General features: G+C 37.4%; 47 protein-coding genes and 2 pseudogenes (1 of these 49 running past the window's edge). 23 read left to right on the top strand and 26 right to left on the bottom strand.

Annotation, left to right across the window (positions count from 1 at the left end):
- Both uvrB and ACFINU_RS01195 read left to right on the top strand, forming a co-directional pair.
- Positions 1 to 1,751 carry the 3' portion of an excinuclease ABC subunit UvrB gene (gene uvrB / locus ACFINU_RS01200; protein ID WP_375617613.1) on the top strand. It extends 559 nt beyond the left edge of the window, so only the last 1,751 of its 2,310 coding nucleotides appear in the window; its start codon lies off the left edge, out of view; its stop codon occupies positions 1,749 to 1,751.
- A 629-nt stretch (positions 1,752 to 2,380) separates the two neighbouring features.
- Positions 2,381 to 3,142: a BA14K family protein gene (locus tag ACFINU_RS01195; RefSeq protein ID WP_375667309.1), complete on the top strand. Its 762-nt coding sequence runs from the start codon at positions 2,381 to 2,383 to the stop codon at positions 3,140 to 3,142.
- Between the two features lie 67 nt (positions 3,143 to 3,209).
- On the opposite strand, the pseudogene ACFINU_RS01190 reads toward ACFINU_RS01195, so the two are convergent.
- A pseudogene (locus ACFINU_RS01190) lies at positions 3,210 to 3,520 on the bottom strand (MBL fold metallo-hydrolase); the annotation flags it as partial.
- A gap of 4 nt (positions 3,521 to 3,524) precedes the next feature.
- Between ACFINU_RS01190 and ACFINU_RS01185 the strand changes: the two are divergent.
- Positions 3,525 to 3,923 (top strand): annotated as a pseudogene (locus ACFINU_RS01185) (sensor histidine kinase); the annotation flags it as partial.
- 471 nt (positions 3,924 to 4,394) lie between these two features.
- Positions 4,395 to 5,018 carry a BA14K family protein gene (locus ACFINU_RS01180; RefSeq protein WP_375617611.1) on the top strand — a complete coding sequence of 208 codons (624 nt, stop codon included), beginning with the start codon at positions 4,395 to 4,397 and terminating at the stop codon, positions 5,016 to 5,018.
- Positions 5,019 to 5,088: 70 nt separating this feature from the next.
- Here the strand turns inward: ACFINU_RS01180 and ACFINU_RS01175 are convergent, their stop codons facing one another.
- The gene (locus tag ACFINU_RS01175) at positions 5,089 to 5,739 is read right to left on the bottom strand and encodes an MBL fold metallo-hydrolase (RefSeq protein ID WP_375617610.1); all 651 of its coding nucleotides are present in this window, start codon (positions 5,737 to 5,739) and stop codon (positions 5,089 to 5,091) included.
- 144 nt (positions 5,740 to 5,883) lie between these two features.
- On the opposite strand from ACFINU_RS01175, the gene ACFINU_RS01170 reads away from it, so the two are divergent.
- Together ACFINU_RS01170 and ACFINU_RS01165 are read left to right on the top strand one after the other, a co-directional pair.
- Entirely contained in the window at positions 5,884 to 6,588 is a 705-nt protein-coding gene (locus ACFINU_RS01170; RefSeq protein ID WP_375617609.1) for a response regulator, read from the top strand.
- A gap of 8 nt (positions 6,589 to 6,596) precedes the next feature.
- On the top strand, positions 6,597 to 7,937 hold the full coding sequence (locus tag ACFINU_RS01165) for an ATP-binding protein (protein WP_375617608.1): 1,341 nt from the start codon (positions 6,597 to 6,599) through the stop codon (positions 7,935 to 7,937).
- A gap of 45 nt (positions 7,938 to 7,982) precedes the next feature.
- On the opposite strand, the gene ACFINU_RS01160 is transcribed toward ACFINU_RS01165, so the two are convergent.
- Positions 7,983 to 8,483 (bottom strand): YbjN domain-containing protein, encoded by a 501-nt coding sequence (locus tag ACFINU_RS01160; protein ID WP_273724125.1) that lies wholly within the window; start codon positions 8,481 to 8,483, stop codon positions 7,983 to 7,985.
- 403 nt (positions 8,484 to 8,886) lie between these two features.
- Entirely contained in the window at positions 8,887 to 9,132 is a 246-nt protein-coding gene (locus ACFINU_RS01155; RefSeq protein ID WP_375617607.1) for an accessory factor UbiK family protein, read from the bottom strand.
- A 305-nt stretch (positions 9,133 to 9,437) separates the two neighbouring features.
- On the opposite strand from ACFINU_RS01155, the gene lgt reads away from it, so the two are divergent.
- The 4 genes from lgt to ACFINU_RS01135 all read left to right on the top strand — a co-directional run bounded on the left by lgt (position 9,438) and on the right by ACFINU_RS01135 (position 13,671).
- Positions 9,438 to 10,316: a prolipoprotein diacylglyceryl transferase gene (gene lgt / locus ACFINU_RS01150; RefSeq protein ID WP_375617606.1), complete on the top strand. Its 879-nt coding sequence runs from the start codon at positions 9,438 to 9,440 to the stop codon at positions 10,314 to 10,316.
- Positions 10,291 to 11,370 carry a class I SAM-dependent methyltransferase gene (locus tag ACFINU_RS01145; protein ID WP_375617605.1) on the top strand — a complete coding sequence of 360 codons (1,080 nt, stop codon included), beginning with the start codon at positions 10,291 to 10,293 and terminating at the stop codon, positions 11,368 to 11,370. Before lgt ends, ACFINU_RS01145 begins: the two co-directional genes overlap by 26 nt.
- A gap of 102 nt (positions 11,371 to 11,472) precedes the next feature.
- The gene (pgeF, locus tag ACFINU_RS01140; RefSeq protein WP_375617604.1) at positions 11,473 to 12,264 is read left to right on the top strand and encodes a peptidoglycan editing factor PgeF; all 792 of its coding nucleotides are present in this window, start codon (positions 11,473 to 11,475) and stop codon (positions 12,262 to 12,264) included.
- A 474-nt stretch (positions 12,265 to 12,738) separates the two neighbouring features.
- Complete coding sequence (locus ACFINU_RS01135) at positions 12,739 to 13,671, top strand: ribose-phosphate pyrophosphokinase (RefSeq protein ID WP_375617603.1); 933 nt, start codon at positions 12,739 to 12,741, stop codon at positions 13,669 to 13,671.
- Here ACFINU_RS01135 and ACFINU_RS01130 read toward each other — a convergent pair.
- On the bottom strand, positions 13,668 to 15,167 hold the full coding sequence (locus ACFINU_RS01130; RefSeq protein ID WP_375617602.1) for a helicase HerA domain-containing protein: 1,500 nt from the start codon (positions 15,165 to 15,167) through the stop codon (positions 13,668 to 13,670). The two genes, ACFINU_RS01135 and ACFINU_RS01130, sit on opposite strands and share 4 nt — an antisense overlap.
- Before the next feature lie 292 nt (positions 15,168 to 15,459).
- Here ACFINU_RS01130 and ACFINU_RS01125 point away from each other — a divergent pair, with 292 nt between their 5' ends.
- Both ACFINU_RS01125 and pth read left to right on the top strand, forming a co-directional pair.
- The gene (locus ACFINU_RS01125) at positions 15,460 to 16,089 is read left to right on the top strand and encodes a 50S ribosomal protein L25/general stress protein Ctc (RefSeq protein WP_375617601.1); all 630 of its coding nucleotides are present in this window, start codon (positions 15,460 to 15,462) and stop codon (positions 16,087 to 16,089) included.
- Positions 16,090 to 16,165: 76 nt separating this feature from the next.
- Complete coding sequence (gene pth, locus ACFINU_RS01120) at positions 16,166 to 16,738, top strand: aminoacyl-tRNA hydrolase (protein ID WP_375617600.1); 573 nt, start codon at positions 16,166 to 16,168, stop codon at positions 16,736 to 16,738.
- 237 nt (positions 16,739 to 16,975) lie between these two features.
- Here the strand turns inward: pth and ACFINU_RS01115 are convergent, their stop codons facing one another.
- Entirely contained in the window at positions 16,976 to 17,719 is a 744-nt protein-coding gene (locus ACFINU_RS01115; protein WP_375617599.1) for a L,D-transpeptidase, read from the bottom strand.
- A 265-nt stretch (positions 17,720 to 17,984) separates the two neighbouring features.
- On the opposite strand from ACFINU_RS01115, the gene ychF reads away from it, so the two are divergent.
- Positions 17,985 to 19,088 (top strand): redox-regulated ATPase YchF, encoded by a 1,104-nt coding sequence (gene ychF, locus ACFINU_RS01110; protein ID WP_375617598.1) that lies wholly within the window; start codon positions 17,985 to 17,987, stop codon positions 19,086 to 19,088.
- Positions 19,089 to 19,247: 159 nt separating this feature from the next.
- On the opposite strand, the gene ACFINU_RS01105 is transcribed toward ychF, so the two are convergent.
- The 4 genes from ACFINU_RS01105 to petA form a co-directional block, all read right to left on the bottom strand.
- Entirely contained in the window at positions 19,248 to 19,688 is a 441-nt protein-coding gene (locus ACFINU_RS01105) for a PRC-barrel domain-containing protein (RefSeq protein ID WP_375611176.1), read from the bottom strand.
- A 110-nt stretch (positions 19,689 to 19,798) separates the two neighbouring features.
- Positions 19,799 to 20,695, bottom strand: a complete 897-nt coding sequence (locus ACFINU_RS01100; RefSeq protein ID WP_375617597.1) for a cytochrome c1 — start codon at positions 20,693 to 20,695, stop codon at positions 19,799 to 19,801.
- Positions 20,689 to 21,945, bottom strand: a complete 1,257-nt coding sequence (locus ACFINU_RS01095) for a cytochrome bc complex cytochrome b subunit (protein WP_375617596.1) — start codon at positions 21,943 to 21,945, stop codon at positions 20,689 to 20,691. Before ACFINU_RS01095 ends, ACFINU_RS01100 begins: the two co-directional genes overlap by 7 nt.
- Positions 21,946 to 21,949: 4 nt before the next feature.
- Positions 21,950 to 22,498, bottom strand: coding sequence for a ubiquinol-cytochrome c reductase iron-sulfur subunit (petA, locus tag ACFINU_RS01090; protein ID WP_375617595.1), 549 nt, complete (start codon positions 22,496 to 22,498; stop codon positions 21,950 to 21,952).
- 725 nt (positions 22,499 to 23,223) lie between these two features.
- Here petA and ACFINU_RS01085 point away from each other — a divergent pair.
- Entirely contained in the window at positions 23,224 to 23,727 is a 504-nt protein-coding gene (locus tag ACFINU_RS01085) for a tRNA (cytidine(34)-2'-O)-methyltransferase (protein WP_375617594.1), read from the top strand.
- Positions 23,728 to 24,171: 444 nt separating this feature from the next.
- Here ACFINU_RS01085 and ACFINU_RS01080 read toward each other — a convergent pair whose 3' ends face one another.
- On the bottom strand, positions 24,172 to 25,425 hold the full coding sequence (locus tag ACFINU_RS01080; protein ID WP_375617593.1) for a CCA tRNA nucleotidyltransferase: 1,254 nt from the start codon (positions 25,423 to 25,425) through the stop codon (positions 24,172 to 24,174).
- A 247-nt stretch (positions 25,426 to 25,672) separates the two neighbouring features.
- Here ACFINU_RS01080 and ACFINU_RS01075 point away from each other — a divergent pair, with 247 nt between their 5' ends.
- The 5 genes from ACFINU_RS01075 (at position 25,673) to ACFINU_RS01055 (ending at position 33,985) form a co-directional block, all read left to right on the top strand.
- A complete protein-coding gene (locus tag ACFINU_RS01075; protein WP_375617592.1) occupies positions 25,673 to 26,704 on the top strand; it encodes an AAA family ATPase in 1,032 nt (343 codons plus the stop codon).
- Positions 26,705 to 27,616, top strand: a complete 912-nt coding sequence (locus tag ACFINU_RS01070; protein WP_375617591.1) for a DUF58 domain-containing protein — start codon at positions 26,705 to 26,707, stop codon at positions 27,614 to 27,616.
- A complete protein-coding gene (locus tag ACFINU_RS01065) occupies positions 27,613 to 30,411 on the top strand; it encodes a DUF4159 domain-containing protein (protein WP_375667306.1) in 2,799 nt (932 codons plus the stop codon). Before ACFINU_RS01070 ends, ACFINU_RS01065 begins: the two co-directional genes overlap by 4 nt.
- The gene (locus ACFINU_RS01060) at positions 30,408 to 32,504 is read left to right on the top strand and encodes a glutamine amidotransferase (protein ID WP_375617589.1); all 2,097 of its coding nucleotides are present in this window, start codon (positions 30,408 to 30,410) and stop codon (positions 32,502 to 32,504) included. The genes ACFINU_RS01065 and ACFINU_RS01060 overlap by 4 nt, the downstream gene beginning before the upstream one ends.
- 596 nt (positions 32,505 to 33,100) lie before the next feature.
- A complete protein-coding gene (locus ACFINU_RS01055; protein WP_375617588.1) occupies positions 33,101 to 33,985 on the top strand; it encodes a metallophosphoesterase family protein in 885 nt (294 codons plus the stop codon).
- Positions 33,986 to 34,890: 905 nt separating this feature from the next.
- On the opposite strand, the gene ACFINU_RS01050 is transcribed toward ACFINU_RS01055, so the two are convergent.
- The 13 genes from ACFINU_RS01050 to ACFINU_RS00990 all read right to left on the bottom strand — a co-directional run bounded on the left by ACFINU_RS01050 (position 34,891) and on the right by ACFINU_RS00990 (position 49,833).
- Positions 34,891 to 35,016 carry a hypothetical protein gene (locus tag ACFINU_RS01050; protein ID WP_375617587.1) on the bottom strand — a complete coding sequence of 42 codons (126 nt, stop codon included), beginning with the start codon at positions 35,014 to 35,016 and terminating at the stop codon, positions 34,891 to 34,893.
- Between the two features lie 346 nt (positions 35,017 to 35,362).
- Positions 35,363 to 36,187: an outer membrane protein gene (locus ACFINU_RS01045; RefSeq protein ID WP_375617586.1), complete on the bottom strand. Its 825-nt coding sequence runs from the start codon at positions 36,185 to 36,187 to the stop codon at positions 35,363 to 35,365.
- A 452-nt stretch (positions 36,188 to 36,639) separates the two neighbouring features.
- Positions 36,640 to 39,585, bottom strand: a complete 2,946-nt coding sequence (locus ACFINU_RS01040; protein ID WP_375617585.1) for a bifunctional [glutamine synthetase] adenylyltransferase/[glutamine synthetase]-adenylyl-L-tyrosine phosphorylase — start codon at positions 39,583 to 39,585, stop codon at positions 36,640 to 36,642.
- Between the two features lie 77 nt (positions 39,586 to 39,662).
- Positions 39,663 to 41,045: an ATP-binding protein gene (locus tag ACFINU_RS01035; RefSeq protein ID WP_375617584.1), complete on the bottom strand. Its 1,383-nt coding sequence runs from the start codon at positions 41,043 to 41,045 to the stop codon at positions 39,663 to 39,665.
- Positions 41,042 to 41,728, bottom strand: coding sequence for a winged helix-turn-helix domain-containing protein (locus ACFINU_RS01030; RefSeq protein ID WP_375617583.1), 687 nt, complete (start codon positions 41,726 to 41,728; stop codon positions 41,042 to 41,044). The genes ACFINU_RS01035 and ACFINU_RS01030 overlap by 4 nt, the downstream gene beginning before the upstream one ends.
- Positions 41,729 to 41,800: 72 nt before the next feature.
- Complete coding sequence (locus ACFINU_RS01025) at positions 41,801 to 43,312, bottom strand: Do family serine endopeptidase (RefSeq protein ID WP_375617582.1); 1,512 nt, start codon at positions 43,310 to 43,312, stop codon at positions 41,801 to 41,803.
- Between the two features lie 218 nt (positions 43,313 to 43,530).
- Positions 43,531 to 43,941 carry a cytochrome c-type biogenesis protein CcmH gene (locus tag ACFINU_RS01020; RefSeq protein ID WP_375611162.1) on the bottom strand — a complete coding sequence of 137 codons (411 nt, stop codon included), beginning with the start codon at positions 43,939 to 43,941 and terminating at the stop codon, positions 43,531 to 43,533.
- A 1-nt stretch (position 43,942) separates the two neighbouring features.
- Positions 43,943 to 45,922 carry a heme lyase CcmF/NrfE family subunit gene (locus ACFINU_RS01015; protein ID WP_375617581.1) on the bottom strand — a complete coding sequence of 660 codons (1,980 nt, stop codon included), beginning with the start codon at positions 45,920 to 45,922 and terminating at the stop codon, positions 43,943 to 43,945.
- Positions 45,923 to 45,929: 7 nt separating this feature from the next.
- A complete protein-coding gene (gene ccmE / locus ACFINU_RS01010) occupies positions 45,930 to 46,409 on the bottom strand; it encodes a cytochrome c maturation protein CcmE (RefSeq protein ID WP_375617580.1) in 480 nt (159 codons plus the stop codon).
- Between the two features lie 77 nt (positions 46,410 to 46,486).
- Positions 46,487 to 47,257, bottom strand: a complete 771-nt coding sequence (locus tag ACFINU_RS01005) for a tetratricopeptide repeat protein (protein WP_375617579.1) — start codon at positions 47,255 to 47,257, stop codon at positions 46,487 to 46,489.
- Between the two features lie 234 nt (positions 47,258 to 47,491).
- Positions 47,492 to 48,910 carry an ATP-binding protein gene (locus ACFINU_RS01000; protein ID WP_375617578.1) on the bottom strand — a complete coding sequence of 473 codons (1,419 nt, stop codon included), beginning with the start codon at positions 48,908 to 48,910 and terminating at the stop codon, positions 47,492 to 47,494.
- Entirely contained in the window at positions 48,910 to 49,575 is a 666-nt protein-coding gene (locus tag ACFINU_RS00995; protein ID WP_375606371.1) for a response regulator transcription factor, read from the bottom strand. The genes ACFINU_RS01000 and ACFINU_RS00995 overlap by 1 nt, the downstream gene beginning before the upstream one ends.
- A gap of 21 nt (positions 49,576 to 49,596) precedes the next feature.
- Positions 49,597 to 49,833 (bottom strand): hypothetical protein, encoded by a 237-nt coding sequence (locus tag ACFINU_RS00990; RefSeq protein WP_375617577.1) that lies wholly within the window; start codon positions 49,831 to 49,833, stop codon positions 49,597 to 49,599.
- A 345-nt stretch (positions 49,834 to 50,178) separates the two neighbouring features.
- On the opposite strand from ACFINU_RS00990, the gene ACFINU_RS00985 reads away from it, so the two are divergent.
- The 4 genes from ACFINU_RS00985 (at position 50,179) to ACFINU_RS00970 (ending at position 54,789) form a co-directional block, all read left to right on the top strand.
- Positions 50,179 to 52,329, top strand: coding sequence for a transglycosylase domain-containing protein (locus ACFINU_RS00985; protein WP_375617576.1), 2,151 nt, complete (start codon positions 50,179 to 50,181; stop codon positions 52,327 to 52,329).
- 17 nt (positions 52,330 to 52,346) lie between these two features.
- On the top strand, positions 52,347 to 52,943 hold the full coding sequence (locus ACFINU_RS00980; RefSeq protein WP_375617575.1) for a DUF1214 domain-containing protein: 597 nt from the start codon (positions 52,347 to 52,349) through the stop codon (positions 52,941 to 52,943).
- The gene (locus tag ACFINU_RS00975; RefSeq protein ID WP_375617574.1) at positions 52,936 to 53,475 is read left to right on the top strand and encodes a hypothetical protein; all 540 of its coding nucleotides are present in this window, start codon (positions 52,936 to 52,938) and stop codon (positions 53,473 to 53,475) included. Before ACFINU_RS00980 ends, ACFINU_RS00975 begins: the two co-directional genes overlap by 8 nt.
- A 528-nt stretch (positions 53,476 to 54,003) precedes the next feature.
- On the top strand, positions 54,004 to 54,789 hold the full coding sequence (locus ACFINU_RS00970; protein WP_375617573.1) for a DUF1499 domain-containing protein: 786 nt from the start codon (positions 54,004 to 54,006) through the stop codon (positions 54,787 to 54,789).
- Positions 54,790 to 55,422: 633 nt separating this feature from the next.
- Here ACFINU_RS00970 and ACFINU_RS00965 read toward each other — a convergent pair.
- Together ACFINU_RS00965 and ACFINU_RS00960 are read right to left on the bottom strand one after the other, a co-directional pair.
- Positions 55,423 to 55,545 (bottom strand): hypothetical protein, encoded by a 123-nt coding sequence (locus ACFINU_RS00965; protein ID WP_375617572.1) that lies wholly within the window; start codon positions 55,543 to 55,545, stop codon positions 55,423 to 55,425.
- 1,014 nt (positions 55,546 to 56,559) lie between these two features.
- A complete protein-coding gene (locus ACFINU_RS00960) occupies positions 56,560 to 57,414 on the bottom strand; it encodes a hypothetical protein (RefSeq protein ID WP_375617571.1) in 855 nt (284 codons plus the stop codon).
- Positions 57,415 to 57,671 lie beyond the last annotated feature (257 nt).

Genomic DNA, 57,671 nt, shown 5'->3' with positions numbered 1-57,671 from the left:
ACGGGATTGGTTCAGTAGAAACTTATACTGCTATGACCTTCCAAATAGAAAAAGGGGACAAACTCAATCAACGAAAACTCTTGGCTGATTTAGTCTCTCAACAGTATTATCGACAAGATATCAATTTCATTCGTGGTTCCTTTCGTGTTCGAGGGGATACAATCGAAATTTTCCCTGCCCACCTCGAAGATCGTGCTTGGCGTATTTCGCTCTTTGGCGATGAAGTGGAAACAATTACGGAATTTGATCCTCTAACGGGTCAAAAAACAGGTGATCTTCAATCGATTAAAATTTATGCCAACTCACACTACGTAACACCACGCCCAACACTTAACCAAGCGATGAAATCGATCAAAATGGAACTCGTTCAACGCCTCGATGAATTAAATGCGGCTGGACGTCTTTTAGAAGCACAACGTTTAGAACAACGTACAATTTTTGATTTAGAAATGTTGGAAACTACCGGCTCATGCTCTGGAATCGAGAATTATTCACGCTATTTAACGGGACGAAAACCCGGAGAACCACCACCAACCTTGTTCGAATACATTCCAAATCATGCTCTTGTTTTTATCGATGAAAGCCACGTAACCATTCCCCAAATTGGTGGCATGTACCGAGGTGACTTTCGTAGAAAAGCAACCTTAGCAGAATATGGTTTTCGCCTCCCTTCTTGTATGGATAACCGTCCTTTGCGCTTTGAAGAATGGGATGCTATGCGCCCACAAACGATTGCTGTCTCCGCAACACCTGGACGGTGGGAAATAGAACAATCTCACGGCACTTTTGCAGAACAAGTTATTCGCCCCACAGGGCTTGTTGACCCACCAACAGAGGTTCGTCCAGCCAAAAATCAAGTCGATGATGTTGTGAATGAAATTCGTAAAACAATTCAAAAAGGCTACCGTACATTGGTGACAGTCCTCACAAAGCGTATGGCCGAAGACTTAACTGAATATCTCCACGAACAAGACATTCGTGTACGCTATATGCATTCTGACATTGATACATTAGAGCGCATTGAAATTCTACGCGATCTTCGGCTTGGCACCTTTGATGTCCTCATCGGTATTAACTTGCTCCGAGAAGGCTTAGATATTCCAGAATGTGGTTTTGTTGCCATTCTAGATGCCGATAAAGAGGGCTTTTTGCGCTCTGAAACTTCCCTCATACAAACAATCGGACGTGCTGCACGTAACGTAGATGGCCGTGTTGTCCTCTATGCAGATACGATCACTGGTTCCATAGAACGAGCCTTACTGGAAACACAAAGACGTCGACAAAAACAAATAGCCTATAATGAAGAACACCATATCACACCGAAAAGTATCAAAAAAAATATCGGAGATATTCTTAATTCAGGCTATGAAAACAACCATATTCATACAAATATCCCTGATGTCATCGAGAAAAAAAATATGGTTGGCAACAATTTAGCATCTCATATTAAACACCTCGAAAAATTAATGCATGAAGCAGCTGCTGATCTTAATTTTGAAGAAGCAGCACGCCTTCGCGATGAAATCAAACAATTACAAAAGATAGAACTAGAACTCGCGGAAAATCCCTTAACACATCATAGCGAACAATCCACCCATGAGCGCGTATTACAACCAAGTCTTTTCTCCAAACCAGACCTTGCACACATGGGACCAACCATGGACACTGGTATTTTGGAAAATCAAAAAGGAAAATCTCGTAAAAACACCCCTAATCAAGCAACAATAAAACGAAAAAAACGCAATCAATGAAGGAGCAAAAAATTTCAAACCGCATAAAATAATCTTCAGCTCTTCTAAAAAAAGACGAAAGCTCAAAAGTAAACAGCGTTATCCGAAAAATAGACAACCTCCAACATCAAGGGTGCTTCAATTTGTCTAAAACAACATGAGAGAGAACATTTTATAAAAAAATTCTAAAATATATTATCTTTATACAGTTATACTCTGATATATAAATCAATATTATTTATCCTTACAAGAAAATATTCAAATAGGACACTGTTCTATAACACAAATAAAGTAAAATAAGACTTTCTCATAGAACCATAAGCCTATGATAAAAAATGATAACTTTTATTCATATCCCTATTGTTCAATTCATATTGTACCAAACAATAAAAAATTATCCCTAAATAAAGAGTTTATATCCCATAGTAAAAATCGGGTACTACAAATACAAACTTATTAATTAACCTCAAGAAGAGTACATTAATTGAAATCAAAATTCTGTTATGATTTCATTTTACTGTCTCCGCGATAGATTTAACTAAATAAATTTTTATTTTTTTTGTCACAATAAAGCCCAAAATTGTTCAGGCTCTATTCAGTTTGAAACGTGTAGGGTGTGAAAAATACGAATTTACACAAGGAGCATCATTATGAAAAAAGTGATCAGGTTAGCGGTATTATCAGCAATGTCAACTGTGACCGTTTTGATGCCGCTAAATGCAACGCTTGCGGATATGGCATGGAATCGTAGTGACTCTATCTCGAGAGAAATAGATGATATGATGAGGAAGATGCGTAAAGAAACAGATGATGCGATAAGGGAAATGAGGAAGAAAGCTGATATTCTGCCTTGCGGTTTTTCTCGCTCCCATTGTTCTGATAAAAAACGTGGCTTTTTTTCTGATGATTTCCAAAAGTTTGTTGATGATTTCCACAAGAGTTCTGATGACAACAAGAGAAGATTTAAAGCCAAACATGAAAGGTCTGTAGCCAAACAGAGTAAGATGGAACAACAACAACAACAACATCATCATCACCACCACCACCATTATCATCATGTTGAAAACAAAACATATCATTACGTCGAGCGCAAAAAGACAAAACACAGTAATATTCATATAGACAACTCAGGAGATGCTTTAGCGGTAGGTATTCTTGGTCTTGCAACAGGTACGATTCTTGGTACAATTTTAAAAAAAACAGAACAGCCACAAGTGGTTTATCAAATAGTACCGCAAAATCAAAGAGTTTATCAAGTGCAGCAAACAGTGGCATATGAGCCACTCCAGCAATCATTAGAATCTGATTGGCTTAACTATTGCAAGAAAAAATACCGTTCCTTTAACCCTAAAACAGGGACCTTTCGAGACCGTAATGGTTTGGAACACATTTGTTATGCCCCAATAAATTAACTTCTGTTCCGTCCTACTAAAAAGTCTTAAATGGCAAAAAAACGCTTCAAAGCGTTTTTTTGTTTGCTCATATATTAAAATCTTGAAGAAAAAGATTATTTTGGCGCCCATAGCCTATACTACTTTTGGGATCATGCCCACAGATAAAACAAACATCATCGCCTAAGGGTAAAATTTTTTCTCGAGGGGATTGCATCAATTTTTCATAAGAACAGAAGGAGAAGTCCGTAAGTCCAATAGAACCACAAAAGAGAACATCACCCAAGAGGGCTAAGGCTCTTTTTCATTGAAATAAATAACATGACCAGGGGAATGTCCTGGGGTGTGAAAAACCTTAAACACATGTCCAGCAAAATACACACCCTCACCATCTTCTAACTATATCGAACAACGCACCACGATGCTTTCGGGTGTAAGCCATGATTTAAGATCCATTCTCACCCGTTTTAAACTTCAGCAAGCGTTAGCAAATACTGACTTTGATATCAAGCCGCTTGAACAAGATGTGAGCGACATGCAAAATATGTTAGAAGATTACCTTGCTTTTGCCCGTAGTGAAGAAAGTGAGTATGTTAAAACTTTTGATTTAAATGCTCTCATGCAAAAATTCTCTACCGATGCGCATCTTCACAAACGTCAATTTTCCTACACCATTGAAAGCCCTACACAAATACAAGCACGCCCACGTGCCTTCACGCGTCTCATCAGCAATCTTGTGTCAAATGCATTTTGTCATGCCAATACTGTCAAACTAACAGCCATATCCCAACAAGAATATTTCCATACATCAAAAAAAGTTCCCGCAATATATTATATTTATACAGTTATAATATGATATCGAACTCAATATTTAGCCTCACAAGAGAGTAGTCAAACAGGACTGTATTCAATCACACAAATAAAGTTCTATCTTAGCACCATAATCCTATAATAAAAAACGATAAATTTTATTCATACACCTATTGTTCAATTCATATTGTATCAAGCAATAAAAAATTACTCATCAATAAATAATTTATAACCAATAGTAAAAAATCTGTTGCTCTAAATACAAGCTGCTTAATTAACCTTAAGAAGAATACATTAATTGAAATCAAAATTCTGTCATGATTTTATTTTACTGTATTAATAATAGTTTTAACTAAATGAATTTTTATTTTTTTGTCACAATAAAATCCAAAACTGTTCAGGCTCTATTCAGTTTGACACGTGTAGGATGTGAAAAATACGAATTTACACAAGGAGCATCATTATGAAAAAAGTGATCAGATTAGCGGTATTATCAGCAATGTCTACTGTAACCGTTTTGATGCCATTAGATCCAACGCTTGCGGATATGGCATGGTATCATAACTATGACATGAAAAGGGAGGCTGGTTTACCGTCTCACAATTTTAGCTCCCATTTTTCTCATAGTGAACATCACTCTTTTGATAACCCCCACACGCGTCATTATGTTAGCCATAAATGGGGAGCACAACAACACCAACATGTTGAACACAAGACATATCATTATGTCGAGCGCAAAAAGACAAAACACAGTAGTATTAATATAAATAACTCAGGAGAAGCTTTAGCAATGGGTATTCTTGCTCTTGCAGCAGGTGCACTTCTCGGCAAAATTTTTAAAAAATCAGAACAACCACAAGTTGTTTATCAAACCCTACCACAGCATCAAATTGTATATCAACAGGTTCCACAAGAACAGATAATTTATGAAGCTCCGCAAACGGTGGAATATGAACCAGTACAACAATCATTAGAATCTGATTGGTTTCAATATTGCAAGAAAAAATACCGTTCCTTTAACCCTAAAACAGGAACTTTCCGAGACCGTAATGGTTTGGAACACGTTTGTTATGCCCCAATAAATTAACTTCTGTTCCGTCCTACTAAAAAAGTTTTAAATGGCAAAAAAAACGCTTCAAAGCGTTTTTTTTATTTGCTCATATATTAAAATCTTGAAGAAAAGGATTATTTTGTCGCTCATAGCCTATGCTACTTTTGGGACCATGCCCACAGATAAAACAAACATCATCGCCTAAAGGTAAAACTTTTTCTCGAAGGGATTGCATCAATTTTTCATAAGAACAGAAGGGGAAGTCCGTACGTCCAATAGAACCACGAAAGAGAACATCACCCAAGAGCGCTAAGCGCTCTTTTTCATTGAAATAAATAACATGACCAGGGGAATGTCCTGGGGTGTGAAAAACCTTAAACACATGTCCAGCAAAATGAACGCACTCACCATCTTCTAACCATTGATCAGGAATACAGATGCAAGCATCAGTGATACCATAATTTTTTGCGCTTTCGCTCACGGCATCCATCACAGGCTTATCATCGCGATGTGAACCAATAATTTTTACATTAAGCGCTTCTTTCACTTGCATTGCTGCTCCTACATGATCAAAATGACCATGTGTTATCCAAATAGCCTCAACGATAACACCATTCTTTTCGATTACGTCTTGAATCCGCGGCCAATCACCACCAGGATCAACGAGAACCCCCGTTTTACATTCACTATCAAAAAGCAAAGTACAATTTTGTTGGAATGTTGTAACTGGAATAATATGTATATTAAGACTACCCATAATATCCTTTTCAAAAATAACTTTTTTAAATTTATAAATAAAACTTTCTCTCTTTTAAGGTAAAGGTGCTGCTCGACAGCTTTATACAACTTATGTAAACTTGCATTTTGTGTAAACTAAATTTTTATCAAGGTTTTTTTAAGAATGAGCAATCACGTTCAAGTTTTGTGTGACGATGCCCCTCACCTTCTTGTGATTGATGACGATACACGTATTCGCAATCTTTTATTTCAGTTTCTCATTAAAAATGGATTTCGTGTTTCAGTTTCAGCCAATGCGAATGAAGCAAGACGACTGTTGGCAAGTTTAGATTTTGATCTTCTTATTGTTGATGTCATGATGCCTGGCGAAAACGGTATTGATCTCACTCATTCACTCCGCCAAACAAAAGATGTCCCTATCTTTATGTTAACAGCTTTATCAGAAATAGACAATCGTATCCGTGGATTAGAAGCAGGGGCAGATGATTATCTGGCTAAGCCGTTTGACCCTCGTGAACTTCTCCTTCGTATCAACGCCATTTTACGACGTGGTTTTCCCCCTCACCAACCCAAAATTGAGCAAATAGTTTTTGGTCCTTATATATTTTCAATTTCACGACGCGAACTCAAAAAAGGAGGAGAAATTATTAAATTAACAGATAAAGAACAAGAAATGATGGTCATGTTTGCCGAAAATGCAGGCGATACAATTCCGCGCCATAAATTCGCGATCGATGACAGCAATATAAGTGAACGTGCCATTGATGTGCAGATCAACCGCCTTCGTCGTAAAATCGAAAAAAACCCAGCACTGCCTATATGGCTCCAAACCGTGCGAGGAATAGGGTATAAACTCTCTATTGAATAGGCACAAGAATGATCAAACCTTTAAGATTTTTTCTTCGATGGTTAACGAAAAAAATGCCTAAACGGCTTTATGCTCGCTCTTTGATCATTATCATCGCTCCCATGGTGCTTCTGCAAACGGTCATTGCTTATGTCTTTATGGAACGCCATTGGCAAATGGTAACCGAGCGTCTTTCAACGGCTGTCGTGCATGATATTTCAGCCATTATTGATATTCTTGAAACATATCCCCAACAAGATAACTATGAAGATATCAAGCGTATTGCACAACAACGTATGGGATTAAATATTTCTATTCTATCTCCTACCTCCTTACCCCCTCCAGGACCTAAGCCATTTTTTGCAATTCTTGACTATTTTTTAAGTGAAGAAATCACCCGCCAAATTAACCGTCCCTTCTGGATTGATACCGTAGGAGATTCTGATCTTGTTGAAATCCGTATCCACCTTGGTCACAACATCTTACGCGTCTTTGCTCCACGCAGCCAAGCCTATGCTTCCAATACTGCTATTTTTTTAAGCTGGATGGTAGGAACAGCTCTTGTTTTATTGCTGATAGCAATTTATTTTTTACGCAATCAAATCAAACCGATTCAACAATTGGCTGAAGCAGCAGAAAGCTTTGGCCGCGGTCGTCCTTTACCAAAAGGATTTCAACCACAAGGAGCTGATGAAGTCCGTCGTGCAGGCATCGCTTTTTTACGTATGCGAGAACGTATTGAACGCCAAATCGAACAACGCACCATGATGCTCTCAGGAGTAAGTCATGATTTAAGAACCATTCTTACACGTTTTAAACTTCAGCTAGCATTAGCAAATACTGGCTTTGATATTAAACCGCTTGAGCAAGATGTAAGTGACATGCAAAATATGTTAGAAGATTATCTTGCTTTTGCTCGTGGTGAAGGAAGTGAAAGTGTCAAGACTTTTGATTTAAATGCTCTTATGAAAAAATTCTCCGCCGATGCTCATCTTCACAAACGTCAATTTTCTTACACTATTGAAGGTCCTACAGAAATACAAGTACGTCCCCGTGCTTTTACACGCTTGGTCAGCAATCTTGTATCAAATGCATTTTGTTACGGCACGACCGTTAAACTAACCGCTAACTCTCAACAAGAATCTTTTATATTGATAATCGATGATAATGGACCTGGAATTCATAAAAATATGCGCACAGAAGTTTTTAAGCCATTCTTTCGACTTGATAAAGCGCGAAATCAAGATGCAAGTGGAACAGGGCTTGGTCTTTCTATTGCTCAAGACATAGCACGCAGCCATGGTGGCAATATACAATTAGATGAGAGCCCACTCGGGGGATTGCGCGCTATTCTTGATATCCCCCTATGAGCAATATTTCAGCAAACCATCTGTAAAAATAACAAACTGTATATTTTAGGCATTCCCTACAGTTTCAAACAAAGTGTACTGCAATGCCTTGTAAGCACTTTCTCCCGACAAAGCAACCATCTGAAATGCAACATAATGGCTTTCACAGGCTTTAAGTGCATGTATCAATAATGTTTCAACCTGTATATGAGATGGATGCATCCCACCAGCCAAAAGAAGACCTTGTCGATAAATAACTGAATTATTCCTTTGCCAGTAATCAAAATGTCCCAACAACAACTTTTCATTAATTGCTAGCAATAAGCGCTGTATTTCAGCTGTTCGAGCATTTTTAATAGAAAGATCAAACGAACAAGCTAAATGAAGTGCTTCATGCTCTTCCATCCATGAAAAAGCAAGACGATAGTTTGCGCGTTTTCCTTCCACACAAACGCTAATTTCATCTTGTGCATCCCGCTCAAACGACCAATCATATTCACAGGCAATCTGTTCGATAAAGTCAACAGGGTGCTCTTTTCTTTCTGTGGCGCAAAATGCAAGCCTCATCACAATCCTCAATCATCTTAAAACATTGTCAACAGAATATAAACCGTCTAAACTGTAACAATATTTTGCTACAATCAGAACTTTTACACCAAACAAATACACATAAAAACATCGACAGTACACAAACACCCAGAACACAATCGCGCTGTTTAGGGCAACCTGATAGTCATAAAACGAATCATCAAGTCTTTTCAGTGTATTGATACAATTTCATAGCGCCAGTCCCCCTGATTCAAAAAAATGTATTTTACCCAAAAAAAAAATCAAAAAAAACAAATGCTCCGCTCTAACAGACTCAAGATTAAGCATTTTTTAGTTTCACGCATCATATTGAAAAATTGGGGATATTTTTTTGAAGATTCTTTTTTTTAAACTATTTTACTTTTTTATGTCTGCGTTTTTTTTAATCATCTTTTTTAAAATCATCAAGGCGTCTTTTCAAATCAGCGTTATCAGCATGGATTTTCAGCACCATCTCCTTAAAAGTCTCAAACTCTTCGCGAGAAACAAGATCAAGTTTGTTTGCTATCTTTTCAGCCTGCACACGAAAAGCTGTTCCAGCTTCACGTCGTATGCCTTGCGCAACGTCAGCAGCATCCGTTGCTAATTTTGCTAATTCATCAAGAATACGATTTGATCCATTACGCATAACCTTTTTCCTTAAATTTTAATTATTGACGCACGCATTATAGCGTATTCTCATAACATTTAGATACTGTAATTTGTTCCTTTTACTCTATATTTTACATACTGTGCAGATTTTTCATAATGATTTTGTTTAAGATTTTTTAATATTCCTTTTATCACCATATTTTTTACCACGATAAATCAGTGGAAATCTCCCCCCCTTTCTGACTAGCCTCCCTACTGACTTGACCATTGTGTATTCATCTGTCATTTCTGACCATCAGAGTCACTTCATATTCATCTCGTATAATGTAAGATGCTTAACTCATGAACAATTTGTCTTGTCCAGCCATTGCTTTTCCGTCTTTTCTTGATCCTGTTATTATCCAGCTAGGTCCCATAACACTTCATTGGTATGGACTTGGTTACGTGCTGGGTATTCTTTTTGCTTGGTGGTATGCGCAAAAATTATTAAAAAAAACATCTCTATGGTATAGAAACTGTCCTCCTATGGATAAAGAAAAGATCGGAGATTTTGTTGTATGGTCTGCCATAAGTGTTGTTGTCGGAGGGCGTTTAGGACAAGTTCTTGTATGGGATCCCATTTACTATTTTAACCATCCAAGTGCTATTATTGCCGTATGGGATGGGGGAATGTCCTTTCATGGCGGACTTATTGGTATTATCATTGCTATGATCTGGTTTGCCCGTAAAAATCATATTAACATACGAGCCATGTTTGATATCATTGCTGCAGGTGCTCCTATTGGTATCGGCATTGTACGAATCTGCAACTTCATTAACCAAGAATTATGGGGTAATATTACTACACGTCCTTGGGCTGTTTGTTTTCCTCTCGATCCTTACTATTTACCGCGCCATCCAAGCCAGCTTTACGAAGCATTTATGGAAGGATTTCTTCTCTTCATCATCCTGTGTCTTCTTATTTTTGGGTTCAAAGCATTAAAACGTCCCGGTACTGTATCAGGAACATTTATTATAGGCTACGCAGTAACACGCAGCATTTCTGAAATTTACCGTGCGCCTCAAGAAGATCCAGAATGGTTTTCGACTCTTTTCCATTCTACTGGTTTTACCTATGGCATGGCTTTATCTCTTCCCATGCTTCTTGTAGGGTTTTATCTTCTTCTCCACGCCTTTAAATATAAACCGACAGAAAATGGACAATCTCAAAGAAAAAATTAAAGAAATTATTGTCCTTAATGGACCAATCACTGTTAGCCAATATATGACGTTGGCACTTACAGATCCTCAATTTGGTTATTATCAAACACAAACACCTTTCGGACGTGCTGGTGATTTCATTACAGCACCTGAAATAAGCCAATTATTTGGAGAAATGATTGGCATTTGGACTCTTGCAAGCTGGAAAGCTCAAGGTTATCCTCATCCTTTTATCCTCGCTGAGATAGGTCCAGGACGTGGAACTTTGATGGATGATATTTTGCGAACTATCCAAAAGCTTTCTACAAGAGCATTTAATGCTGCTGAAATTTTTCTGATCGAAATAAGCAAAAAACTTGCAAAAGAACAAAAAAAGCGCCTTTGCTCTTATCAAAAACAAATCCATAGCATTGAAAATTTTAATCAAATTCCTTCAAAACCTCTCTTCCTCATTGCTAATGAATTTCTCGATACACTCCCTATCAACCAATATATTAAAATCAATGGAGAATGGAAAGAGCGCCGCATTACAGTCAATCAAAATGGAGATTTCATCTTTATTGCTGCCCCGCATAAACTTCCCTCTTCTTGTCTACAAACCTATTGTTCTAAAGTGCCTGACGGAACAATTTTTGAACATGCCCCCTTACGGCATCAATTCATGCAACAAATCAGCCACCATTTAGTGCAAGTGACAGGTTCTGCTTTACTTATCGACTATGGTGCTTGTGAGCTTGCCTTTGGCGATACCTTGCAAGCACTCTCAAAACATAGATTTCGTGATGTTTTTGATGCCCCTGGTGAACATGATTTAACATCCCATGTTGATTTTTCTTTTTTAAAAAACATAGCTCTTGAACAGGGCTGTTTTGCTGAAATCTTAGAGCAAGGAGAGTTTCTTTTTAAAATGGGGCTATTGGAGCGCGCAAACCAGCTTGGAGTTGGCAAAAGTGCTCCTTTGCAAGACAAAATCCGCCAAGACATCGAACGGCTCGCTGGTCCAGATCAGATGGGAAAATTATTTAAAGTTTTACATTTCAGTGATAAATATATCTCCATACCTCCCCAATTTTAATGATCGGCGCTTTTGTCAATAAACACATCATTATCTGAAATATTCATTGACAAATATGAACATCTCCATCCTCACTTTAAATAATCTCCATAAGGAACTTTTATGAAATCTATCCCTCATCCCATTCTTGCAAAAAATCTTTCTACTTTACACACCCATGGAATAAAACATGGATTTTTTACACGTCAAGGTGGTATTTCAAAAAATCTTTATCATAGTCTTAATGTTGGGAAAGGTTCAAATGATCAACTTGAATATATTGTACAGAATCGTCTTTTGATTGCCAATTATTTTTCTATTGAAGCGCAAAATTTAGTCACAGTTAATCAAATACACTCCTGTAACGTTGTCGTAGCTCATCAAGCAACTATCGGTGCACCTCCTCAAGCTGATGCTCTCGTTACAACCACCCCAGAACTCGTTATTGGGGTTCTTACAGCAGATTGCGGACCCATTCTGTTTGCTGATCCACAAGCTAGAGTCATCGCTGCAACTCATGCTGGCTGGCGTGGAAGCTTAAATGGAATTATCGAGAAAACAATTGCTGTTATGGAAAAACAAGGAGCCAAAAGACAATCAATAACAGCAGTCCTGGGACCTTGTATTGGCCCTTATCACTATGAAGTAACAAATGAATTTTACGACCAATTTATTGATTACCACAGCAAATACCAAAAATATTTTTTAAAAACAGACAAAATAAATCGCTTTTATTTTAATCTATGGGCATTTATTATAAACCAACTCAAAGAAGCAGGTGTTAATGCTTCTTGTTTAGAGCTTTGTACCTATCAAGATGAACAGCGTTTTTTCTCCTATCGCCGTGCAATACACCGTAACGAACCCGATTACGGACGACAAATTTCTGCTATTATGCTGAAAAACAAAAGATGAGCCCCTTTTATGCTTGAGAACAATACCAAAACTGCAAAACTAAACTTTTTACCCAAATGGAAAAATAAGCCCCATTGTACTTTGCTTTTTTCACGAAATTATCTACCAGCCCATAAAATATGATAGCCTTCGCTATGATCATTTTCAATGTTTGGTTATAATGATTGAAGGCAAGATGATACTTCTTTTTATTACTCCCCTTCATTCATCTTAAATATGAAACATTCCCCATATTGAAAGTATTTTTATAAAGTAATAACTAAAAAGCTTAATCAATATGTATTTCTTTGCCGCATGGAGAAAAAACTTTGCTCTAAAAGTAACAAACTTTTGGAAAAAGAGAAAACATACTGCATAGCTCTTTAATAATAATCAATAAAATTGTAAGGCTTTTGTAATTGTTCTCTTGCAATTTAATAAAAAGAAATTAAAAACCGTGTCGCATTCCCATCATGATGATTCAGAGGTTCTACTATGAAACTTTTCTGCGGAAATTCTAATCCACGCCTAGCTGAAGATGTTGCAAATTATTTGAACATCCCCTTAGGCAAAGCAACTGTAAAGCGCTTTGCTGATCAAGAAATTTTCGTAGAACTGCATGAAAATGTACGTGGACAAGATGTTTTTGTTTTGCAATCTACATCCTATCCCGCAAATGATCATTTGATGGAATTACTCATCATGATTGATGCCCTTCGTCGTTCTTCTGCGCGTCGTATTACAGCTGTTATCCCCTATTTTGGCTATGCCCGCCAAGATAGAAAACCAGGACCACGGACTCCTATTTCTGCAAAACTTGTTGCCAACCTAATTACGGAAGCAGGGGCCCATCGTGTTTTAACATTGGACCTTCATGCAGGACAAATTCAAGGTTTTTTTGATATCCCTACGGATAATCTCTATGCTGTTCCTGTCATTTCTCGCGATGTCAAAGTGCATTATTCTCTTGAAAATGTTATCGTTGTTTCACCTGATGTGGGTGGTGTGGTGCGCGCGCGCGCGCTCGCCAAGCGCTTGAACAGTTTGCTCGCTATTGTGGATAAACGTCGCGAAAACCCCGGTGAATCAGAAGTTATGAATATCATTGGAGATGTATCGGGAAAAGATTGCCTTTTGCTTGATGATATTGTTGATTCAGGTGGAACTTTATGCAATGCAGCAAGTGCTCTGCTTAAACATGGTGCCAATAGTGTCACAGCTTATATCACGCACGGTGTTCTTTCTGGTAATGCAATCGAGCGAATTGCCAATTCAGAGATGAAAGAATTGGTTATTACAGATTCAATTATGCCAACACAAGCTATTGAGAAAACCCATAATATTCGTGTTTTGCCCATTGCCGACCTTATGGGAGAAGCAATAGCAAGGACAGCAGCAGAACAATCGGTTTCCAGCTTATTTGGTTAAAGTGGTTCCCTGGGGTCTCCTGGTGCTGTTTCAACACCAAGATCAGGAAATGCAACAATACGTTGACCACTAAAATGCGTGTGAATAACAATAAGTCCACGCTCTTCAAAGTAGGTTAAAAGTCGGCGTGCACGGCTTAAAGAATGAGTCCCATAAAGCCGTGCTAAAAATGCATCAGATGGACATGGCTTTCCCCCTAATGCGGCCTGTGCCACGTTCAAGAAGACTCCTTGAACATCTTCTTCCAAACTTTCTGATATCTGCAAAATATGTTTCCAATGTTCACTGACAGCCGTTTGTTCATCAACAAAAGCCTGAGCAATAGCCAATTTACGCCGAAATTGTGAAAGATTAAAAGGAACCTTTGACATACCATGGATACGACAACGAACTGAAAAATCTTGATAAAGCACCGCTGTTGAACGATAAAAAGCTTCAGAATCCTCAAGAATTTCCCGAATAATATGTTCTGCTTGCCCGTCACGCTCAACATCAGAAAGTTCAGGAAATAAACTTGGATTTTCTTCCAACAACTCTTGTTTTTTATGCACTACCTCCTCTAACATCTCGTGCATTGACTTTTCCCTCATCGGCTCTCGTGTTTGTTTAAATGGCGTTAAAATTTCCTCTGGTGAAGCAGTAAAAACGAGCTCTTGCACATCATCCCGCTCTGTTGGAAGTGGCATTAATTTAGGGCTAGAAGAGCGTGCCAAAGTTTCAACAGAACCGATAATGATTGGTAAGGGACGTCGTGATAAAGCAGGTCCTAAAGCTATAAAATTTCCCCGTTCAAGATCTCTAAACATTTCCGCTTGACGACGCTCCATTCCCAAGAGATCAGCAGCGCGCACCATATCAATATCTAAAAAAGTCCGCCCTATTAAAAAGTTTGAAGCTTCCGCAGCAACATTTTTGGCAAGCTTAGCCAAACGTTGTGTCGCAATAACACCAGCAAGACCACGTTTACGTCCTCGACACATAAGATTGGTCATAGCGCTCAAAGAAATTTTACGCGCTTCATCAGAAACTTCTCCTGCTGCAGTTGGAGCAAACAATTGTGCTTCATCGACAACGACAAGCATAGGATACCAATAATCACGTTCTACATCAAACAGTGCCCCAAGGAAAGCCCCTACAGCACGCATCTGTTGTTCAGTATCCAAGCCTTCAAGATTAAATACCACTGAAACTCGATGTTGTCGAATGCGATGGGCAATACGAGTCAATTCTAATTCACTACGTTGAGCCTCTACAATAACATGACCAAATTTATCTGCCAAAGTTACAAAATCGCCTTCTGGATCAATTACACAATGCTGCACCCACTTAGCACTTTGCTCCAAAAGACGGCGTAAAAGATGTGATTTTCCTGAACCGGAATTACCTTGTACAAGAAGACGTGTCGCCAATAATTCTTCCAAGTCAAGAAGTGCTGGCATCGATTTATGCAAAGCACGACTCTCTGACATCTCACCCAAGGCAATCTCAACCTTCATAACATCTCCAGTGTTTGATTTTGAACATATCAGCGCCAGCACATATTGGTTGATTCTCCATCCACACCGTAATTTGTAACATTTCCTCCTTTTTAACGGTAGAAATCATCGATTTTTCCCACAACTCTTGCATCTATGAATAGTTTGAACTATAGAACAAACTTCTGCGTAGACACCCTTGGAGGCAACGCAGAATGGAGTGATCGCTGTTGGTTAGCGCATATCTTCATATCCATGCAAAAACTATTACTGTTTTTGAAGGATCTCCAATCATGTAAAAAGGACTTAAATTATGAGCAAAAGCTACACTCTTAAGGCTGAAAAACGCGAGCGGGTTGGTAAGGGGTCCTCCCGTGAACTTCGCCGCAACGGTCTTATTCCTGCTGTCATTTATGGTGAAAAACAACCACCCTTGGCAATAACAGTTCCCTATAAAGAAATTTTCTACAAAATTCATGCCGGTGGCTTTCGTACCACCATTGCAACGATTATTCTTGACAAGCAAAAAATTATGGTTTTGCCAAAAGATTATCAATTAGATCCCGTGCGTGACTTTCCCCTCCATGTAGACTTTTTGCGCATCTCAGAAAAATCCGTTGTAGAAGTGAATATTCCTGTCCACTTCCTCAATGAAGATACGGCACCTGGACTTAAAAAGGGTGGTGTCCTCAATATTGTTCGGCACGAAATTGAATGTACAGCTCCAGCAAGTGCTATTCCTGAAGCTATTGAAATTGATCTCTCCAGCTACTCTATTGGTGATTCTATTCACATTTCAGCAGTGCAACTGCCAAAAGATGTGACTCCCATCATCCAAGATCGAGACTTTACCATTGCAACCATTGCAGCTCCTGCTGGCATGGATGTCAGCGATGAAACTTCTGAACAAGAAAATGATGAAGAAGACACGGAAACTTCATAAAACTCAAAAGGCGGGAATTTTTTCCGCCTTAATTTATGAGACATTACCCTTACTCATACTTTGACTGAAGATACACATGTGGCTTATTGCTGGTCTTGGCAATCCTGGTTTACAATATCAAAATAACCGCCATAATATCGGTTTTATGGCTGTTGATGCCATTTATCAGTCCTTCTCTTTTTCTCCATGGTCAAAGAAGTTTCAAGCAGAAATCTCCAATGGTTTCATAAATAATGAGAAAATTTTTCTTATAAAACCACAAACTTTCATGAATCTTTCTGGTCAAGCTATCGGTGAAGCTTTGCGATTTTATAAATTAGATTTAAAGAATTTGATCATCATTTATGATGAGCTAGACCTGTCACCGGGGAAAGTTCGTATAAAAATTGGTGGAGGAAATAATGGGCATAATGGCATTAAGTCTATTGATGCCCATTGTGGTACTGACTATTGTCGTATACGCATAGGAATTGGTCATCCTGGAAGCAAAGAACTTGTTCATCAGCATGTCCTGGGAAATTTTACCAAATCTGATCAAGAATGGTTATCCCCTCTTTTAGAGACAATCGCAAAAAATATCGCTCTCCTTATAAAAGATGATAAATCCCTCTTTATGAATGAAGTTTCACAAACGATAAAAAACAATTAGAACCATTGGCTTGCATGTCCCAGTCGCGTGAAGAATATGAATAAGAACTCTTAAAAAAATCCTCTTATAAACTTAAGGCAAAATCTGTTGGCAACGTGAGAAGCTAAAAAATAGAACAGAATACAAGCTTGTATACACCTTTGAAAAAGAAAGGCTTTTATTCTCTTTTGAGAGAAAGAGAAGATTGAACAGCAAACCAAAATACTCAAACGGCTCTCTCCAATCTTCTCCCCTAAATTAAAAAAAATCATTTGGCTGAATGGTCGACTGTAGCGGATCGTAACCATTTGATTGTTGACTATAAACTGTAGGAATACTCCTATTGTTTTGCAATACCACAACACGCGAACCAACGGAAACACGATCATAAAGATCAATAATATCTTGATTAAGCAAACGGATACACCCACTTGAAATAGCACGCCCAATTGACCACGATTCGTGTGAACCATGAATACGGAAAAGTGTATCTTTCCCATTTTTGAACAAATAAAGTGCCCGCGCACCTAATGGATTATCGGGCCCTGGTGGCATTCCTTTCCCAAGATGACCATAACGTTCTGGTTCTCGAGCCATCATAGCTGCAGTAGGAGCCCAATTTGGCCACCGACGCTTGCGCTGTATAACCCCCTCACCTTCAAATGCTAGGCCTTCTTTACCGACACCAATCCCATAACGCAAAGCTTTTCCATTTTCACCAATAAGGTAAAGAAAACACTCTTGCGTATCGATAACCAATGTTCCAGGCGCATAAGATGTATAATAAATCACCTCTTGTCGCCAATATTTTGGATCAATTGTCGCAAGATCAACAGCAGGTAACGAATAGGTCTCATTCGTTACAGGACCATACAAAGCCTGTATTTCTGGTGGAATGTATCGAACTTGTTGAAAAGGTACCGATGACATATCTGACTGACGTGTAGCACATCCAGCCAAAGCCAAAAGTGCTGCAATTAAAAAGGCACAACGAGATAACACTCTTCTATTTTCTCCGATTAATTATTTATGCAGATTTGCATACCATGAAAAACTTAGCACAATATTAACATTAATTCGAAGTTTTCTTATCCTTGTAACTAAGGAGAACAATAAGGCAAGAAGAACTAAGGTAAAAAAGTAGATACCTACTACTTTAGACTTTTTTCTCACTTATCGCAAGACAAGGACTATAACTCTTCTGAAAATATGCTATAAAAAGGAAGCTTTATCTTGACCATAAAATCAATAGAAAAGAAAGATTCTCATGGGCTTTAAATGCGGTATTGTCGGATTACCTAATGTCGGGAAATCAACTCTTTTTAATGCATTAACAAAAACAGCCACGGCACAGGCTGCCAATTATCCTTTTTGTACCATTGAACCCAATACCGGTGAAGTTGCTGTTCCAGATTTACGAATGGAAAAAATTGCATCAATCGCTGGTTCAAAAGAAATGATTCCTACACGCATTAACTTCGTCGATATTGCGGGGCTTGTGCGAGGAGCTTCAAAAGGCGAAGGTTTAGGAAACAAGTTTTTAGCCAATATTCGCGAAGTCGATGCCATTGTCCACGTTTTACGCTGTTTTCAAAATGAAGATATTACCCATGTAGAGGGACGTATTGATCCTGTTTGTGATGCGACAACGGTTGAAACCGAACTCATGCTTGCGGATCTTGAAAATCTTGAGAGACGAATCATACAAATCCGTAAACGAGCAACCGGAAAAGACAAAGAAGCTCTCACAATTTTACCTATTATGGAAAAAGCATTAAACATACTGCAACAGGGAAACCCTGTCCGGTTATTACTCAAAGATATTTCTTCCGATGAACACCATATTCTTAAGAGTTTGAATCTTTTAACCTCCAAGCCTGTACTTTATGTTTGTAATGTAAGCGAAAATGACGCCGCTCATGGAAATAGCTTTACCCAAACAGTTGAAAAAATGGCAACAAAGCAAAATGCGCAAAGCATTATCATTTCTGCTTCTATCGAAGCGGAAATTACACAACTGAGTGATGCTGAAGCATCAGAATATCTCAATGCTCTAGGGCTCTTTGAACCGAGTCTCAATCGCCTCATTCGCGCTGGTTACCATTTACTTGATCTCATTACTTACTTCACCTGTGGACCTAAGGAAACACGAGCATGGACAATTACACGTGGTACAAAAGCTCCCCAAGCAGCTGGTGTTATTCATTCAGATTTTGAGCGCGGTTTCATTCGTGCGCAAACCATCAGCTATAATGACTATATTGCTCTGGGTGGAGAAAGCGGTGCAAAGGAAGCAGGGAAAGCCCGCGATGAAGGAAAGGAATACATTGTGCAAGATGGCGATATCATGTTATTTAAACATAATACTTAAATCTTCACTCTGTCTTAATAGTTTATCTTGAAAACTTTGGTAATAGCTCCTTGGAATCTTGTCGTAAAAATTCTCAAGAGTTTTTAGAACAAAAAAGCTGTTGCTAGCATATGATTGTGATAGCAACAGCTTGACCCATTAAAGAATAGAAATATAAAATTAGCGTGTCCAACGCCCTTCGTATTTAAATGTTGGAGCGTTCTTTAAAGAATCTTTTGTCGCATTTGTAATGAGTTTCCATTTACCATAATCATTTGTCATCTGGATTGTTTCTGGAGAAACGACCACATAACTCTCGCCTATGCCAAGAAAACCACCAACAGCAATAACAAATCCTGCAATATTATTTTCACGTAAAATAATATCTTTTACTTCACCAATATTTTCATCTTCTATATTATATACATTGGCGCCTATAAGACTGGAAGCAACAAAATCCGTTGCTAAAGGTGTCACATAACGCACAGACTTATCTATCCCTACCTGTACAATACCCGTCGAAGAGATCATTTCAGGTTTTGAAGGCACTTCAAAAGACTGAGCATAAGTACTAGAAACCATCAAAATTGACATAAGAGTAGTACATGCAATTTTTTTCATTTTAACATCTCCATTTTTACTTTGCTTTTACTTTATAAAACCTCAATGCATCATAAAAAGATTTGTTCCTTATGCTCTTTATACTCTATACTCTTTTGAGCCTTGTCGCTTTACCCTTTTCTCTTTATTTCGTCTTTTATTTCTTTCTCTAATTCTTCTTCTAAACCACACCAAATATGATTTTTTAAAATATAAACAAACCCTGCAAAAATGATTAAAAATAAAATAACACGAAAACCGGTTTTTTTACGAATTTCCATATGAGGATCGGCAGCCCACATCAAAAAAGCAGAAACATCGCGCGCATAATGTTCAACGATTTCTGGGGTCCCATCTTCATAAGCAACCATACCATCACTCAAAGGAGGAGCCATAGTTAAAGAATTACCAGCAATAAAATAAGGATTATACCAATAACCATTCGCAATTTTTATCTCCTTCGGTGCCTTCTGATATCCTGTTAAAAGAGCTGTAATATAATCTGGACCAGCTGTATCATAATGAGTCAATACATCAGTAATTAAAGCAGGAAACGGCAAAAATACCCCACGTGCACGTGCCATCAATGTCAAATCTGGAGGATAAGCACTATTCAAAACAAATCTTGCTTCTTCTTCATGTGAAAAGGGAGAAGGAAAATAATCCGTTGCAACCCCAGCACGTTTAAAAAATTTTCCTTCTCGATTAGGACCATCGCGCACTTCATATTGCCCCGCCAAAGCTTTGACCTGTTCTTGATCATACCCAAGATCTTTTAAATTGCGAAAAGCCACATATTTTAGCCCATGGCAGCTGGAACAAACTTGTCTATAAACCTTTAATCCGCGCCTCAATTGCGCCTTATTATAAAGCCCAAATGGACCTGAAAAACTCCATTCTTGTTTTTTAGGAACCTGTAAAGGAAAAGAAATAAATCCCTCTTCCTGATCAGAGGCATCACTCGCTAAACTCTGAGCAGAAAAACTCATAGCAACAATAACAACCAGCCCGACAAAAACATTTACCATAGTCTCTTTTTTTTCTGTTTTAAATCTTGCATAATTGAAGAAGGAAGAGAACATTTTTTTTCAAACGCTGGCAAAATCGGCAAAATAACCAAAAAAAATATAAAATAATAAACCGTAGCCAATTGTGTCCATAAAAGAATTTTGTCACTTATTTCTCTTGACCCCAACCAACCAAGAAAAATGACATCAATAACCAACGCCCAAAAGAAAATTTTATAAACAGGTCGATATCTTGCTGAACATATTTTAGAGCGGTCTAACCATGGCACAAAAATTAAAATGCAAATCGAACTGACGAATAAAACAAAGCCAACAAAGTTTGAAGAGAAAATACCAATATCAAAAGTTATAGCACGAAGCATCGCATAAAAAGGCAAAAAATACCATTCTGGAACCACACGAAGAGGTGCCTTTAAAGGATCTGCCACACTATAATTTTCAGCCTGCCCCATATAATCGGGCATATAAAACAAAAACCAGGCAAAGAAGATGAGAAAAACAGTAATAGCAAAAATATCTTTGATAAGCGCATAAGGCGAAAATGGAACCGTTTCCTTATCTGATTGTATAGCAAGACCTGTTGGATTGCCTTGCCCAACACAATGAATTGCCCAAATATGCAGCCCCACAAAAAGAAGCAAAATAAATGATAAAACATAATGGAAAACATAAAAACGATTCAACGTTGGTTGTCCTACGACATAACCACCCAGAAGTGTCTCATGCAACCATATCCCCGCCAAAGGTATCGTTTTTAAAAGCCCTGCAATCACTGAAGCCGCTGAAATAGACATCATCCCCCAAACAAGCACATAACCCAAAAATGCTATTGCCATCATGATGATATAAATAAAAATACCTGTAACCCATACCATTTCTCGCATATTTTTATAAGAACCATAATAAAGTCCACGTGCCAAATGGATATAAACAGCAATAAAAAAAAACGAAGAGCCTACACAATGCCATGGACGAAAAAGCCAACCAAACTGCCCTTCACGCCGAAACCGTTCACTAGTTTCAAAAGCCAAATGAATATCCGGAACATAATGCATAGCCAAGACAATACCAGTCAAGAGCTGTGATAAAAGCATAATAGTTAAAATACCGCCAAATGTGTAAAAGTAATTAAGATTATGCGGAACAGGAAAAATCACAAATGCATTATAAAAAAAACGAGGAAGAGGAAAACGCTTATCAAACCAACGAGCAAGAGCACTTTTAGGACAATAAGGAGGAAACCTTATCATGACTTTATCCTATTTTGAGCAAAGTATCAGAAAGAAATTGGTAAGGTGGAATAGTCAAATTATAGTTAGCTGGACCTGACCGCACTCTTCCAGCAGTATCATAAACAGACCCATGACATGGACACAACCATCCTCCAAATTTACCCGATTGCCCAAGTGTTACACAGCCTAGATGCGTACAAAGATTAATAACAATAAGCCAATTTTCACGTCCTTTACCTGCTGAACGCGCAAAATCTGTTGCTTCCTTTTCACCTTCAAGATTAGGATTGCGCGCTTGACGATCTTTTAGAAGTCTCAATTCAGTAGCACGAGCATCAGCAATTTCTTTTGCCGTACGATTTCGAATAACAACAGGCTGTCCTCGCCACTTTACCGTTACCGACATCCCCTCTTCAATACCAGAAAGATCAACCTCAACAGAGGAAGATGCCAAAACAGCTTCATCTGGACGCAACTGACGGATAAAAGGCCACATAACCGCTCCCATTCCAACTGCTCCTGCAACAGCTGTTACCAAAAACAGAAAATCCCGCCTCGTTTGCTCACCCATGGCCTTAACTTAAAGAGACACTTTGCTAAAACATTCTTTTACCATACCCTCTCCCATTGTACAATGCTTGATCACTCAGTTACCTCAACCATAAAAACATCCCCGTAAAAAACTCCTACCATTTGTATGGTTTATACAAAAAACTGTTTTATAATGATAATTCATCGTTTTACAGAGTGAATGAAATCCCTAAACACCGTAAGGTTTTTTCATTTCAAACCTATTCATATTAATCAATCAAAATTACTCCCCCGCCCGTGAAAATCAGAGATAGCATGTAAATAAACACTTCTAAAGAAAGAAACATAGTCTTGTTATGACCATATCTCAGTAAACAAGTTGAGTTTATCAGTCATTTCTTTAACACATTTACAGCATCCCTCCCTCCCTCAATTCCAACTGGTTTCATGAGTATTTTTTTCGCTTCTGTTTTTGCATAAAAAGCATATTTTGTTGATTTTAATTAAAATTGATGATCTAGCCTCATTAAATATCCCACTTTTCAACATAATGAGCCAATTCATTTATGGATGGCTCAATAAAAGGAAGTCCCTAATAGGGAGCTTCTCTCTTATCCCAAACAGACCTGTATACATAACTTTTTCCCTGAAATTTAAAGGGAATAAAAATTAACCGTAAAAAACATGTATTTCTCAAAGCATATTTTTCGAATAAATTGTGGTGCTTCTTTACAAAGTCGAAAGAAAAATCATATTACAGAGAACATGACACTTCATATAGCTCTTTTCCAACCTGATATTGCTGGTAATACTGGAACGATTTTACGTCTTAGCGCTTGCTTTGGTTTACATGTGCACATTATTGAACCTGCAGGCTTTAATCTGTCGGATCGTAATCTCAAACGTGCAGGATTGGATTATCTCGAATATGCTTCCTTAGAACGACACATTGATTGGCAACATTTTATAAGCTCCATGAAACACTTTAAACGCCGCCTGTTGCTTTTAAGTACAAAAGCAAAAACATGCTATACGCAGATATGCTATCAAAGAAATGATGTTTTACTTTTTGGTCGTGAAACAGCTGGCGTTCCCGATTATGTTCATGAAGCGGCCGATTACACATTAAAAATTCCCATGCAACCACAGGCACGCTCTCTAAATCTCGCCATGAGCGTAGCCATAACAACAGGAGAAGCATTACGCCAAATTGGTTATCATGAAAGAAACTGTATCTATAAAAACATAAATTATCACGAAAAACAATAATACAACATATAAAGAACAGTTGAGCGTATAATGCCTATTATTTTCCAACAATTAAGTGCTGATAAAATAAACATTTTTTAGTGCCTAGCACATCCATTTCACATCACCACCTATAAATGATTAAATACTCCTCATAGTAAAAATCCATTGGACATCACCCTATTTATGCTCATACAAGGTGCAAATCGCTATCACTATTCTCTATTCGTTCTCATTTTTGAGAATCCTTATCTTTGAGATGATTCATAAGAGACATTTTTCCTCTCTGTAATTATTTTTCCTCACTTGTGACGTGTAAGGCAATAATTTTGATTGATGTAATATGAACAGGTTTGAAATAACCTTACAATATTTTGAGCTCTTATTTCACATGAATAATGATTATTATAAATTAATATGTTGACTTAAAAAATATAAACAACAGTGGGTTTATAAACAGATATATTATAAATCAATTTTTTCTAATAGTGCATGACGATCCATTAAAAATCCGCTTTCAACCCATATCATTTCTAACTCTTTAAGCTTTTTTCCTAAAAGTACACCTTTCGTAAAACCTTTCTTTATTAAATCGTTACCATTAATAGGAAAAGTTGGAATTTGCCATTTTTTGGCAAGTTGATAAAGCTTGACATAACCCTCTGCTTTTTGCAAAGCATCACTTTTTTCCAGATGATCAAGATGTGATGCAGCGACAGACAATGATAATTGATCTAAAACTGGCTGTCGTCCATGAAAATAAATCAGTTTTTGCACAAAATGATCAGAACAGTTTTGGTTTATTATTTCTAACTCTGCCCATTCTTTTAATCGCGTTGTTTCCTTAAGAGAAAAACGCAAGCGCTGTGCCATTTCATGAAGACGTATGGGGTCAGGAGGAAGAAGGCTTTCTAGCCGTAACAATGGATCAACTTTCCAACCAAGAGCCTGTTCTGTCTTCACCAATGCGTGAATTGCATCAATGCCCCATCGTTCTGTTTCAGGAAAAATGAGTGGCAAAATTCTGCTTTGTCGCATCCATAAAAGAGCACGCATTGGATCAAACGCCGCAAGAAGCTTTTTCATTTCTGCCCAAATACGTTCAGAAGAAAGTTTTTTTAAACCGTGTTTTAAACGAACACATGCCTTCAATCCTTCCACATCAGGTCGCCCTGCTCCATACCACGCAAAAAAGCGAAAAAACCGTAAAATACGCAAATAATCTTCGCCAATACGATCTTCTGCAACCCCAATAAAACGAACTGTTCGGCTAGCAATATCACTCAAACCTCCCACATCATCATAAAGGTTGCCAGCAGCATCACAATAAAGCGCATTTATCGTAAAATCTCGCCGTTCAGCATCTTTTTTCCAATCACGACCAAATGCCACTTTTGCATGACGACCATCTGTTTCAATATCGCAGCGAAGCGTTGTAACCTCATAAGAACATGAATGAGCAACTACTGTTATTGTACCAAAAGCAATCCCTGTAGGAATAGCTTTAAATCCTGCTTCTTCTACACGTGCAATAACCTGTTGCGGCAAACAGGTTGTTGCAATATCAATATCACTAATAGGCTGCCCTAGCAGTTGATTGCGCACTGCTCCCCCTACAATACGCGCCTCTTCCCCCTCCACAGACAAAACACGAAGAAGTGTTTGGATATCACTTTGTTGTAACCACGCAACCTGTTTGAAGTTCTGTCTTATACTCACCCTTTAACCTTTCAAAAAAGTTGTCTTCATTGCTTTAAAAAACTCTCTTCATAAAACAAATTTTTTAAGACATCCCTTATAAAGCACGTCTATTTCTTCCAAAGAAACTTTTCTCTTCTTATATACGAATATAAAAAAACGGCATATGATACTTCATTTCTTCTCATTTTCTGTTACAAACAATAAGATATCCATTATCATGCAGAGAAAATTACCATTTTTGCGACAAACGCCTTAAGGAAGAAATATGAGTCAACATGATCCATCATCCAATTCTATAAAAAAGGTCAATATCAATCATGAAGCTCAAGTCATTATTGATGATATTGATACGGCACACAAAGAATTGGATATTTTACAAAAAGAAATTGACAAAGTTATTTTTGGGCAAAATCAGGTAATCGAATATGCTTTAATCGCTATTTTCGCTGGTGGTCACGCCCTTCTTGTCGGTGCTCCAGGACTTGCAAAAACACGTCTTGTTGAAACATTGGGAACAGTCTTAGGGCTTGATGAAAAACGCATCCAATTCACTCCTGACTTAATGCCATCGGATATTATTGGTTCTGAAATTATGGATTCCGATAAAGACGGTAAACGTTCTTTTCGATACATTCAAGGTCCTATTTTCACGCAACTTCTCATGGCCGATGAAATCAATCGTGCTTCCCCACGGACACAGTCAGCCCTTTTACAAGCTATGCAAGAATATCATGTTACTGTTGCAGGTAACCGTTATGATTTGCCACAACCTTTTCATGTTCTTGCAACGCAAAATCCTCTCGAACAAGAAGGGACATATCCACTTCCTGAAGCACAACTGGATCGCTTTTTGATGCAAATCGATATTGACTATCCTGACCTCACAACAGAACGACGGATTATTTTAGAAACAACAAAAGAAAAAAAGTCAAATGCAAAACCAATTTTATCCGGCAAAAAATTGCAAAAAATTCAAAATATCGTTCGCAAAATGCCTCTTTCAGAAAATGTGATTGAAGCTATTTTAAAAATTGTCCGCTCATCTCGCCCTCATAAAGACAATAGCCTTGCTAATACTTATGTTTCTTGGGGACCTGGTCCACGGGCATCACAAGCCCTTTCACTTTGTGTTCGCGCCCGTGCTCTTTATTATGGACGCTTAGCTCCTTCACTTGATGATGTTGAAGCATTGGCCTATCCCGTATTACAACACCGCATGGCTCTTAATTTTTCTGCCCATGCTGAAGATATAACCGTAAAAGATATTATCAATAACCTTGTGAAAGATGCTCTTTGAATGGCACTTGGCAAAAAAGTTTTACAAAAGCCTCCATTGTCGCTGGCAAATGAACTGCATAAGGATACTGGCAAAATGCCATATTTCCTTTTACAAGCGCGTCATATCGCTAATACATTGATAACCGGGTGGCATAGACAACGTAAAAGCGGTAATGGGGAAAACTTTTGGCAATTTCGTCCCTATATGGAAGGAGAATCCATTACCCGCATTGATTGGCGTCGCTCAGCGCGTGATGAAAATACGTATCTCCGTGAACACGAATGGCAAACGACACAAACCGTTTGGCTTTGTCCTGATCAGAGCGCATCAATGCATTACTGTTCGCGCTTTTCTAAAATCTCTAAAGGTAATCATGCCACTATTCTTACCCTTACCTTGGCATCCCTTCTTGCACGCAGTGGCGAACATATTGCTATTCCCAACTTAATGTCCCCCACAATGACATCCAATGTCGTAGAACGAATAGCCTTTGCTTTAGAAAATCATTCAGATGAAAATTTATTTCCGGATTTTTCAACGATTACACGCTTTTCACATGTCATTATAATGAGTGATTTTCTCGACTATCCTGAAAAAATCATCCAACATTTAACCGTTTTAACTACAAAACAGGTGACAGCTCATTTAATTGAAATTTCTGATCCCGCAGAAGAAAGCTTTCCCTACACAGGTCACACAGAATTTTTGGATCCTGAAACGAAAGAGAAACATGTTTCCACTAAAGCAGAAGATCTTCGTAAGAACTATTGTAAACTATATCACGCAAGGCGACAAGAATTGGTAAATTTTTGCGCACGCCAAGGATGGTCTTATCACGTTAGTACAACAGATCAACCTTTAACAGAGACCATTTTTCATCTTGCAAATACAATGAGCGACTCTCCATTGCAAAAAAGGAGGGCACTTTGAGTTTTGCTGCTCCCTTTCTGTTACTAGGGCTTTTGTTCCTACCGGTCATTTGGTGGCTGTTGCGGATAACTCCTCCATCTCCGCGTAAAGAGCTTTTTCCCCCTTTTCGCTTCTTACCCAAACCAACTCATCAACAAGAAATAGCAAAACATACACCTTGGTGGTTGCTCTTGTTGCGTTTAACCATAGCGGCACTTGTTATCATAGCTCTAGCACGCCCCACTTGGAATCAAAAACCAATAAGCTTTTCCGGGTCTCAACCCCTTGCACTCATTATTGATAATGGTTGGGTTTCTGTAAAAGAATGGAAACAGCGCATCTCTATCGCTGAAATACTCCTTGCACAGGCAGAAAAACAGCAAAAAAATATTTATCTTGTTGCAACGGCTGAAAATAATATCTCCAATATAGAGCCCCAACCAGCCAAGATTATAAAACAGCATTTAATGCATTTGCAACCGCGTCCTTGGTCTGTCAACCGCGTGCATGCCTTCAAAAAACTCAGCAAAATAACCAAAGGAAAACCTCTTGATATTGCTTATTTAAGTGATGGATTACAAACAAATGAAGATGAGCAAGCTTTTGCTCTTCTTGAAGAATTAAAACCTAGAAACTTCTTGTGGTATTTGACTGATATTTCCGATTTAACCGGCATAACATCCATAGAAAATAACAATGGAAACATGGGCGCGCGTATTATCCGCTCAACAACACACAGTAACACTCCCGCTATACTCAGCCTCTACGATTCAAATAATCAACTTCTCGGACAATTTACGAACAATTTCTCTGAAGGAGAAACAACAGCACTTGTTCCTTTTAATGTACCACTTGAACTACGCAATGATATCGCTTGGATAAAAATAAACAATCAAAACCATGCTGCTGCAACCTTCTTGGTAGACAGCCATAACAGGATAAGCCGTGTTGCTCTTCTCTCACCCGATACCAATGAAATGGCACAGCCTTTACTTGCTCCATTTTATTACATTATCAAAGCCTTACAAGGTCATACACAGCTTATAACAGCCGGTGGAAGAGAACTTTCAACGGATATTGATCATTTGCTTAAACAAAATCCATCTGTTTTGATTATGGGTGACATTGTTAACATACCCCCAAAAGCAGAAAAAAAACTTTCTGATTTTGTGAATAAAGGGGGAACACTCATCCGCTTTGCAGGAGAAAAACTCAGTAGCGCAGAACATTACGATAACCTTCTTCCGATACCACTACGCCCAGGTCAACGTTCCCTTGGAAGTATTATGTCTTGGACAAAACCACAAAAGCTTGCCCCTTTTGCAAAAAATAGCTTTTTCTTTGGTCTTCCCTTTCCAGGAGATGTTACTGTCTCGCGCCAAATCCTCGCAGAACCAACCCCAGATCTTTTTGAAAAAACGTGGCTTAGCCTTTCGGATGGAACTCCTCTTATTACCGCAGCAAAACGTGGTAAAGGAACCCTCATTCTCATTCATGTTGCTCCTGATCCAACATGGTCTAACCTTCCTCTTTCTGGCTTTTTTGCACAAATGCTGCAAAAATTAATCACATTAGGTTCTAACGAAAACACAAACCTAACACACAGAGAAAAAAGAACAGTGGTACAAAACCCTTGGCGAACTATAGCCGTTGACGGACAATTACAAGTACCACCCTCTGATGTTGTTCCTTTGATCTTTGACTCTCAAAATCCACCCCATCCTTCCTACCATACTCCCCCAGGACTTTATGGTGTCAAAAACGATTTTTATGCACTCAATCTCTTAACTCATTCGTCGCACTTGATGAAACAATCATCATTGCCAACATCTCTTAATAAAAGCCCTTTATCTTACGATACAAAAGAAAAAAATCTTATCGGCCCACTTTTAGGATTAGCCATCTTATTATTCGCCTTTGACAATTTTCTCATTTTATGGATAGGAGATATTTTTTCTTTCATGAAACGGCGTAATATGTTTCTCCTCCCCTTTATAAGTCTTATTGCCTTGTTTTCATATGATCCAACTCTTCATGCACAAACGAAAGAAAATCAATATGATAGTGTACAAGCTGCTGGTGCAACACATCTTGCCTATGTTATAACCAATAATCATGAAATTGATACAACGAGTAAAAGTGGTCTAGAAGCATTAAGTCAATTTATCGCAGAGCGCACAATGCTTACCCTCGGCTCTGTTACAGCACTTGATCTCGATAAAGATGAACTCTCTTTTTATCCTCTTATTTACTGGCCAATTGATGTTAAGAGTCCTATACCAACCCCCAAAAGCCTTGAAAAAATAAATAACTTTATGAAACATGGGGGAACAATTTTATTTGACACGCGCGATCAGATAAAGAGCAATCTTAATCTTGAAGGAGATGCTACTCCAGAAACGCAAAGATTACGAGATATCTTAAAAGAGTTAAATATTCCATCCATTGAGCCAGCATCAACGGATCATGTTGTTACACGTTCTTTTTATATTATGCCAGATTTTCCTGGTCTCTACCGTGGTTCACCTTTATGGATTGAATCCTCATCAACAAACAAAAAAAATAAAAATTCCCTTGCCAGCGGCGATAATGTAAGTTCTCTTCTCATTACTGCCAATAACTTTGCTGGTGCTTGGGCACTCGATAAAAAAGGGTCATGGAAATATCCCCTTGTTCCCAATGATCCAATGCAACGTCTATGGGCATTTCGTGCAGGTTTAAATATTGTCCTTTATGTTCTTACAGGAAACTATAAAGCGGATCAAGTTTATGTTCCAGCACTCTTGGAACGCTTTAAAAGAGAAAGAAGGCAATGATATCATTTTTCACTTTTCAGCCTTTTTTACCACTCATTTGGATTCTGTTCTTAAGTGGAATATCGATTCTTTTTGTCGTTGTTGGTCTTGTTACGCAACGGCAAGGTTCTTTATTTCGTCTGATGGCATTAAGCGCCCTCATCCTTGCTTTGCTCAATCCAATGATCATAAAAGAACAGCGTGAACCACTGAAAAACACAGTAGGAATTGTTATTGACCGCAGCAAAAGCCAAACATTTGGAACACGTACAAACGACTGTGATGAAGCGCGCGCGCAATTAACTCAAGCATTGGCGCATTATCCACAATTTGAACCACGCTTTATTGAAGTTGGAAAACTTGCTGATAATCAGTATGCGCCCTCAACGAATTTGTTTGAGGCTTTAACACAAGCAGTATCTGATGTACCGCTCTCTCGTTATGCAGGAACCATTTTTATCACCGATGGACAAGTGCATGACATTCCTGACCTATCAGACCTTCATCATGAAGCACCTCTCAATGCCCTGATTACAGGGCAATCAGATGAATTTGATCGCCAAATCAAGTTTATTTCTCCTCCACGCTTTGCCCTTGTCAACAAACCACAAACGCTCTCCATTTTGGTAGAAGATAAAGGCCCCGCCAAAAAAACAATACCACAGAAAGCAAATATTACACTAAGCGTCAATGGACAAGACATTGGCCATTATTCTGTGACTCCTGGCGTGATTTTTCAAACTGAAATTAGCCTTCCTCATGCTGAAAAAAATATTATCCAAGTTATAACTGATCCACACAAAGGTGAACTAAGCTTTAAAAACAACCGCGCCATAACAATTATTGAAGGAATCAGAGAAAATTTACGCGTTCTTCTTATTTCAGGTGCTCCTTATAATGGAGAACGGACATGGCGAGACCTTTTGAAAGGTGACTCTAATATTGATCTTGTTCACTTTACTATTTTGCGTCCCCCCACCAAAGCAGATAATACGCCCTCAAGCCAATTATCCTTAGTGGTCTTTCCCACAAGAAAACTCTTTGTTGAAGAAATTAATAACTTTGATCTCATCATCCTTGATGGCTACCAGCACTCTACTGTTCTCCCCTTAATCTATTATGATTATATCGCCCAATATGTACAAAAGGGGGGTGCATTGCTGATGGTAACAGGACCTGAATTTACCCAAAAAAACTCACTTGCGAAAACACCTTTAATAAGCATTCTACCGGCATTGCCCAATGGAACTATTATTCAAAAACCTTTTCGCCCCACATTAACCAAAGAAGGTGAGCGCCATCCTGTCACAAGGGGTCTTGCAACACTTAACCTTCCCGCTTCTCAATGGGGGCAATGGTTGCGACAAATTGCTATTCAAAACATAAATAACGGAATTGCCCTCATGAAAGGAGCCGATGAACAACCACTTTTACTTCTCTCGCATGTTGATAAAGGACGTGTAGGCATGTTGCTTTCTGATGAAAGTTGGCTTTGGGCACGAGGTTTCGAAGGCGGTGGTCCTTATGCTGCTCTTTATCGTCGTATTGCCCATTGGCTCATGAAAGAACCAGAACTTGAGGAAGAAAAATTAAGTGCGACCAGCAGCCATCATCATTTAACAATTCGCCGCCAAACTCTAAAAAACCATCCAGAACCCACTGAAATAATCTTTCCCTCTGGAAAAAAAGAAAATATTACTCTGACCAAAGAGAAAGAAGGCCTTTTTACTGCAACTGTGACCACTGATGAGACAGGAATTTTTACCATTAAAAATGGCGGTTTAACAATACTTTCTTCTGTAGGGATGCTCGATAATCTTGAGTTGTTTGACTTGATTTCAACACAAGAAAAACTAGCTCCCATTATTAAGCACACTGGTGGCTACATCGGACGTTTACACCCTGAGGGAAAAGAAAACATTCATCTTCCTCCATTCAAGCTGATTCAATCAAAAACAAGTCCGTCCTCTTCTCCAGCACATTCAATTGTTCTGAAAGAAGCAACAGAAACCCGTTTAATCAATACCTTTTACTTTTCGGTATTTTCTGGTTTTTTTGCACTGCTTGCTTGCCTTTTACTGTTGAACAGCATGTGGTATTATGAAGGCCGTTAAAAAGTCTGAGATTTCGTATAATAGTTTTAAAATTCAGCTTATCTTTTTACGTATCTACTTGTCTTTTGTAATTAGATAACGTATTGATTTATAACTCAAAATACAGTGGAATTCTCCTTATTTCTAATATCCTCATATTAAAACAATAAAAAACATTCTCTTGCGTATTATTAGAAGAGATGCTGTATGGATAGAAACCATTGAAGAAAAGAGTGAAATACCTCTTAATGAATCCTCTTAAAGCAAAGCAAGGATTTTCATAAAATTGGGGGAAAATAGTATGATGTTTTTTATTTGCACCTTGTATAAATGTAGAGATGGTAGTGTACAGTAAGCCCTATATAGTTCACAGAAGCTTTCCATTATAATATCGAGTACCGTCGTGAAGTTAGCTCAAACGCATTGAGAAATGTTTTTTTACAAATATGTTAATCTACAACACAATGATATTTTATTAGGGATATTCTATTTGGAACATTCCGCTTGAGACGTTCTTTTTTGCAAGCTAATTTTCATTTTACAATCTTTCTTGCCTTTAAGCACTAACTTATCTTATGTTTATTCTTTAAATCGTTTTTAATCCTCTACGAGCTTTTATGTTTTATCTTGCCCATATATCGGATGTACATCTTTCCCCTCTCCCGCAACCTTCCCTTTTTGAACTTTCTGGGAAGCGTCTTACCGGTTATCTGAACTGGCAAAAAAAACGTAAGAGTCAGATGGCAACAGATGTCCTAGAAACTGTAATAGATGCCTTGAACAAAAAAAAACCTGATCACCTTGTGATCTCTGGTGATCTTGTAAATCTTGCTCTCGATAAAGAATTTGTACAAGCTCATCGTTGGCTACTTAACCTAGGAAAACCTCAAGATATTTCTTTAACATTTGGAAATCACGATGCCTATGTCCGCGGCGCTTTACAAAAAGCATGCACTCTTTTTAAACCTTGGATTACAGGTGACATCCCTCAAAAAAGCGTCTTTCCTTATATGCGCATTCGCAAAGATGTTGCCATCATAGCAGCTTCTTCAGCCATTGCGACATTGCCTTTTCAAGCTTCTGGCTATTTTGGTAAAATGCAAGCGCAAACTTTACCGCTCTTTTTAAAGGAAGCAGCACAGCGCAACCTTTTTCGTGTCGTCATGATTCACCACCCCCCCTTTCCAAAGGCGACGTCTTGGCATAAAAAACTACGGGATATAAAACGTTTTCTAGACGTTATCAAATATCACGGTTGTGAGCTTATTCTTCACGGACATACTCATTTACCCACATTGAATTACATTGAAGGACCAATTAAAAAAATTCCTATTGTTGGTGTTCCTTCCGCATCACAAGCTTTTGGTGATAAAAAACCACCCGCAGGCTTTAATTTATTTTCCATTGAACGCTTACAAAATCAATGGCATTGCCAATTACAACGTTATAGCATTATCAATCCTCAAAACGAGATTGCATGTACTGAAACAATTAATCTTTAAACACCTTCATAGTTGCCAAAACAACAAAAAACGAAAATATTTTTATTTCATATTCCTTTGAAAATCATAATTCTTATTTCCCTTTTTCTCCTTAAAAGACAAAGTTTCACCTTCTCTGTCAATAGATCAATTTTTCTCAGACAGTTCCATCTGCTGCCCCACTTATGTGACTAGCTTTTTACAAACTTATCGGTTTTCTTCCTTCCCGCCCTAAAGAACGAAAATTGTACCACATCTGATTTATAAATAATCCGGATTCTTGTCTCACGGGTTCCAGCTGCTAATTGCGCATGTGATTTACTTCACAAAGCTCTACACATAAACCCTGCTTTGAATTTCATCATACACTCCTCCAAAAGCATCTAATGCGTAAAATCCTTATATTATTACAATGATGATATTTTATAGAATAATAGAGAAGCTCATTCAGCATCTATACCTGAAAATCAATGCCTAAAAAAGCCAAATAATAACTAAAGTATATAATTTCAATAACCCAACCTACTTGTGATTCATAAACAAATGATGTTGATTGATTTATCGTAAATAGATTTGAAATGATCCATTACTATTTCACTCGAAATTTATTATCGTACATTAAAAAAGTTATAAAAAATAGTAGATTATATTTCGATAACAGACATAGGTAATAATGTTTTTTATGTCTCAATAAATTCCTAATTTTCTCTCTATTTTTTCCTATAAATCACTTTATAATACTCTTTATAATTATTTTATTATTGAATTACATTGCGGATGTAATTTTACGTGCTTTAGAATTTTTTTGCGATCTTTTTGTTATTAAATAAAATATTTTACGATACCGCAAAACAGAAAAGTTGATTGTATGAGAGATCTTTCAAATAAAATAAAATGCCATTAGCTTGCCAATTCACATGTTGGTTTTAAAAAGCATCTTTTAAAGCACCAAAACCCATTTCCCGACGGCACCTATGAATGATGTAATGATAAGTCCATTTAGCAACACCATCTTCACGTTTATGGAAAAGCAAGCTAGTATCAAATCTCATACTTTGCCACCCCCTAATGTAGCGACAGCCTTTAGCACTTAAGATAGTTCATAAGAAGCATTTTTATTCTTTCTTTAATGTTTTTATCTCACGACTCCCCCTCTTTTTGACGTGCAAAAGACATGGCTTTGATTGGTTCAATATAATATAGGTTTAAAATGAGAAAATCTTATGACACTCGGGGCTCTCACTTAACATGACAAAAAGTAATTTATATTTATAAATCAAAGTATTGTTCGAATAAAATAGTAGCTCTTTTGAGTAAAGGATATTTACTAGAACATACCTGAAAAATAAAAGCCTCATTCGAAAATGAGACTTTTGAAGTGTTTTATTCTGCAAAAAATTAAAATTTATAAGCTACACCCACGCGGAAATCATTTGTTTTGTAGCCCATTTCAAATTTATCCTGTATGAACTTCTTTTTGCCAAAATCTGAATAACGATATTCTGCACGCACAATAACATTATCAGTCATTGCAAAATCAATACCACCTCCAAGAGTATAACCAATCATGGTCTTTTTTTCATCATGCAACCAATCAGAAAAATCAACTTCTCCATTTTTGCTATCAGCTACTGCCGCAAAAATATTCTGAAGCTGCGTATAAGCAATCCCTCCGGAAACATAAGGCATCATACGCTCAATCGCAAAACCAACTCTCACCCGTGTAGCACCAGCCCATTTTTGTTTTAAAGTATGACGTACAGCTTTAATACGCCTTGTTGAATCATTCTCCTGCAAATCTCTTGTTAGACTTGTTTCTTCTATAGGTTTTGGTATTTCTTCAGTTGGACTTTTTTTCGGTAGATTGACATCTTTAGAATCCTTTTTACCAGACCACATAATATCTGTATCAATACCTATAATAAAACTATTATCGATATCAATATTGGAACCCGCATAAACTCCCCCGATAAAACCAGAAAGTTTAGGTAAATTCTCCTTTCCAATTGGATTCCATATCCCTGTCTCATGTTTTAAATAACTTGCAGTTGTTTTACCTGAAAAGTTACCAATCTGTCCTCCAAGATAAAATCCTGTCCAAGACAAAGCAGGCGCTGGAATAACAGGAACAGGTTGTTCAGGAATAACGATATCCGACGCCTGTACTACAGAAATTGAAATTAAAGAAAATAGAGATGTTGAGGCTAAATACTTTGTAATCATAATTGCTCCCCTAAAAGCTAATGTGATACATAAATAATGGTAAATCGTTTCACAATTTTTTGAAAAAATCTATAGCAAAAATGACACAGTTAAAAAATTAAAATTAGTTTTAAATAAAGCTTAAATATTATTTATAATTTCCAGAAACTATTAATCTATAGCAGCTTTTATAGCTTCATATTGATCATCATTATATTCAATAATATAAATAATTATAATGTCAATTTTTTGAAAAAATGAGATAACGCTCATAAAAAATATGATTCACTAAATTAATCACTCATCGCTTTTTGTATAAAGAATGATACCTAGAATGGAGAATTTTTTCATCACACTTGAAAAACCAGTAGAGAACTTCACTCTAACCATCTCAAGCGTCTATGAAATGAAAGACAAAAAATTAATATATAAAAATGGAATTAATAATTTTTATTTATTCTTATAGAATTATTTTAATGTTTCATGATTTTTGTAAAAACTGAACAGACCAATTGCCCAGTTTCTGCAATTAATTTTTCAACACGAAGCAAATCAGGTTCCCCAACACTATTCAACAAAAGGTCGCTTAATCCAGGTGGCATATCATTGGGATCAAGAGAATCATTTAAGCAAAGCCGTATAATTTGACTCAAATTTGTATAAAGGCGATAGGCATAATGTAAATCAGCAATACATGACTGATTAAGAAAACTGTTTGGTAAGTGATCTAAAATATCCGCTGTCGTCGCTCCAATTTGAAACTCAATGACATGCGTAATAAGAGAAAATTGAGCAATAAACTCCAAATCCATAATGCCACCAGACATCGTTTTTAAATCCCATTGATTTTTTGGCGGCTTTTCTTTTGCAATCAAGGCACGCATTTCACATACTTCTTTTGCAACTTCCTTCTTATCACGAGAAATAGCAATAATTGCACATACTTCATTTTCTAGCTTTTGTAAAAAATCAGGGTCTCCTGCAATGCCTCGAGCCCTTGTTAAAGCAAGATATTCCCATATCCATGCTTCTTGGCGATAATACTTTTTAAAAAATGGAAAAGAAACAGCAATAGGTCCTTTATTGCCTAATGGCCGTAACCTTAAATCAACGACATAAAGAATACCTTGGCTTGTAAGAGTGGATAAAGCAGAAACGAGGCGCTGTGCTAAACGCGTATAATATTGAGAGATATAAAGAGGCTTTTCTCCATCAGATATTTCTGCATCATTATCGTGTTCATAAAGCAAAACGAGGTCAACATCGGAATCTGCTGTTAATTCGCGACTTCCAAGCTTCCCCATACCCAATATGCCAACACGCCCCCCTTTAATACGACCATGAAGACGAGAAAATTCCTCTTGAACGGTAGCAAATGTTTTTGTAATCATAAGATCAGCAAGCGCAGTAAAAGCAAAGCCCGCTCTTTCTCCTGTAATTGTACCGTTTAAAATTCGAATACCAATCAAAAAACGTTGTTCATCTGCAAAAATCCTTAAATGGTCAAGAATTTCCTCATAAGAAAGAACATTTTCAAGAAAATATTCAAGCCGTTTTTCTAAGTACGTTTTGGTCGGTAATTCTGAAAGAATATTCGGATCTAACATTCCATCAAAAACATGGGACCTGCGTGCAATAATTTCTGCAAGACGTGGAGCAGCCCCCATAATAAGGACAAGCATATCCAAAAGAGAAGGATTAGACTGCAAAAGACTAAAAAGCTGAATTCCTGAAGGTAAGCCCTGTAAAAAACCATCAAAACGTAACATCGCCTCATCAGCTCGTTTTGTCCCACCAAAAGCTTTCAAAAGAGCTGGTGTTAATTCCGTTAATCTCTCGCGTGCTTCGGCTGATTGCGTTGCTTTATAACGACCAAAATGGAGCGTGCGCATAATACGACAAATATCACTTGCTCTTTCGAAACCTAAACGGCTTAACGTTATTAATGTCTCTGGATCATCTTCTTCACCTGTAAAAACTAAATTACCAATTTCTAAACCAAGTTCTTGCTCATTCTCAAAAAGTGCAGCATAATGTTTTTCAACAACCTGAAGTGTTTTTAATAAATCACGGATAAAACTGTTACTGTCTTGATAACCCATTAAATAGGCAACACTCGTGAATTGAGCAGTATCATTTGGAAGAAGATGTGTTTGTTCATCGAAAAGCATTTGAATACGATGTTCTACATTTCGAAGAATAGCATAACTTTTTATAAGGCTATTTCTCGTTTTCTCACTGATCCAACCAAGCGTGTGAAGTTCTGCTAACATTGCAACTGTCTGACGTCCACGTAATTGAGGAAAACGTCCACCAGCAATGAGCTGCTGTGTCTGAACAAAAAACTCAATCTCACGAATACCACCACGACCTAACTTTATATTATGCCCATAAGCTGCAATTTGACCATAATTTTTATGCGCATGAATTTGACGTTTGATCGAATGAATATCAGCAATAGCAGCGTAATCTAAATATTTCCGCCACACATAGGGAAAAAGCTCTTTGAGAAAGTTAAAACCTGCCCTCTTATCACCAGCAACTGGACGTGCTTTAATCATGGCTGCTCGTTCCCAATTTTGCCCACGCCCTTCGTAATAACGCAATGCAGTCCTTACTGGTAAGGCCAAAGGGGTTGATCCTGGATCTGGACGAAGACGAAAATCAAGACGAAAAACATATCCTTCCGCAGTGCGTTCTTGAATGATACGGATTAATCGGCGTACCATTTTAGAAAATATGTCAACACTTTCAGAAAGATTACCAATATGAGGTGATGTTTCATCAATGAAAACAATAAGATCAATATCAGAAGAATAATTAAGTTCCCCTGCTCCTAACTTTCCCATCCCTAAAATAATTAAACCACAGTCTTTTTCTGGATTCTCACGGCTTAATAAATTGATCTTACCATGATCATGCGCTTCTCTTAATAGAAAACGTAGTGCTACACTTAATGCTGCTTCGCCCAAACGTGTCAACCAAGCACATGAAACTTCGTAAGTAAAAACACCACCCAAATCAGCTAAAGCAATAAGAACATGCGCTTCTCGTTTTTTGCGCCTTAAAGCAGCCATCAATGAAGTTTCATTTATAGCTTCATCCTTATCAATAGCTGTAATATCATCTATAATTTCGCTCAGCCTTGTTTCTATATCAACATTTAATAAAGCACTAAGATATGATGGGTTGGCAATTAAAACCTCACGCAAAAAAGGAGATAAGGTCATAACCGAACTGATAAAATCAATCTGCGTTCCACTCTCTGAAATGATGGAAACAAGCGATTCTAAACCTTCTTTCCTTGCTTGTTCTTCCATGTCTTTTAACCATTGGGAACCACTTTTATCGAGAGGACATAAAGGGAGAAGCTGTGTTTTAAAAAAAGCTTGTTTCGTCTGCGCTCCCTTGAAAAGCATTTTTCTTTCCTTTCTATTGCTTTATACTTTTAAAATAGTTGTTACGTATGAAAAGAGAAAAGTGAAGAAAAATATCTTTAAGGAAATAACAAAATAGCCCTAAGCCCTGGATTTGCATTTTCAAGTAACAATTCACCCCCGTGAAGCTTCATAACCGCTTTTGCTATACTTAAACCAATCCCAAACCCAGGTTGTGTGCGGCTTTCTTCAAGACGAACAAATCGTTCTGTCACTTTTTCACGTTTATCCTCTGCTATTCCTGGTCCATTATCGCTCACAACAACTAATAAATGTGCATCACGATATTCCATTGATAAGCAAACCTTCGCTTGCCTTCCACCTTTAGGCGCATATTTAATTGCATTATCTATAAGATTAAAAATTGATTGTGCAACAAGCTCACGATTCAATTTTAGCTCTTTATCAAATATATCTCCCAACTGAAGTAAAACACCTGACTCCTCAGCAAAAGGTTCGTAAAGCTCAACAGCATCCTCAATAATCAGTTTCATATTCATCATTTCAAGATGTTCAATTGCACTGCTGGCCTCAATACGTGAAATCATTAAAATCGCATTGAACGTACAAATAAGTTGATCTGACTCTGCAATAACCCTATCAAGGACCTGACGATATTCAAGCTTTGTCTTATTTCCTGAAAGTGCCTCTTCAGCGCGATTTCTAAGACGCGTTAACGGCGTTTTCAGATCATGAGCAATATTATCTGATACTTGACGTAAACCAATATTTAACTCTTCAATGCGGTCTAACATAACATTAAGATTGGTTGACAATCGATCAAACTCATCCCCTACTCCAGAAACAGGTAAACGCCCACTGAAATCACCATCCATCAAGCGCTGTGATGCAGCCGTTACATGATCAATCCTTTGTAAAGCTCTCCTGCCAACAAAAAACCATATGAGTAAAGCGCCTCCAACCATTGCAGCAAGTGCAATGATCACAGCTTTGCGAATAACAACAGCAAAACGTTCTGGCTCATCCAAATCACGTCCTATAAGAATCTTCATAGCATTAGGCAAATCAACAATAACCGCCAAAGCGCGATGTTCACTTGTTTTGCCATGTTCTCCAAAACGGGAATACAAAAAAGAGGTAGAAATAAAACCACTCTGATTCAAAAGACCTAATTCAATACGTGCTACATTTCCTGCTAAAATACGCCCCATAGAATCTGTAACAAGATAAAGAAATGCTCCTGGTTGTCTTGAACGATAATCAATAGTGCGCATTAATAAGGATAATCCCCCATAATTATAAGCATTTTCAATATACTTTAATTCTTCATGTAAAGCCTGTTCAGTTTGCTCTGTTAACAATGAAGCAGAAAATGCCGTCATATAAATAGAAAGTCCTGTTGCCACCAATCCAAACAATAAAATGTAAAGTGCTGAAAGCCTTAGCGCCGTCGTGCGCATTATATTAATCAAACGATTCATGCTTTGTTATCTGGTACTTTCAGCATATATCCAGCTCCACGCACTGTATGGAGAAGGGGAACATCAAAATCTTTTTCAATTTTGGCTCTCAAACGAGAGATATGGACATCAATGACATTCGTTTGTGGATCAAAATGGTAATTCCAAACGTTTTCCAAAAGCATAGTGCGTGTAACAACCTGCCCCGCATAACGCATCAAATATTCAAGTAAACGAAACTCTCGTGGTTGCAATAGAATGTTTCTATCACCTCGTTTTACCGTATGTGCTAACCGATCAAGCTCAAGATTACCTACACAGTAAACAGTTTCTGCTTCTTTAGGATTTTTCCGCCGTTGTAAAACTTCAACACGCGCAAGAAGTTCAGAAAAAGCATAAGGCTTTGTCAAATAATCATCTCCCCCTGCACGCAGCCCCGTTACACGATCATTAACTTGCCCTAAAGCAGACAGAATAAGAACCGGTGTTTCATTGCCTTTAGCGCGCAATTCAGCAATAATAGAAAGACCATCACGATGCAAAAGCATTCGGTCAACAACCATAATGTCATAATTTTCCGTGGTTGCTAAAGCATATCCCGTATCCCCATCATAAGCAACATCAACAGAATGCCCTACTTCCAAAAATGCTTTTTCGAGATAATGCCCCGTCTCATGATCATCTTCAATAACGAGTATCTTCATAAAACGTATCTCCATTATTTTATTATGTTGTAGGACAAATATTTAATAAACATTTGTTCTACAACTAAAGCCTTATTTTTTGAAAATTGGAAGAGCAACAAAACGATTTTGATCATTTGTTCGCACTTGTAAGAGTATAGCCTTTCGTCCTAACTGCTGAGCATTTTTGATTGTGTTAATAATATCAGAGACTCGTTTAACCGGTTTATTATTTACTGTCACAATGATATCACCAGGGCGTATCCCTTTATCTGCAGCATCTGAATCGGTATCGACATCCGTTACGACAACCCCTACACCATCATCAGAAGGCATAACAATCAAACCATAATTTTCCAATGTTTCATCTAAATCACTATGTCCATTTGAATATTTTGAAGTCTCTTTCTTACTTTCATCTTCAGACATTGAAGCGAGTTTAACCTTTATACTCTCCTCCTTACCTGATCTCCAAATCCCTATGGTTACCATTTCTCCTGGTTTAATATTTGCAATACGTTTCGCCAACTCACGCGCATCAGCAACTTTTTCATTATTCACTGAAATAATTACATCACCCGCTTTAATACCAGCTTTTTCTGCCGGTCCTTTTAACGGATCAGTAACCAAAGCACCTTTGGCTTCTTTCAATCCTATTGAATCGGAAATCTCCTTTGTTACCGGCTGAATCTGAACACCTAACCAACCACGTTGAACTGAACCTTTTTCAATAAGTTGTTGTACAACCTGTTTTACAGTCGCTGCTGGAATAGCAAAAGCAATCCCAACATTTCCTCCAGAAGGAGAAAAAATTGCTGTATTAACCCCAACAACCTTTCCATTAAGATCAAACGTTGGACCACCAGAGTTTCCTCTATTAACAGCAGCATCAATCTGAATAAAATCATCGTATACACCAGTGCCAATATCACGTCCACGTGCAGAAACAATACCTGCTGTCACAGTTCCACCAAGACCAAATGGATTCCCAATGGCAACAACCCAATCCCCAACACGAAGCTTTGAATCATCACCAAAATCAACATAAGAAAATTTTCTTTTATCATTCACTTTTAGTACGGCAAGGTCGGTTTTGGGATCTTTCCCAATGAGCTTTGCATTCAATTCTGTACCATCATCAAGAACAACAGTATAACTTGTTCCATCAGAAATCACATGATCATTGGTCACAATGTAACCATCAGATGAAATAAAAAAACCCGATCCAAAAGCAACAGGACGGAGTCTCTGCGATTGGTGCGGAAATTTATTTTTAGGTTTATCAAAATCATAAAACTCTTTAAAAAATCTTTTTAAAGGATGCTGATCTGGTAATTGATCAAGTCCTGGACCACTAAAAAAGTTGCTAAAGAACCTATCTTCTTTCTTTTTATTACTCTTTACTTGTACTGCTACAACGGCTGGTTTCACTTGAGCAACAATATCGGCAAATCCCTGTTGTTGCATTAACGAAGTAAATACAGAACTTGCATGAGCCTTTGTCATCCACAAGCTTGATGTACATCCACTAAAAAACAGTCCACTTTCCAATATCGCAGAAAAACTCACTGCGACAAATGTTTTAAAGAAAGCCTTTTTAACCATTTATTCTATGCTCCTATTCAATCATACCTTTATTTCAATTCCGATCACTTATAAAATACCAGACCTTACCGTTTTCTGTCTAAATTATTAAAGTTTTGTAAGGTTTCAGTATTCCCTAATATAATTACAATAAGATTGTCTGCTTATTGCAGATGTTCTGATTTTTTTCTTTTATGTAATATTTTTTTTAATGCAATGACATTTTTGACTGTTCTTTTTCATTCACATAACGCATGATTATTCCGTTTGAAGTGGAAAAATATGATACTTACGCCAATGATAATAATGATCAAAGGCGAGAACCATAAAAACCAAGTTATTTTATTCAATGGTGGTTTCAAGAGAATAAATTCACCATATCGCTCAACAAGAAAGTCAGTGACTTGCTGATTACTATAGCCCATTTTTAGCCTTTCCCGAATTAAAAGCCGTAAATCACGTGCTAAAGCAGCATCTGAATCATCAATTGATTGATTTTGACAAACCGGACAACGTAAATGCGATGAAATATGGCGTGCTCGCGCTTCAAGAATCTTATCCTTTAAAATCTCATCCGGCTCTACTGCTATTGCTAATCGAAAAGGAAACGTTGCAATTAAAAAAAATACAATCCAAAGAATTTTTTTCATCTCAATGTCTTTTCCAAAAATTTAAAGCAAGCACTACCTTATTGTACATGCCAATGCGAAACCAATACCCCAAAAGAGAAAGACATCCCCCCATAGCCATCATGAATGCCCCTAACCAAATACATATTACATAAGGCTTCCACCATACGTGCACAACGAGACCCCGATTATCGATATGTCCCGGTATAATATATAGCTGTGATAAGCCATGATTTTTAAGACCAACTTCTGTTGTTGATGTATTTTGGCTTGAATAAAATCGCTTTGAAGCTGTTACATGACCTACAATGTTTTTATTTTCACATATTTTAAAATAAAACTCCATTGTCGAATAATTCGAACCAACACCATCATACACTGCATCAAAATGAAGCGTTTTATCCGCTATCGTCACCCTATCCCCTACGTTCATGATTAAAATACGTTCTTGCCCAAAACTTGCCACGCAAACAATACCAAATAATGTAACGCTTAATCCCATATGTGCTATTGCTGCACCAAAAGTAGACCATGGCAATCCAAGAAATCTCTTAACGCGTACTGAAAAAGCTCTCTTGCCATATCCACTCTTTCCCCATAGATCCGCTACACTGCCTAAAAAAACAAACGCTGAAAGCCCAATCCCTAAAACTGCAAAAATATCACGCACAGATGTCGCATAAAATATTATAAAACAGACGATACCAACCAATACAAAAACAAACCACAACCGTTCAAAAACTGCAAGAAAATCACCGCGTTTCCATGCCATCATTGTCCCAAACGGAACAAACAACAACAGCAAAACCATTAGCGGTCCACAGGTAAGGTTAAAAAAAGCAGCCCCTACAGAAATTTTTTGCCCTGTTAATATCTCAATAAAATAAGGATAAAGTGTACCAATCAATACTGTTGCTGTTATTGTTGTCAGTAACAAGTTATTTAAAACAATAAACCCTTCACGTGAAATTGGTTGAAAAAATCTTTCTGTTTTTAAAATAGGGGTACGCAAAGCAAAAAGAAGAAAAGCAGCTCCCGTAAAAAAAAATAAAAGAGCAAGAATTGCTTGCCCGCGTACTGGATCAACAGCAAAACTATGAACAGAAACTAAAAGCCCAGAACGCACAAGAAAAGTTCCTATCAGAGAAAGGGAAAAAGTAAGCAGCGCTAAAAACAGAGTCCAACTTTTCAATATTTCTCGTTTTTCGAGAACAAGAGCAGAATGTAAAAGAGCCGTTCCTGAAAGCCAAGGCATAAACGAAACATTTTCAACAGGATCCCAAAACCAATAGCCCCCCCATCCTAGCTCATAATAAGCCCAATAAGAGCCAACCATAATACCCAATGTCAAAAAACACCAAGCAAGTAAAAGCCACGGACGAATCCCACGCGCCCAAATTCTATCAACATGTCCCATAATCAATGCCGCAACGGCAAAAGAAAAACAAAGTGAAAAACCAACATAACCTAAATAAAGTAGCGGTGGATGAATTGCTAATGCGATATCTTGCAAAAGAGGATTGAGACCATTTCCCTGCAATGCTGGTGGATTTACGCGTAAAAATGGATTGGATACAAAAAGAATAAATAAAAGAAAAGCAGTTGTAATCCAACTTTGGCAAATTAAAACAAGCGTCTTAAAATCTTCTGGCAAATGTTGGCTAAAAAAAGCCATCAATGCACTAAAAAAAGCAAGACTTAAAACCCACAACAACATAGAGCCTTCATGGTTGCCCCAAACACCTGTAATTTTATAGAGTATCGGTTTTTCTGAATGAGAATTCTCAACAACGTTCAAAACAGAAAAATCCGATACAACATAAGCATAAATTATCACTAAAAAAGATAAAAGCAGTAATGTAAAAGTAATATATGTTAAAGGAACAGCTGTTTGCATTAACAAACGCTCTCTCCACCAAAAACCTAAAGCAGGTAAAAATGCCCCTAATAAGCTTACTGAAAATGCTGCAGCTAAAAAAATATGACCCAGTTCGACAAGCACAATCGAATTATTTCTCCATAATGTAATGTTTTTTCAAACGATCAGCTGTTTCTTTAGGCATATAAGTTTCATCATGTTTTGCTAAAATACGCATCCCTATAAAAAAGCCCTGTTTATCGAAATGCCCTTCTACAATCACCCCCTGACCTTCACGAAAAAGATCCGGTAAGGCACCATTGAAAACTACTTTTTCATGTTTTTTGTTATCCGTTACAAAAAAAACAACGCCTCTCTCTCCAACATATTGAACAGTTCCCTTTTCAACAAAGCCACCCAAACGCAAAGGGCGCTCCGTTAAAATATCTTCTCTTGTAATTTCAGAGGGCATTCTAAAAAAACTGACCGCATGACGCATTGCATACACTATGAGACTTGCTGCAATTGTCATAACCAAACAACATAATAATATGATCAGTAAGCGCCTTTTTTTTCGCTGCTCTAAAATAACCTTCCATGAGGCAGAATTCTTTAAAGATTGACTGTTCATAGACACTCTGCGAAAAAATTTTAAATACGTTATAATTAAGTATCAATATTTTATTTTTTAAGAGCTTTGCACATCTTCTACATAGGTGCAAGATTTCTTTTCTTTGTATGCTCACTCGATAAACCACGTAACTGAATCATCATTTTTTTAACACGTGATTGTCCTGAAAAATTTTCAGGCATTGTATCAAGAAAGCTTTGTAAAAATTGCACTGCCTGCGCAGTTTTTCCTGCTTGATGCAATGCATCGGCTAACAATAAACGTGGATAAAAATCTGTTGGCGCTAAATCTGCTGCTTTTTGAAAAGCATTTTGCGCTTCTTGCGTTATCACTCCCCCTTCATAACCAACCAATGCTAAACCGTATCCTACAAGCCTTGGAGCTGTTTCTCCATTCAAACGAAGTGCATCTAAATAAGTATTCACTGCTTCTTGAAAAAGGCTTTCTTCGAGATACCCTACCGCTAACGCATCTGCTAGCTTGCCATCATGAGGTGCACGGAAAAAAAGCACTTGTAAACGAATAAGCTTTTCTTGCTTACTAAGAGTTTGCGGATCCTTATCCATTAATTCGCTAAAAAAATAACTTTTCACTTCTGGATTGCCTGTCAGCCCATAAATATTCCATGTCATAAGGAGAACAAACAAGATACTTAAAGCCTTAAGAATATTTCTTTTTTTATAATGCATATAAAGCTTGTTAAACTCAATCATACGCTTATGGCTTCTATAACCATCCACGGTTTGAACTTTCCATTCTTTTTTTATCTCATCGTCAAAACGTAGTGAAAGAAAAAGAACACTTGCCAGAAAAATCAGAAAAAATGCTGCAAAAATTAATAAGAGCATATCGTTTTTTCCAATACGAACAGAGAATAACCCGCTTACATTTTATCCTCTTCATGAGAAAAGTGATGTAAATTAATTAAAATTCATTTTTTCATGGAGAATATTATAAAATCTATTATATACATCAATTAAACAAAGAAACTAAAAACAATGTTTCCCTATTCTGTTGATGTGTTGTCTGAAAATACTGCTTTACAAACTTTATAGACATTTCTTGCTTAAGGAGAAAATATGTTATTCTCCCATCTTAGGTAATAAAACTTTTGCATACAATCCACCCAAATCAGAACGTGATAAAAAGAGATTGCCACCATATTCACTGACCATATCTGAAACAATTGCTAACCCTAAGCCTGACCCTAGTTTACTTTCATTAAACCGCCGCCCTCTTTTTAATGCTTCATCAATTTTGTCTTCTGTTAAACCAGGACCATCATCTTCTACAAAGATACTAAAATATTCTGTTTCTTCAGCATTTTCTTCTAAACAACAAGAGATCAAAACCTTTGCGCGAGACCACTGAGTAGCATTTTCAATCAGATTCCCTATAATTTCTTCTAAATCTTCCTTCTCTCCAGAAAAAACAATATCATCAACATCCATAATAAATTGAATTTGTTTTTCAGGATTAAGCTTTTTCATAACCCGCACCAAGCGTTCAAGCACACTGCGAACAGACGTATGATAGACAACACTATCGCATTGTGCTGCAATCCGCGCACGCTGAAGATAATGATTGATTTGAGCTTGCATTATTTGCGTTTGCTCTCTCAACAAACTAGCCTTTTCTCCGCGCATCTTATCTGTCTCATTCATAATCACGGATAGAGGCGTCTTCAATGAATGCGCGAGATTACCAACCTGTGTGCGAAATCGCTCAATAATACGCTGATTATTATTAATGAGAGCATTCATCTCTTGTACAAGCGGCATCACTTCGCTTACTAAATCCGTATTCACATAATGAACTCTTCCTTCGCGAATATCATTCAATGCACGTCGAATAAGCTTCAACGGTTGAAAACTAAAGAAAATAATAGCAATATTAATAAGAACACTCCCGATACCGAAACTCCAAAGAAAAATTTGCAAAGTTCGCTTAAATTCCTTTACCTGGGCATGAGCTTCATCGATATTCCCAACAAGCCGAAAACGTGCAATATGATTTTTATTATCAAGAACAACATCACTCTCAATCACTTGTAGCTTTTGACCATTGTTCCCCGTTATCCGATAAGAGCGAAAGAATTTATTGTTAAAAGGTATATCAACATCACTTGGTGTAAATATCTCGCCTGTTCCCAATGAGGGGGATGTCAATCTTCCTTTTAAATTATGGGATATCGCAACAACTTCCCAATACCATCCTGTTGTTGGATCAGAATAACGAATATCATCAATCCCAGCCCCTCCTCTTAAAGTACCTTCTGATGACACCGTCACTGTTGCAATAAGACTGTAGAGTTGAGCAGAAAGGATACGCTCTAGACTTTGTTCAGTTGAACGCTTATAAAATAAAATACTTACTGCAGAAATCGATAAAATAGAAATAACAACCCATAATGTTGATAAGATCATAACACGTAAACTGAGAGATCGAGTAATTACAAAAAAGAACCTCCTATACCAATTATTCTCTTCAAAAACATTCATTAATCACCTCGCGTTCTCACGCGATATCCCATTCCTCGAATAGTTTCAATCAAATCCACTCCAAGCTTTTTCCGTAACCGACCTACAAAGACTTCCACTGTATTCGAGTCCTTATCAAAATCCTGATCATAAAGATGTTCAGTAAGCTCTGTTCTTGAAATGACCCTGTCACAATGATGCATGAGATACGAAAGCAGTCTGAATTCATAAGATGTTAGTTTAATCAATTGACCATCCACAAAAACACGAGACGTCTTTGTATCCAACAAAACATTTCCGCAACATAATGCACTTGTCGCATGTCCCGTAGTGCGACGAATTAATGCTCGCAAGCGCGCCATCACTTCCTCCAAATGAAATGGCTTCACAACATAATCGTCAGCTCCAGCATCAATACCGTGCACCTTATCAGACCAACGGTCTCGCGCTGTTAGCATTAAAACAGGCATGGAGAGCCCTTCTTGACGCCACTTTTCAACAACACTAATACCATCAATCTGCGGTAAACCTATATCAAGTATCACCGCGTCGTAAGACTCTGTGCTACCTAAAAAATAAGCCTCTTCACCATCGAAGGCACTATCGGAAACATATCCTGCACGTCTTACAGCTTCTGCTAATTGATGGTGAAGATTCCGATCATCTTCAACGATTAAGATACGCATCACAACACCATCTGCTAAAGACTAATCAGCAGGAACAAAAAACTCAACACGACGTAACTTTTCACCATTACGGGCTGGTACAACAACCACAATTGCACACATGTCCTTTCCCTCCTGAACAACCGGTTTTGAACGGACGAGAACCCCGCTCTCTTGCGCGGCAGCCTTCTTACCTACTTCAGCACACCCAGAAGCTCGAACAGAATCTGCTCCTAAAAAAGCTGCTATTATTACGAACAAGATTTTTTTTTTCATCATAAATACTTCAATAACCCATCTCTTCTCTTCCTTGATAAAGGATAAAAGAAATAATGGTTTTTTTAGTCGATTAAAAAATTACAAATGAAAACAATTTATCCTCTATCTTACAGAAGAACATATTAACATTACTCCAAATTTTTAAAAAATCAAAAAAATATTTTTAATAATGAGAATAAAAATTATTCAATAAAATAATAAAATATTAATATACTATCTTACAAAAAATGCATAATTCTAAAACAAATTCTTTCTCTGTTAGAACTATAGAAAAAAAATACTTCTACTCCATATAATTATGGTAGATTTGTTTGGTTGTATTGCTTTGCCATAGGCTCTCTTTAAATGTTTGATTTTTTTAAAAAAAAGAAAGGGCAACACCGTAAGCCATTTCATAGTCCTGCTCTCATTGAATTAGACGCACGATTAGACACAGCGCTGTATCACATTCATTCTGCTAACAGTTTTTTCTGGAAAAAGGCAAAAATCGTCTCACAAAATTTTCATCTTCAAGGATGGAAACGTTTTATCGTTGAAGTTCTCGATGAAATACTAACATTAGGGTTGATGGGATTTACTCTTTTTACCATTTTGGGCATTTCTGTTTTTGAACTGACCAAAACAGATTGGTCTTCTCCTAAAAACTTTTCCATTCTTTTTCTAGATCGCTATGGAAATTCCATTGGGCACCGTGGTGCACTGCCGGCAATCTCTGTCCCCGTTGAAGAAATGCCTGACACTGTCATTAAAGCGGTTCTCGCTACAGAAGACCGTCGTTTTTTTGATCATTGGGGTATTGATTTTCAAGGACTTACACGGGCAATTTCACAAAATATGCAAGCTAAAGGCGTGGTGCAAGGTGGTTCAACTCTCACACAACAATTGGCTAAAAATTTATTTTTAACAAACGAAAGAACCATAACACGTAAAATCAAAGAAGCTTATCTTGCTCTTTGGCTAGAAGCAAATTTTAGCAAAAAGCAGATTTTACAACTTTATCTTGACCGAGCCTATATGGGAGGAAACAATTTTGGTATTGCCGCAGCGGCAAAATTTTATTTTGGAAAAAACATACGCCATATATCTTTAAGTGAATCTGCTATGTTAGCAGGACTCTTTAAAGCTCCAACAAAATATGCTCCTCATAGTCATCTCTTTGCTGCTCAAACACGTGCCAATGTCGTCCTTTCTAATCTTGTTAATAGTGGCTTTATGACGAAGAGCCAAATTATCAATGCGCATCGCCACCCTGCTAAGGCACTTCCCCAAATAGAAAATAATCAGCCAGATTATTTTCTTGATTGGGCATTCGAGGAAGTCAAAAAAATGCGTAATCAACTTCCAAGCCATAGTTTAATTATTCAAACAACCCTTGATCCGAATATTCAAAAAGCAGCAGAAGAATCAATCGCATATCATTTACATCAATATGGTCAACAATATCGCGTAACCCAAGCTGCCACCGTTATACTCGATAATAACGGTGCCGTATGCGCAATTGTTGGAGGACTAGATTATAAAAAGAGCCAATTTAACAGAGCGACACAAGGCGGACGGCAAACTGGTTCTTCATTCAAACCTTATGTTTACGCAACCGCACTGGAACACGGACTGTCTCCCTCGACAATCGTTTTAGATGCTCCTATCAATTGGGGAGGTTGGACACCCAAAAATAATTCTGGTCGTTATTTGGGGAAAATTGATTTAGCAACAGCTTTAGCTTTTTCCATTAATACAGTCCCTGTGTATCTCACCTATCAATATCTTAACCGTGATACCCAACCCATCATAGATCTCATCAAGAATATGGGAATTAACGCGCATATTTTATCACACAAAACAATGATTCTTGGCACTTCCAATATGACCCCCATGGATCAAGCAACTGGCTTTAATGTCTTTGCGAATGGCGGGATAGCTGGTAATCGTCATGGGTTCACGCAAATCAGAACAATCGATGGGCATGTGGTATGGGATTTCGAACATAACAGAAATAAGTTACACCGAGTTCTGAGTGAACAATCAACAGCTTATATGAACCAAATGATGGTGGGTGTCACGACACGAGGATCTGGTAAGCGTGCTGCTCTGCCCATGACTCTCGTCGCAGGGAAAACTGGAACATCACAATCTTATCGTGATGCTTGGTTTGTTGGCTTTACAGGCAATTATACGGGAGCCGTATGGATGGGAAATGATAACTTTTCACCGATGAATCGTGCTTTTGGGGGTGGCGTTCCTGCCATGATATGGCATCGCATCATGCTTGCTGCACATCAAAATATCATGCTCAAACAGCTCTATGGTGTTAAAGATTCTCTCCTTCCTTATCAGCCCCCAATACTTTCCTCCCATGCAGATTCTGAAGTTCCTCCTCCAATACCTTCTACACTTTCTCCTGAAACATTAAATATCGTGCGATTGATTAACAAAGATCTGAAAAAAACATCTGCAATTTCTTTGAAAATGAAAACAACTGGAGATTCAACATTTTGAATTCAAGATATTCACTGATGTTTTTTAATATCACCATTTTCTTTTTTATCTTCGCTTTTTCCATTTTATGTGGAAAACTGAGTGTCGATTATGTGCTCAATTCCTTTCCTCATTTTGGACGCTTTAGAATTGGAAAATGGAGTGCTTATCCACAAATGGGAACAGCCAATATGGATCCTTATAACCGCGCCCGCACCGCTAAACAAAGCATTGTTTCACTCGGACGAACTGAAGGTATTCAATTCCAGATTTGGCAAGATAACCAAGGGCGTCCACTTCATCATCACTGTCATTATTTGCTCAAAGGCACCATCCCTGAAACCCGTCTTTTTACCCTTTATACAGCTGACAAGTCCCTTAAACCCTATACTTCATCCAAAGAAATACCTTTTGAACTCCACACTGACAATATTATCTATGAGCATGATGGCTCATTGCGCATTAATATTTCACCCACACCGCAAACCGGCAATTGGCTTGCAACAGTTAGTCAAAAAGAATTCGGGCTTATTCTTACTTTATACGATACCCCAATCATCTCAGCAACGGCATTACAAACGCTTACAATGCCATCAATAGAACAAATCCCATCAGGACAAATAAATTGTGACTAGATTTATTTATACCGCACTTCTTGCAATCATTGGCGCTATTATCGTTCATATTTGCGTTCTCTTTCTGATCCCCACCTGGGCACAGGATAATATATGGACAGCACTTAAAAAATCCGGAGCCCCTTATCAATTTGTCGATTTTACTCCCGATAATCCTATTCAACAATCTGCTGATCCCCTCTTTCTTCTTAAAGTCTGTAGATTTAACCTTGAAAATGGACCTGTTCATTTAAAAGCTTTGAAAACACGACAATTTTGGTCACTAGCAGCCTACACACACGACGGAATTATTTTCTATAGCCTTAATGACCGAACAGCCCCTGATGCGACACTCGATCTTATCATTGGAAAACCAATACAAATCATAGAACTCAAAAAATCAAAACCTAAAAAAAATACCAATTCAGTTTTGGTTGCTAAAAATTTGAATGAAGGGTTTGTTATTTTACGTACTTTTGTCCCTTCTTCCCTTGCGAAAAAAGAAAGTGAAGCTTTCCTTTCATCTGCGACCTGCCGTATATTTTATGAATAAAAACCGACTAACCTCTCATTTGTACAACACCTTACTTTCTATACAAAATACATGAAGCCTATCAAAATGGTTATCTTTTTTCTCTATTAATTGAATATTCAAATTTATCTGATTATAAATCCCTCAATTTTTTATTGATATATAATGAAATCTCTATTGCACATCATCATATCCTATTTGATACGCATTATCTGACAGAAAAAACTCCCCGCAATCAGAAGAGAAAAATCAAGAGTAAAGCTCTAAAAAAATATGCTGCTAACAATTGTAAAACTTGTTATTTGAGTTTATTTTTTTTATTTACAAACATTCCCATAAAATTCGCATCAATGACATGATAAACTATAGAAGAAATACTGTTTACCTTCAATAAAGTGCGAAAATAATCGCTGGAAACTTATAAGACATTACGCATCCTTGACCTCAAAAATAAGTGCTTTATTTTTCTCTTATAAGCAGAAGCTTTTTGTACGATAGGCACTCTGAAAAAACTTGGCTTATAGTTTACAATTGAGGGGAAAAAACTTCATGAAGAAGAGATATGTTCGGTTCGTTTCAAGAGCAGCAGTATGGTCCCCTCGATTTGGTGGATTGTCGTTCTTTATTTTATTATTTTCAGTCATTTTACAACGTTTTTCCGTTATTAACGTAACCGATTTCATAATTTTGATAGGTATCTCTACTGGCTGTGTAATTATTTCTCTTTTTCTGGCTATTAAAGCACTTCATAGTTTATGGTTATATGGTGCTCTAGGGGGAATGAAAGCTTTAAAAGGGATCATTTATTCATTAATAACGGCTACACCACTGATGCTCTTTTGGGGACTTTGGTTTACCTTACCGGCTCTTTACGACGTTTCTACCGATACACAAAAACCGCCGGCTTTTTTTCGCACAATACGTCCCAGCGATGCTTTACCGCTCAAAAGTGTTTTGACTGAACAAGCAGCAATACAGATGTCACAATGGCCAGAAATATCGGGGCGCCGTTATGATGGCTCACCTAACCGTATTCGCGAATCCGTTCTTAATGTTTTAGCTGCGTATGATTGGCCTGTTGTAGCGCAACGAGAATTCAAAGGCGAAGAAAATGAAATTTATATCGAAACGAGAGCAAAAACTTTTTACCTTGGCTTTATTTTAGATATTGTTATTCGTTTAACTGATGAAGGGGATACAACTTTTGTTGATATGCGTTCTGCTTCTCGTTATTTGCCAAGAGATTTGGGGACAAATGCTGCTTTTATTATCGATTTTATGGATGCACTTGATACAGAAATCGCCTCACTTCCTCTTTCTGAAGATGATGGATAAAAATCAAGAGAGATAAGGCACTTTATTTCATAAAAATTGCTTATTTTTCAATAAATATGACACATAAGAAGAGAATCACTTTTCAAAAACTATAAACTGACAATGCTTATACAAAAGACAATAATCTCAAAACAACTCATTCTTTAAATAATTAAAAAGATTCAAAAATAGGAAATAAAAAACAGAACTCTTGATGATAATACTGATTTAAAGTATCTATCACAATGTAATCAGTAAACATTTTTTTAAAGATAAATATTATATAAAAATAATAACTTATTTTTTATAAATAACTCTACAAATAACACCTTATAATTATATTTTTAAAATAATATAACAAATTGATTTTATATTATTTTAAAATTCCCATATATTTAACTAATAAATTTCCAGAATAATATAATATAAAAAACATAATTGTTGATAATATTGTCTTTTTTATACTCCAGTTCTCACCTTTAAATCTATTGTAAAAAAACATGCAAAATCCAAAATAAAACATCTATTATCATACACAAAAATATCCCTGAAATCAGTTTAGCCATAACTTTAAAGTGTGTTTACAGTATTACTGATCTCAGAAATATCTTACTAGCTATTTTCTAAATAAATTAGAAACAGCATCTCTCCACTTTACGGATGACATTGCTGATACTTATCTTTAAAACCGTTAATAGCTCCTAGTAATCCGCCTCCTACTGCTCCACCGAGCACACCAAAAGGACCTTCAGCTACTCCAATTATTGCTCCTCCCACTGCTCCTGCGCCTCCCTTTATGGCCGCTGATTCGACATAATCGCCTACTTCACAACTTGGATTCGGATGGCATTGATTGTACTTATCTATCAAACCGATAGCAGCTCCTAATAATCCGCCTCCTACTACTCTAGGTAGACCAGCTACTGCACCCAGCCCCTCCTCCTAATAAGGCTCCCACGAGACCGCCTGTGCCTACTGTTTGAGCATAAGAGCCTGCGCTACAATCATCTTCTTCTGGAAAAAGAAAACTTTTTGGATGTGAGTTACTAATTGAATCATGTGATGAGCATGCTATTTAGCAAAAAAATCAAATATAATTCGTAAAATGTATAAATTATGATAAATAATAAAATGCTGATAATAACGTAATTCTATATTATTTTAAAATTCCCGTATATTCAATTAATAAATTTGCAGCATAATATAGTATAAAAAACCTAATTGTTGATAATATTTCCATTTTTATACTCCAGTTCTTACCTTTAAATCTATTGTAAAAAAACATGCAAAGTCCAAATCCAATTGCTGTCATTAAGGAGCTAGTAAAAGTATACATAACAAAAAATCCAGACTGAAATTTCATCCACTTTATGAATGATTTAATAGAGAGAGAGCAATAGAGTATAATTCAAATAATAAACTTAACTCAAATAATTATAATTTTATATATAAATAATTTTTATAAAATTCCCATATATTTAACTAATAAACTTCCAGAATAATATATTATAAAAAATATAATTGTTGATAATATTATCCTTTTTATACTCCAGTTCTCACCTTTAAATCTATTGAAAAAAAACATGAAAAATCCAAATGCAATTGCTGTCACTAAGGAACTAATAAAAGTATACATGACAAAGAATCCAAAATAAAATATCTATTATCATACACAAAAATATCCCTGAAATCAGTTTAGCCATAGCTTTAAAGTATGTTTACAATATCACTGATCTCAGAAATATCTTTATCGTTATTTTCTAAATAAATTAGAAACAGTGTCCCTCCACTTTACGGATGGCATTGATTGTATTTATCTATAAAACCGGTAGCAGCTCCTGTTAGTCCGCCGCCTACTGCTCCACCGAGCGCACCAACAGGACCTCCAGAAGCTCCTGCTATTCCACCTCCTATTGCTCCTATCCCTCCCTTTATGGCAGCTGATTCAACGTAATCGCCTACTTGACAACTCGGATTTGGATGACATTGATTATACTTATCTACAAAACCGTTAGCTGCTCCTGTTAGTCCGCCGCCTACTGCTCCAGTGAACGTACCAACAGGACCTGCCACTGAACCACCTAATGCTCCTCCTAGTGCTCCTATCCCTCCCTTTATGGCCGATGCTTCAACGTAATCGCCTACTTCACAGCTCGAATTCGGATGAAATTGATTGTACTTATCTACCAAGGCATCACCAGCTCCTCCTATTCCGCCGCTTACTGCTCCACCGAGAAAGCCAGCACCTGCACCTCCTGATCCAGCAATAGAACCTCCCGCTGCACCAGCACCACCTCCTAATACTAATCCTACAATGCCGCCTTTACCTGCTTCTTGAGCATAAGCGTCTGTATTATGATCATCTTCTGGAAAAAGCCAACTTTTTGGATGTGAGTTACTACTTGAATCACCAGCTCCTCCTATTCCGCCGCTTACTGCTCCACCGAGTAAGCCAGAACTGACACCTCCCGGTCCAGAAAAAAGACCTCCAACTGCACCAGCAATACCTCCTATTACGTCTCCTATGATGCCGCCTGCACCTGCTGCTTGGGCATGAGCGCCTGTACTATAATCATCTTCTGGAAAAAGCCAACTTTTTGGATGTGAGTTACTACTTGAATCATGTGATGAGCTTGAACTACCCATTTAAATCCTCCTTTTATTATTAAAAATAACTGTATCACAACGATACAGCGAGAATTTGATTATTATTCATTTTAGAAAATGTCAAATATAATTTGTATAAATAACAATAAAAATACTGTATAAACAATAAATACATTATGTTTATATTATATTCATACAAAATGTATATTTTGTTGAGTAATAATACTATTTACAATACTGTTTAAATATGCGACATCCATCGCTCTTTCTCTTAAACAAAATCATAAAATCAAATG

Source organism: Bartonella sp. AC130YNZD, assembly GCF_042196865.1.
In the GTDB taxonomy this organism is placed as follows: Bacteria; Pseudomonadota; Alphaproteobacteria; order Rhizobiales; family Rhizobiaceae; genus Bartonella.
This window is presented reverse-complemented; position numbering and strand designations above follow the sequence as displayed.

Coding starts and splice junctions, on each gene's coding strand:
- ACFINU_RS01195 (WP_375667309.1), top strand. CDS start 2,381: ATGAAAAAAGTGATCAGGTTAGCGGTATTATCAGCAATGTCAACTGTG.
- ACFINU_RS01180 (WP_375617611.1), top strand. CDS start 4,395: ATGAAAAAAGTGATCAGATTAGCGGTATTATCAGCAATGTCTACTGTA.
- ACFINU_RS01175 (WP_375617610.1), bottom strand. CDS start 5,739: ATGGGTAGTCTTAATATACATATTATTCCAGTTACAACATTCCAACAA.
- ACFINU_RS01170 (WP_375617609.1), top strand. CDS start 5,884: ATGAGCAATCACGTTCAAGTTTTGTGTGACGATGCCCCTCACCTTCTT.
- ACFINU_RS01165 (WP_375617608.1), top strand. CDS start 6,597: ATGATCAAACCTTTAAGATTTTTTCTTCGATGGTTAACGAAAAAAATG.
- ACFINU_RS01160 (WP_273724125.1), bottom strand. CDS start 8,483: ATGAGGCTTGCATTTTGCGCCACAGAAAGAAAAGAGCACCCTGTTGAC.
- ACFINU_RS01155 (WP_375617607.1), bottom strand. CDS start 9,132: ATGCGTAATGGATCAAATCGTATTCTTGATGAATTAGCAAAATTAGCA.
- lgt (WP_375617606.1), top strand. CDS start 9,438: ATGAACAATTTGTCTTGTCCAGCCATTGCTTTTCCGTCTTTTCTTGAT.
- ACFINU_RS01145 (WP_375617605.1), top strand. CDS start 10,291: ATGGACAATCTCAAAGAAAAAATTAAAGAAATTATTGTCCTTAATGGA.
- pgeF (WP_375617604.1), top strand. CDS start 11,473: ATGAAATCTATCCCTCATCCCATTCTTGCAAAAAATCTTTCTACTTTA.
- ACFINU_RS01135 (WP_375617603.1), top strand. CDS start 12,739: ATGAAACTTTTCTGCGGAAATTCTAATCCACGCCTAGCTGAAGATGTT.
- ACFINU_RS01130 (WP_375617602.1), bottom strand. CDS start 15,167: ATGAAGGTTGAGATTGCCTTGGGTGAGATGTCAGAGAGTCGTGCTTTG.
- ACFINU_RS01125 (WP_375617601.1), top strand. CDS start 15,460: ATGAGCAAAAGCTACACTCTTAAGGCTGAAAAACGCGAGCGGGTTGGT.
- pth (WP_375617600.1), top strand. CDS start 16,166: ATGTGGCTTATTGCTGGTCTTGGCAATCCTGGTTTACAATATCAAAAT.
- ychF (WP_375617598.1), top strand. CDS start 17,985: ATGGGCTTTAAATGCGGTATTGTCGGATTACCTAATGTCGGGAAATCA.
- ACFINU_RS01105 (WP_375611176.1), bottom strand. CDS start 19,688: ATGAAAAAAATTGCATGTACTACTCTTATGTCAATTTTGATGGTTTCT.
- ACFINU_RS01100 (WP_375617597.1), bottom strand. CDS start 20,695: ATGGTAAATGTTTTTGTCGGGCTGGTTGTTATTGTTGCTATGAGTTTT.
- ACFINU_RS01095 (WP_375617596.1), bottom strand. CDS start 21,945: ATGATAAGGTTTCCTCCTTATTGTCCTAAAAGTGCTCTTGCTCGTTGG.
- petA (WP_375617595.1), bottom strand. CDS start 22,498: ATGGGTGAGCAAACGAGGCGGGATTTTCTGTTTTTGGTAACAGCTGTT.
- ACFINU_RS01085 (WP_375617594.1), top strand. CDS start 23,224: ATGACACTTCATATAGCTCTTTTCCAACCTGATATTGCTGGTAATACT.
- ACFINU_RS01075 (WP_375617592.1), top strand. CDS start 25,673: ATGAGTCAACATGATCCATCATCCAATTCTATAAAAAAGGTCAATATC.
- ACFINU_RS01070 (WP_375617591.1), top strand. CDS start 26,705: ATGGCACTTGGCAAAAAAGTTTTACAAAAGCCTCCATTGTCGCTGGCA.
- ACFINU_RS01060 (WP_375617589.1), top strand. CDS start 30,408: ATGATATCATTTTTCACTTTTCAGCCTTTTTTACCACTCATTTGGATT.
- ACFINU_RS01055 (WP_375617588.1), top strand. CDS start 33,101: ATGTTTTATCTTGCCCATATATCGGATGTACATCTTTCCCCTCTCCCG.
- ACFINU_RS01050 (WP_375617587.1), bottom strand. CDS start 35,016: ATGAGATTTGATACTAGCTTGCTTTTCCATAAACGTGAAGATGGTGTT.
- ACFINU_RS01045 (WP_375617586.1), bottom strand. CDS start 36,187: ATGATTACAAAGTATTTAGCCTCAACATCTCTATTTTCTTTAATTTCA.
- ACFINU_RS01040 (WP_375617585.1), bottom strand. CDS start 39,585: ATGCTTTTCAAGGGAGCGCAGACGAAACAAGCTTTTTTTAAAACACAG.
- ACFINU_RS01035 (WP_375617584.1), bottom strand. CDS start 41,045: ATGAATCGTTTGATTAATATAATGCGCACGACGGCGCTAAGGCTTTCA.
- ACFINU_RS01030 (WP_375617583.1), bottom strand. CDS start 41,728: ATGAAGATACTCGTTATTGAAGATGATCATGAGACGGGGCATTATCTC.
- ACFINU_RS01025 (WP_375617582.1), bottom strand. CDS start 43,312: ATGGTTAAAAAGGCTTTCTTTAAAACATTTGTCGCAGTGAGTTTTTCT.
- ACFINU_RS01020 (WP_375611162.1), bottom strand. CDS start 43,941: ATGAAAAAAATTCTTTGGATTGTATTTTTTTTAATTGCAACGTTTCCT.
- ccmE (WP_375617580.1), bottom strand. CDS start 46,409: ATGAACAGTCAATCTTTAAAGAATTCTGCCTCATGGAAGGTTATTTTA.
- ACFINU_RS01005 (WP_375617579.1), bottom strand. CDS start 47,257: ATGCTCTTATTAATTTTTGCAGCATTTTTTCTGATTTTTCTGGCAAGT.
- ACFINU_RS01000 (WP_375617578.1), bottom strand. CDS start 48,910: ATGAATGTTTTTGAAGAGAATAATTGGTATAGGAGGTTCTTTTTTGTA.
- ACFINU_RS00995 (WP_375606371.1), bottom strand. CDS start 49,575: ATGCGTATCTTAATCGTTGAAGATGATCGGAATCTTCACCATCAATTA.
- ACFINU_RS00990 (WP_375617577.1), bottom strand. CDS start 49,833: ATGATGAAAAAAAAAATCTTGTTCGTAATAATAGCAGCTTTTTTAGGA.
- ACFINU_RS00985 (WP_375617576.1), top strand. CDS start 50,179: ATGTTTGATTTTTTTAAAAAAAAGAAAGGGCAACACCGTAAGCCATTT.
- ACFINU_RS00980 (WP_375617575.1), top strand. CDS start 52,347: ATGTTTTTTAATATCACCATTTTCTTTTTTATCTTCGCTTTTTCCATT.
- ACFINU_RS00970 (WP_375617573.1), top strand. CDS start 54,004: ATGAAGAAGAGATATGTTCGGTTCGTTTCAAGAGCAGCAGTATGGTCC.
- ACFINU_RS00960 (WP_375617571.1), bottom strand. CDS start 57,414: ATGGGTAGTTCAAGCTCATCACATGATTCAAGTAGTAACTCACATCCA.